Origin of the sequence: Microtetraspora fusca (genome assembly GCF_001570365.1) — a bacterium.
GTDB lineage: Bacteria > Actinomycetota > Actinomycetes > Streptosporangiales > Streptosporangiaceae > Microtetraspora > Microtetraspora fusca.
The window spans coordinates 1-40656 of the sequence record NZ_BBYK01000043.1 but is presented as its reverse complement, the minus strand read 5'-3'; the positions used below and the strand labels follow the sequence as shown (position 1 = coordinate 40656).

Below are 40656 nucleotides of genomic sequence, written 5' to 3'. Positions count from 1 at the left end.
GGCCCGGGGCGTCACCGCCCCGGGCCGCCGCCTTGTCCGGGCATCCCGGACGATCAGTGCTCAGACCTCCACGTCACGCGCCTCAGCGCTTGACGCGGACCCAGTCCCTGGCGCTGGAGGAGCCGTCGGCCTCGTCGTTGCCGGCGAAGACGACCTTCCAGTACCCGGACTTCGTCGCCTTGGTCTTGGTCCAGAACTTGCCGGAGCCGTTGGTCCAGGTGCTCTTGACGTACTTCCAGGAGCCGGTCTTCGTCTTGAACCACACGGTCACCTTCTGGTGGCCGTATCCGACCCAGCGGCCGTCCCACGCCTGCAGCGCGCCCTTGAAGGAGAGGTACTTGCCGTACCGCACCGGCTCGGGGTAGGCGTCGAACGCGACCACGCGGGTGTCCAGCGAGGCCGGGGGCTGCACCGGAGGCCGGACGACCGTCACGTGGTCGTCCGCGTGCGAACCGCGCACGCCGTCGCCGCCGGCGTACTCGGCCCGCCACCAGCCCGACGCGTTCGCGGTGACGTCGGCGGCGAACCTGCCGTCACGGCCGGTCCACGCCGAGGTCACGTACCGCCAGGAGTAGGCGCCGTCCGCCTTGAACAGCAGGTTGACCTTGGCGCCCCGGACGGAGTCCCAGGAGTTCCAGGCGCCCGCCTCGACCTTGCCGCGCAGGCGCAGCGTGGCGCCCGTGTTCACCGGATCGGGGGAGGCGTCGAGCCAGACGCGGGACGTCCGCGCCCGGTCCCGGACGTCGACGCGGTCGCTGTCGCTGACCGTGCCCTCCGTCTCGGCGGAGCCGGCGTACTCGGCCCGCCACCAACCGGACCTGTCCACGCTCTGCTGGACGCGGAACCGGCCGTTGGCGTCGGTCGTCACCGTCCTGACGGCGCCGTACGAGCCGCCGACCGGCTTGAAGGAGATCTGGACGGCCTGCTTGTCGTAGGCCTTCCAGGTGCCGCCCTCCTTGTACTTCAGGGCGCCACTCAGCCAGGCCCGGTCGCCGCGGTCGACGACGTCGGGAGAGGCGGAGAAGTCCAGGTCCGTGATCCAGTGGACCGCGAACCCCTGGGTCGACTCGGCGGTGGCCCCGTCCTTGGTGGCCGTGGCGACGAGCTTCCAGGCGCCCGGCTCGTCGGTGAACTTGAACGTGTAGCTCGCGGTGTAGTTCGGCCCGCCGCTCACGGTCAGGGGGACGTTCTTGCCGCTCGGGTCCACGAGCCTGGCCGAGCCCGTGCCCTCGCCGGCGGTGAAGCCGAACGTCGCCGTCCTGCCCCCGCCGTCGCTGACGACGACGGGATCGGGTGACGCCTGGAGCGCGGTGGGGGCCGCCGGAGCCGCGGTCGCGTGGGCGGGCGAGGCGAGGAGCGCCATGCTGCCCAGCGCCAGCGCCGCGGCGACGGCACTGATGCGTTTCAACATCTCGGGTGAACCATCCTTCCCGGTGGGTTGAACGCGGCTTTGAGGGTGCCACGTCATTCCTTTACCTGTAGACGGTCAAACCCTGTCGATGGTTGAGTAACAGTGCCGGTCCGTTATCGATTGGTGTCGTTCGGGCGGTTCCGACAACAAGACGTCAACATAGTCATCACTGTTGCGGACGTCACACCGGTCCTGGCTACATAATCGGCCTTGTGCCCCGCGACACTGTTGAGACGCATTTCATCGAGGCTGTGGGCGCTCTGAGCCCCGGACCGTCCATCGATCCCGCCATGCCCGTACGGCCAGGCACGACCCTGACGGGCCGGCGGTGCAGGGAACTGTTCGAGGTCCAACTCGGCAGCCGCCTCCTCGACGTCGCGGCGCGCGTCCTGCGCGAGCGGAACGAGGGCTTCTACACCATCGGCTCCGCCGGGCACGAGGGGAACGCGGCCGTGGCCGCCGCGTTGCGCCCGACCGACCCGGCGCTGCTGCACTACCGCTCGGGCGCGTTCTACCTCGAACGCTCCGTCCAGGCGGGCCGGCTGCCGGAGGAGGGGCTGCGCGACGTGCTGCTCGGGCTCAGCGCCTCCACCGAGGAGCCCATCGCCGGAGGCAGGCACAAGGTCTTCGGCCACCCCGACCTCGCGGTGATCCCCCAGACGTCCACGATCGCCAGCCACCTGCCGCGCGCGGTCGGCGTCGGCTTCGCGATCGACCGGGCGCGGGCCCTCGGGGCTCCGTCGAAGTGGCCCGCCGACGCCATCGCCGTGTGCAGCTTCGGCGACGCCTCGGTCAACCACGCCAGCGCGCTGAGCGGCCTGAACACCGCCGCCTACGGCGCGTACCGGGGGCTGCAGCTCCCTGTGCTGTTCGTCTGCGAGGACAACGGCATCGGCATCAGCGTGCGGACGCCCCAGGGCTGGGTCGAGGCGTCCCGGCACCCGCGGCTCGAATACTTCCACGCCGACGGATGCGACCTCGCCGAGATCCACGACGTGGCCCGCGCCGCCGCCGACCACGTCCGCGCCACCCGGGCCCCCGCGTTCCTGCACATGCGCACCGTCCGCCTGATGGGGCACGCCGGCTCCGACGTCGAGATCGCGTACCGGACCCGCAAGGAGATCGCCGCCGACCTGGAGCACGACCCCCTCCTCGGCACGGCCCGGCTGCTCGTGGAGGCCGGTCTCGCCGAGCCGGACGAGCTGATCGCGCGCTACGAGGCCGAGCGTGAGCACGTGCTCAAGCTCGCGATGGAGTGCACCCGGAGGCCCCGCCTCACCTCGGCGCGCGAGGTGATGGCCCCGCTCGCCCCCGCCGACCCGTACAAGGTGGCCGCCGAGGCCGCCCGCGCCGCGGGCACCGCCGTACGGGAGCGGGTCTTCGGCACCCCGCCCGAGGCGGAGGGCGGCCTCACGCTCGCCCAGGCGATCAACCGCACGCTCGCCGACGCGATGGCGCTCGACCCCGGCGTGCTGCTGTTCGGCGAGGACGTCGCGCGGAAGGGCGGCGTCTACGGCGTCAGCCGCGGCCTGCTGCGGAAGTTCGGCGCGGAGCGGGTCTTCGACACGCTGCTGGACGAGCAGTCCATCCTCGGGCTGGCCCTCGGCTCGGGCGTCTCGGGCCTGCTGCCGGTGCCCGAGATCCAGTACCTCGCCTACCTGCACAACGCGCTGGACCAGATCCGCGGCGAGGCGTCCTCGCTGCAGTTCTTCTCGCGCGGCGCCTACCGCAACCCGATGGTCGTCCGCGTGCCGGGCTACGCCTACCAGAAGGGCTTCGGCGGCCACTTCCACAACGACAACTCGGTCGCCGCGCTGCGCGACATCCCCGGCCTGGTCGTCGCCTCGGCCGCACGGCCGGACGACGCCGCGTCCATGCTGCGCACCTGCCTCGCCGCCGCCCGCGCCGACGGCCGGGTGTGCGTCTTCCTCGAACCGATCGCGCTCTACCACACGCGCGACCTGTTCGAGGAGGGTGACGGCGGCTGGCTCGCGCCGTACGCGCCGCCGGCCCGCTGGGCGGAGACGCACATCCCGATCGGCCGGGCCCGCTCCTACGGCGACGGCCGTGACCTCACCATCGTCACCTTCGGGAACGGGGTGCGGATGAGCCTGCGGACGGCGGTCCGGCTCACCGCGGAGGACATGGGCTGCCGGGTGCTCGACCTGCGCTGGCTGTCGCCGCTCCCGGTGGAGGACCTGCTCCGCGCCGCCGAGCTGACCGGCAGGGTGCTGATCGCGGACGAGACCCGGCGCAGCGGCGGCGTGTCCGAGAGCGTCGTCACCGCGTTGGTCGACAACGGGTTCACCGGGAAGATCGCGCGGGTGACCTCGCAGGACAGCTTCATCCCGCTGGGCGCCGCCGCCGACACGGTGCTGATGTCGGAGGCGGACATCGAGCTGGCCGCCCGCAAGCTCCTCGGCTGAGCGCCCGGCCCGCCTTCCTGGTCAGGTCAGTACGGCCAGCGAGGCGACCGCCATGCCGTGCAGCAGCGGGGCCATGGCCTCCGGTGGGAGCTCGCCCGCGCTGCGCGGCGTCGAGTTGAGCAGCCCGAAGACGGCGTGGGTGGCGGCGCGCAGCCGCGCCGGGGGGCAGTCGGGATAGAGCTCGCTCAGCACGGTGACCCACTCTTCGACGTACAGCCGCTGGAGGCGGCGGACGCGGCGGCGGTCCGGCTCGGGCATGTTGTCCAGCTCACGCTCGTGCACCCGGATCAGCGCCGGGTTGGCCAGCGCGAAGTCGATGTGGCCGCGCAGCAGCGCGTCCAGCGCCGCCCGCGCGTACGCGCTCCCGGCCGGGGCGTCCGGCTCCGTCACCAGGCGGGCGCCCTGCTCGCGCAGCCGCTCGCTGATGTCGAGCAGGATCTCGCTGAGCAGGGCCTCCTTGCCGCTGAAGTGCCGGTAGATCGCGGGTCCGGAGACGCCGACGGCCGAGCCGATGTCCTCGATGGACACCCCGTGGAACCCGCGCGCCGCGAACAGCTCCGCCGCCGCCTGGAGTATCTCGGCGCGCCTGTTGCGGGTAGGGGTACGGGGAGCCGTCATGCAACGCAATGGTAGACGAGCCGGTTAATGATGACTAACATCGCCGGTGGTGTTAGCGACCATTAACTCGCCGGAGGTGGACGGCATGGAGCCGAACCCGTGGCCGGTGCTGCGTAGCGCCTGTGATCCGGGTGGCGAGCCGTACAAGCGGAACGCGGAGGCGGGCGAGCAGTCGGCCGCCGAGCTGCGGCAGCGGCTGGCCGCCGCCGCGGAGGGCGGCCCGCCGCGCGCCCGCGAGCGGCACGTCGCCCGGGGCAAGCTGCTGCCCAGAGACCGGGTGGACGCGCTGCTCGACCCGGGCGGCAGGTTCCTGGAACTGTCGCCGCTCGCGGCCGACGGCCTGTACGACGGGCAGGCGCCCGCCGCCGGCATCATCACCGGCATCGGCCGGGTGTCCGGCCGCGAGGTCGTCGTGGTGGCCAACGACGCCACGGTGAAGGGCGGCACGTACTACCCGCTCACCGTCAAGAAGCACCTGCGGGCGCAGGAGGTGGCCCTCGACAACCACCTGCCGTGCGTCTACCTCGTCGACTCGGGCGGCGCGTTCCTGCCCAAGCAGGACGAGGTGTTCCCCGACCGTGAGCATTTCGGGCGGATCTTCTACAACCAGGCCACCATGTCCGCGCGCGGCATCCCGCAGATCGCGGCCGTGCTCGGCTCGTGCACCGCCGGAGGCGCGTACGTCCCGGCGATGAGCGACGAGGCCGTGATCGTGCGGAACCAGGGCACGATCTTCCTGGGCGGGCCGCCGCTGGTGAAGGCGGCCACCGGCGAGACCGTCACGGCCGAGGAGCTCGGCGGCGGCGAGGTCCACGCCAGGACCAGCGGCGTGACCGACCACCTCGCCGAGGACGACGCCCACGCGCTGCGGATCGTCCGCGACATCGTGGCCACGCTGCCGCCGCGCGCCGCGCGGCCGTGGGAGACCATCCCGTCCGAGCCGCCCGCCTACGACCCGCACGAGCTGTACGGCATCGTCCCGCAGGACACGCGGACGCCGTACGACGTGCGGGAGGTCATCGCGCGCATCGTGGACGGCAGCCGTTTCCTGGAGTTCAAGGCGGAGTACGGCCCGACCCTGGTCACCGGGTTCGCCCGGCTGCACGGGCACCCGGTCGGGATCGTCGCCAACAACGGCATCCTCTTCTCCGAGTCGGCCCTGAAGGGCGCGCACTTCATCGAGCTGTGCGACCGGCGGTCGATCCCGCTGGTGTTCCTGCAGAACATCAGCGGTTTCATGGTCGGCCGGGCGTACGAGGCGGGCGGCATCGCCAAGCACGGGGCCAAGATGGTCACCGCCGTCGCCTGCGCGCGGGTGCCCAAGTTCACCGTGATCATCGGCGGCTCGTTCGGCGCGGGCAACTACGCCATGGCCGGGCGGGCGTACTCGCCGCGCTTCCTGTGGATGTGGCCGAACGCCCGCATCTCGGTCATGGGCGGCGAGCAGGCCGCGAACGTGCTCTCCACCGTCGGCAGCGCGGACCAGGACGCGATCCGCGCCCAGTACGAGCACCAGGGAAACCCGTACTACTCGACCGCCCGGCTGTGGGACGACGGGGTGATCGACCCCGTGGACACCCGCACCGTCCTCGGCCTGGCCCTGTCGGCGGCGGCCGGCGCCCCGCTCGACCCGGTCGGGTACGGCGTCTTCCGGATGTGAGCAACGTGATCGTGGAGAGGAGGTGACGGCGTGTTCGGATCCGTGCTGATCGCCAACCGAGGCGAGATCGCGGTCAGGATCACCCGCACGCTGCGGGCGATGGGCGTCCGTCCGGTCGCCGTGTACAGCGACGCCGACCGGGACGCCCGGCACGTCCGCGAGGCCGATCTGGCCCGCCGGCTTCCCGGCGGCTACCTCGACGTCGAGGGGGTCGTCGCGGCCGCGCTCAGCGCGGGCGCGGAGGCCGTCCACCCGGGCTACGGGTTCCTCGCGGAGAGCGGGGCGTTCGCCCGGCGGTGCGCGGAGGCGGGCCTGGTGTTCGTCGGCCCCCCGCCGGAGGCGATCGAGGCGATGGGCGACAAGATCCGGGCCAAGGCCACCGTCGCGGCGGCCGGCGTCCCGGTGGTGCCCGGAGGCGCCGAGCCCGCGGACGACCTGGCCGAGGCGGCCCGCGCCATCGGCTTCCCCGTGCTGATCAAGCCCTCGGCGGGCGGCGGCGGCAAGGGCATGGTCCTGGTGCGGTCGGACGCCGAGCTGCCCGAGGCGATCGCCTCGGCCCGACGTACGGCGCTGGCCGCGTTCGGGGACGGCACGCTGCTGGTCGAGCGGTTCGTCACCGACCCGCGGCACATCGAGATCCAGGTCATGGCGGACGCGCACGGGAACGTCGTCCACCTGGGCGAGCGTGAGTGCAGCCTGCAGCGGCGGCACCAGAAGATCGTCGAGGAGGCCCCCTCGCCGCTGCTCGACGCCGCGACGCGGGCCCGGATGGGCGCCGCCGCGGTCGAGGCGGCGCGGGCCGTCGGCTATGTCGGCGCGGGCACGGTCGAGTTCATCGTCCAGGGCTCGGGCTGGGGAGCGGACGGACCCGGCGGGCCGCCGTACCACTTCATGGAGATGAACACGCGGCTCCAGGTCGAGCACCCGGTGACCGAGATGGTGACCGGTCTCGACCTCGTCGAGCTGCAGCTCCGGATCGCCGCGGGCGAGCCGCTGCCCTTCGGCCAGGACGACGTGCGGCTGACCGGCCACGCCGTCGAGGCCCGCGTGTACGCCGAGGACCCGGCGCGGGGCTTCCTGCCCTCCGGCGGGCGGGTGCTGGCGCTGCGCGAGCCCGGCGAGGGCCGCGCCGTACGGGTGGACTCGGGGCTGGCCGAGGGCACGGTCGTCGGGGGTGACTACGACCCGATGCTGTCCAAGGTCGTCGCCTGGGCGCCCGACCGCGCGGGAGCGCTGCGGGCCCTCGACCGGGCGCTCGCCTCGACGGCGATCCTCGGCGTGACGACCAACATCGGCTTCCTGCGCGGCCTGGTCACCCGGCCGGAGGTCGCCGCCGGACATCTCGACACCGGGCTGGTCGAGCGCCTGCTCCGGGAGGAGGGGCCGGAGGGCGGCCTGAGCGGGGAGCCGCTGCCGCTGGACGCGCTCGTGGCCGCCGCCCTGCTCTTCCACTCCCGGACCGAACGCCGCGCCGGGCACGGCGACCCCTGGGACGTGGCGGACGGCTGGCGGATCGGCGAGCACGCGTGGACCGGCTACCGGCTGGAGTCCCAGGGCGACGCCGTGGACGTCCGGGTGCGCGGCCTGGCCGGTGACGCGGAGGTGGATGTTAGCGGTCATTCACTTTCGGCGTCGTTGCGCCGGCACGGCGGGGACGAGATCGCGGTCACCCTCGACGGCACGACCCTGCGGCACGTCGTCGCCTGGGACGAGGCGCGCGGCGTCCTGTGGCTCGGCCGCGACGGCCGGGCCTGGCCGGTCGTCCGGCACGAGCTGGGCGACCCGGGCGACCGCGTCCGGGGCGGCGGGGCGGCCGACGGCGTGGTCCGCAGCCCGATGCCCGGCACCGTCCTGGTGATCAAGGCCGAGGTAGGCGACCGGGTGAGCGCGGGCCAGCCGCTCGTCGTGGTCGAGGCGATGAAGATGGAGCACTCGGTGCCGGCCCCGCTGGACGGCGTCGTCACCGAGCTGCCGGTCAGGATCGGCCAGTCCGTCGAGCTCGACGGCCTCCTGGCCCGGGTGGAGCCCGACGGGAGCGCGCCATGACGACAGCGGGATCGGCGGGATACGGGGCGTACCGACTGGACGGGCTGCCCGCCCGGGTCACCATCCACGAGGTGGGCCCGAGGGACGGCCTGCAGAACGAGGCCGCGATCGTCCCGGTCGAGGTCAAGGCGGAGTTCGTGGCCCGGCTGGCCCGGGCGGGGCTCACGCGGATCGAGACGACCAGCTTCGTCCACCCGAAGTGGGTGCCGCAGCTCGCCGACGCGGCCGAGCTGCTCGACCGCCTGGAGCCCGCGCCCGGCGTGCGCTACCCCGTGCTCGTCCCCAACGAGCGCGGCCTGGACCGGGCGCTGGAACGCGGCGTGACCGAGATCGCGATCTTCGGGAGCGCCACCGAGACGTTCGCCCGGCGGAACCTCAACCAGGGGCTGGAGTCGCAGTTCGCGATGTTCGCCCCCGTGGTCGAGCGCGCCCTGCGGCACGGCATGAAGGTCCGGGCGTACCTGTCCATGTGCTTCGGCGACCCCTGGGAGGGCGCGGTCCCGGTCGAGCAGGTCGTGCGGGCCGGTGTCCGGCTCCTCGACCTCGGCTGCTTCGAGCTGTCGCTCGGCGACACGATCGGGGTCGGCACCCCCGGCCACGTCGCGGCGCTGCTCGACGGCTTCGCGGCGGCCGGAGTGGGACCCGAGCGGCTCGCCGTCCACTTCCACGACACGTACGGCCAGGCGCTGGCGAACACGCTCACCGCGCTCACCAAGGGCGTCACCGTGGTGGACGCCTCGGCGGGCGGCCTCGGCGGCTGCCCGTACGCGGAGAGCGCCACGGGCAACCTCGCCACCGAGGACCTGGTCTGGATGCTGGACGGCCTCGGCGTGGAGACGGGCGTGGACCTCACGTCCCTGGTGGAGACCAGCGTGTGGCTGGCGGACCGGCTCGGCCGGCCGAGTGTGTCCCGGGTCGTCCGGGCGCTCGGACCGGCCGACGCCGGCGGGAGCGATTGAACAGAGGCGAGGAGGAGCGCGAGATGCTCGACGTTGAGCACGGTGAGTACGTGGAGTTGCGTGAGTCGGTGGCGCGGTTCGCCCGCGAGGTGGTCGCCCCCGTGATCGGGGACTACTACGAGCGGTGCGAGTTCCCGTACGACATCGTCGCCAAGATGGGCGCGATGGGGCTGTTCGGGCTGCCCGTCCCGGAGGAGTACGGCGGCATGGGCGGCGACTACTTCGCCCTGTGCGTGGCGCTGGAGGAACTGGCCCGGGTGGACTCCTCGGTCGCCATCACGCTGGAGGCGGCGGTGTCGCTGGGCGCGATGCCGATCCTGCGCTTCGGGACGAAGGAGCAGAAGGCCCACTGGCTGCCGCGGCTGGCCACGGGCGAGATGCTCGGCGCGTTCGGGCTGACCGAGCCCGGCGGCGGCTCCGATGTGCCGGGCGGGATGCGCACGACGGCCACCCTGGACGGCGGCGAGTGGGTGATCAACGGGATCAAGGCGTTCATCACGAACTCCGGGACCGACATCACCGGCGTGGTCGGCGTCGCCGCGATCACCGGACGGCGTGAGCGCGACGGGAAGACCGTGCCGGAGATCAGCACCATCCTGGTCCCGGCCGGGACGCCCGGGTTCACGGTGTCGAAGAAGTACTCCAAGGTCGGCTGGTCGGCCAGCGACACCCGCGAGCTGTCCTTCGACGACTGCCGGGTCCCCGAGGAGAACCTCCTGGGGGAGCGCGGCCGGGGATACGCCCAGTTCCTGCAGACGCTCGACGAGGGCCGGGTGGCGATCGCCGCACTGTCCGTCGGGCTCGCCCAGGGCTGCGTGGACGAGTCGCTGCGCTACGCCTCGGAGCGGGCCGCGTTCGGCCGGACGATCAACCGCTACCAGGCCATCCAGTTCAAGATCGCCGACATGGAGGTGCGTACGCACACCGCCCGGCTGGCCTACCACCACGCGGCCGAGCGGATGCTGGCGGGCCTGCCGTTCAAGAAGGAGGCGGCGATCGCCAAGCTGGTCTCCTCGAACGCGGCGATGGACAACGCCCGGGACGCGACTCAGATCTTCGGCGGGTACGGCTTCATGAACGAGTACCCGGTGGGCCGCTTCTACCGGGACGCCAAGATCCTGGAGATCGGCGAGGGCACCAGCGAGGTCCAGCGGATGCTCATCGCCCGCGAACTGGGCGTCCCCGGATCCTGACGACGGCGGTTTTGCCCGGGGTCGGCGGCGGGCGGTGCTCCCACGGCGCGCCGGCTGGGGTTCGTAGGGGCTACGGGCATTGGGTTCGTGGGCGCCGCGCCGGCCGGGGTGCGTAGGCGCTGCGGCGGGGGTCACTCCGGCCGGCCGGAGCGACCCCCGCCTCCGTGCCACGCTCTCCCGCCGTACCTCGACGGCCTGGCACGTTGACCGTCTTTACGGAGGGACCGGGCCTCCTTCGGGGATGTTGCGTTGGGATTCCAGGTACTTAATAAATCCTTAGAAAAGGGTCTCGGGTGACGGATTTGGCCTGGTGGTACTGGTTGGGTGGGAGACCCGACCCGAGAAAGGCAGCATCGTGGACCAGAACCTCACCCGCCGTCACGCTCTGAGCACGGCCGCCCTCGCGGGAGTGGGCGCGGCCGTCGCAGCCTGCTCGTCCGGCACCGAAACGACCGCCCGAAACGCGCCCGCCTCGGGCAAGGAGGCCGCGGGAACCTCGGAGGAGAAGCCCGGGGAGAAGCCGGCGGACAAACCCGCCCCGGCCGGGACGCTGGCCAAGAAGTCCGACATCCCGGTCGGCGGCGGTGTGATCGTCCCCGCCGAGAAGGTCGTGGTCGTCCAGCCGGAGGCGGGCACCTTCAAGGCGTACCGCGCCATCTGCACGCACGAGGGCTGCCCGGTGAAGCGGGTCAGGGACGGCCTCATCGTCTGTCCCTGCCACAACTCGACGTTCTCCATCGCGGACGGCTCTCCGAAGAGAGGGCCGGCCAAGAAGGCCCTCGCCGAGGTTCGCATCTCGTCCGACGGCGACACCATCACCCTGGCCTGACACGTCGCACCTGGGGCGGCACTCCCTTCGCATGACCCGCGCCTGCCCGGTTCCCGGGCGGGCCCGCGACACGCTGCGATCGTGGGATTTAATTGGGCGATGGACGTATTCGCCCCGGTAAATCTAGAGTCCTACCCATGACGTCTGGTGATCTCCGGATCCGGAAGGCGGAGAAGAGCGACGCGGACGAGATCTTCGCGCTCGCCGGCGAGTTCGCGCTGTCGTTCCGTCCGGAACGCGCCGCCTTCGACGCGGCGCTGCCGCAGCTCCTCCAGAACGAGGACGCGCTGCTCCTGGTCGCCACCGTGGACGGGACGGTCCGCGGGTACCTCCTCGGCTTCGCACATCTCACGCTCTTCGCCAACGGGCGAGTCGCCTGGGTCGAGGAGGCGATCATCGAGCGGAACTTCCGCCGCCACGGCATCGGACGACGCCTCCTCGAGGAGTTCGAGAGCTGGGCGCGCTCGCGGGACGCCGGATACATGGCGCTCGCCACCCGCCGCGCCGCCGGCTTCTTCGGCGCGCTCGGCTTCGACGTCTCGGCCACCTACTACCGGAAGATGCTCACGCCGCCCGCGCAGCCCTGACGCGCGTTGCGACTGGGCGGACGTTTCAGCCGAGGACGAGTGGCAGCTTCGCGGCCAGTTCACCGAGTTCGGCCTTCTCCGCGTCGCTCGGAGCCCGGCGCCCGGTGCCGATCAGCAGCGCGTCCTCATCGGAGAACGACGTGGGGAACGCGGTCCCGGCGATCTCTTCCAGCATCGCGCGGGAACGGGACAGGCTCTCGGTGGGCGGCCCCGCCACGTCCGGGAGGCGCGCGATCAGGTCGAGATGGTGCAGCGTCCATTCCATGACGTACGCGGAAAGGTAGTCGCCCACGGTGAGGACCTGATCGCGGGTGCCGACCCGGGCTTCGGGGTCGGCGAGCTCGGCGGCGCGCCCGGCGGCGGAGCCGACGTCGTCGAGATGGAACTTGAGCAGCCGCGGATCCTCGTACGCGGCGGCCAGCCGCACGGTCAGTGCGTCGAGCGGGTCGTCGCCGGTCGGGGCTTCGACGAGCTCCCAGTAGGTCACCGCGTTCCTGGTCGGTTCCGTCTCGGCGGGGGTGGCGAGCGTGATCAGGACGTCCTGCGCGTCGATGATCAGGTGGCACACGAGGTCCCGTACAAGCCAGCCGGTGCAGCCGGACGGCTGCTCGAAGTCCTTGTCCGGGAGTTCGGCGACCGCCGTGCGCAACGCCGTCCAAGAGCGTGAGAAGAGATCCACTATGGCAAGCTAGCAGCGCACGCCGCCGCGAGCGACCGATTTGTCCCTTTTGTGAACGTCGTGCCCCGGCGTAGGGCCCTCTGATGCCCCGGGTCTGTGCTCGGCTCGGTGGCGGAGTTCGAGCGGGGATGTTGCCGTGCGACCGCCCGTCACGGCTCAAGGTCTCTTCTCGACAGGCGTGGCACCGGTCGCCGGCCCGCGGAGCCGAAGGAGAACGACCGTTGCCAGTCCCGCCAGCGCGGGGAGCGCGGCGAGTGCTCCGTACGGGTATGGGACGACGTTGGCGTGTCGGCCTCCCGAGAACGAGAGGCACAGCGAGGCGTGTCCGATGCCGAGGACGAACATGACGGTGGCGGCAGGGCGTGACCAGCGCTTGCGTTTCGCGACGGCCCAGATCGTCCACAGCCAGCCCACGATGCCGAGCAGGGTGACGACGGTCAGGTAGACGATGATGGCGTTCCGGTCCCCGGTCACCAGGTTGGCGGGCCAGTCGGGATAGGCGCGACGCACGTGGTCGCTGAGGCTGTCGACGGTGGCTGTGTCGATGAACGGGACGACTGCGGCGATCGCGGTCAGGGCGAGTCCGGCGTACATGGCGGGCAGGACAGGAGGACGTCCGGAGGCGGCCCCTGTCTGGCGCGTCAGAACCTCCGCATCATGGAGAACCTTCTGGAGACGTTGCGCGTCGCGGGTTTCCCTCCGAGCGTGGCCCTTGACATGCTGTACTCCGTTTCCGGCTTCGTCGTCGGGCACGTCGCGACGTTCAGCCGTGCCGGCGACGGGCGTCACATCGCCGCGCCTGACCAGACGCGGTCGCTGAACGACATAGATCCCGACGAGTTCCCCCTGCTCGCCGAGGCCGCGCGGGCCTCGCGCGCTCCCGGGTCGCGTTCCCGCTTCGACTTCGCGCTCGACGCCATGCTGTCCGGATTCGAGGCGGCCCGCACCGCCCGCACTCCGAGATGAGGAACACTCCTTCCGAGGACGGCCATGGTGCTCGTGACGAACCCCGACCGTCTTTGCCCGCGCACCCTGCAGGCCGCGCTCGTGTACATCAACATTGGCGGCACCAGCTACCAGTCCGGCGGTCTGGTAGGGAAGTGGCTGAAGAAGGGCAAGACCTGGTGGAAGGATGCTCACCAGTTTCACTGTGCTTCCCCGGCATTCTTGCCGGTCTTGATGCATGAGCGATCTCGGGGATCGGCATGCCGTGCTCCCGCAGCGCGCGGGCGAAGATGAGCATGTCCTGGTTGATCATCCGGGACCGACCGCCGTGGTTGCCCTTGGCGGTGGCGGCCTGCCGGCCCTCCAGGTCTTCTCCTGGATGCACTCGCGGTCCAACTGCGCGGCGAACCGCGCCGTGTGGTACTCGGCCGCGACCTTCCCGCCACGCGGATGGATAACTGTTACACAGCTGCCGGAAGGCCGAGAAACGCCGCTCCTAACGTCATCGACGTGCGGGAACGGGGGAAGGCGTTCGAATGGAGCCCTCTCCGTCCGCACAGAGTGCGAGGACGAGGAGGAGAAATGCGAAGGATCATCATTGCTGCGGCGATCGCCACGACGGTGGCGGCATGTGGGCAGGGCGGGGGCGAGCCGGCGTCCAAGGGCGCCCCGACCACGGCCGGGACGGCGCCCGAGGCCGTGGTGGCGACGTCGCCGACCGCGCCGCCCGTCTATGTGAACAACCTGTACGGGGCCGAGCAGGGACGGGACGACAGGCGCCCGGCGAACCTGGTGCTGTCGGAGTTCAGCTCCATGAGCGGGATCACCTGGACGAGCTGGGAGCCGGACCGGGCGGTCGGCACCGGTGGGCTGAGCGGGAGCTGGTGCCTGCCCGGCTGCACGGAGAAGCCGTACGAGGCGACGGTCACGCTCAGTGGCGTCACGAGGGTGAAGGGCACGCGGTATTTCACTCGGTTCGCGGTCGACGGCGACTTCCCCAAGCCCGCCGATCCGGCCGACAAGCTCGCCGGGTCGCTGCCGACGCCGTGAATGTGATCCGGAGCGGGGGCACGGATACGTTCGCATAGTCTCCACGTGATGAAAGATGGCGTGAGGCGGGCAGCCCTTCTCTGCACCGTTCTGCTGGCGGCCGCGTGCGGAGCCGATGGCGGAGTGCGGGTCGAGGGGCCGGCGCCGTCCGCGTCGCCGCCCAGGGGGCCGGTCTACATCATCGCCTTTCCCGACGACCCGCTGCGACGGCCGAGCGCCTTCGCGCTGGACGAGTTTCACAGCATGACCGGGATCCGCTGGACATCCTGGGGAGAGGAGAAGGCCGTGGGAATTGGCGGCGTCAGCAGCATGTGGTGCCTGCCCGCCTGCCAGGACCGGCCGTACCCGGGGACGATCACGCTGAGCGGCCTCACCTGGCGTGAACGCGTCGGCTACTACACCCGTTTCACCGTCCGGGCGGACGGCCTGCCCCCGGACCGCGCCGGGGAGCTGACCGACCGCCGCCTGCCGCTCCCGGAGTCCTGAGCCATGACCGATGTGCTGCTCGTCGAGGACGACCCGGTGATCCGCGAGGCGACCGCCATGGCGCTCGAGATGCACGGCATGCGGGTGCGTACGGCGTCCGACGGGCCGGCCGGGCTGTCGGCCTTCCGCGCGCAGGTGCCGGACGTCGCGGTGCTCGACGTGATGCTCCCCCACCTGGACGGCGTCAGCCTGGCGCGGCGGATCAGGGAGGCCGCCGACATCCCCATTATCATGATCTCCGCCAGGACCGACGCGATCGACGTGATCAACGCCCTGGAGAGCGGGGCCGACGACTACGTCACCAAGCCGTTCGACGTGGGCGTCCTGCACGCCAGGATTCGCGCTGTGCTGCGCCGCGCGGTCGCGCCGGAGCGGGCGAGCACGGTGCTCGCGTTCGGCGAGCTGACCATCGACCTCGAGGCGATGGAGGTGCGGCTGCGCGGCGAGCGGGTCGCGCTGACGCCGACCGAGCTCAAGCTCCTGCTGGAGTTCGCCGCCGAGCCCGGCGTTGTGTTGTCGCGGGACGCCCTGCTCCACCGAGTGTGGGACTACGCCTGGGACGGCGACACCCGCGTCGTCGACGTCCATGTCCAGCGGCTCCGGGCCAAGATCGGCAACGGCGCGATCGAGACCGTGCGCGGCTTCGGCTACAAGCTGCGGAGATAGCGGTGGGCCTGCGCGCGAAGGTCAGCCTGGCCATCGCCGGAATGTCCGTCCTCGTCGCCGCGCTGCTCGGCGTCCTCGTCCATGTCCGTACGGCGGAGGCGACGCTCGACGCGGCGCGGCGGGCGATGGACGCCGAGCTGGTGGACGCCGTGGCCCGCCACCTGGAGGGGCAGGACACGCCGCTGGAGCGCGGGCCGGTCCCGGCGCCTCTCGCCGCGGAGGTGAGCCGGGGGACGCGTGCCACGTACCTTGAGGGCGGCCGCACGCTGTGGGCCGCTACGACGGCGGGCGGGGAGATCGTCTCGCTCAGCCGCTCGTACGCCGGGGAGAACGCCGAGCTTGCCCGGCTCGACCGGACCCTCCTCTGGTCCGGCCTGGCGACCGCCGTGCTCGCGTCCGCGCTGGGGTGGGCGGTCGCGGGCGGGCTCAGCCGCCGGATCCGCGCCGTGGCGAGCACGGCCGGGCGGATCGCCGAGGGTGACCTGACCGCCAGGGTCGGGGCGCGGGGAAGGGACGAGGTCGCGGCCGTGGGCGCCGCGCTGGATCGGATGGCCGACGCGCTGCGGGCCCGGCTGGAGGCGGAGCGGCGCGTCACCGCCGACATCGCCCACGAGCTGCGCACCCCCGTCGCGGGGCTGGTCGCCTCGGCCGGGCTGCTGCCGCCCGGACGTCCGTCGGAGCTGGTCAGGGAGAGTGCGGCGATGCTACGCCGACTGGTCGAGGACGTGCTGGAGGTCGCCCGGCTGGACGCGTCGGCCGAGGTTCCGGCGCGGGAGCCGCGCCCGGTCGAGGCGCTGGTCCGTCGGGCGGTCGCGGCGGCGGGCGTGCCGGGCGTCGAGGTGGTCGTGGCGCGGCCGGAGGAGGGGGCGGTCGAGGTGGAGACCGACCCACGCCGGGTCGAGCGGATCATCGCCAACCTGGTGACGAACGCGGCCCGGCACGGCGCGCCACCCGTCGTGGTCGGCGTGGACGGGGCGTTGGTGACGGTCAGGGATCACGGGCCGGGCTTTCCGGATGAGCTGCTGGCCACGCTCCGCGCGTACGGTCCGCAGCGTTTCGTGACCGGTTCGGCCGCGCGCGGGGGCGGCGTCGGCCTCGGCCTGACCATCGCGGCCGGTCAGGCGCGAGTCATCGGAGCTGTCCTCACCTTCGAGAACGCCCAGGGCGGCGGCGCGCTGGTCCGGCTCGACCTTCGCGAGAGCGTGCGGCGCGCGCCGGGCTGAGCCCCGGGCACCGGAATCTGCAACGCGTGCCCGGACCATCTCCGGGCGCACCCCCGGCGGCCGCAGCCGCGCTCGGCTCCGGCCGCGGCCGATTTCCTCTACGCCCAGCCGGAGAGGGGCTACGGCCTGAATGGCTCCTCCGCCCTGCCCAACCTGCGAGACGTTCACGACCGTCGGCTGATGCTCGCCGTCACCATCCTGCTGATCGCACTCGCCGTCGTGAACACCATCACGCTCACCTGGACCACGGCGATGGAGGCCCGGGCGACCATGGCCATCACGCGTACGCTCGGCGCCACCCCCGGACAGATCTCCGCGGGGCTGTCCACCGCCCAGCTCCTGCCCGCGCTGCCCGGCGCCGTCATCGGCGTCCCTCTGGGCGTCGGCCTGTGCTCGATGTTCGCTCTCGGGAAGTGGACCGTGCCCCCCTCCTTCTGGCTGCTCGGCGCCGCACTCGCGACTCTCCTGGCGACGGCGGCACTCACCGCCCTGCCCGCACTCCTGGCGGCGCGCCGGCCCGTGGCGCAGGCCCGTGGCGCAGGCCCTCAGCGCCGAAACAGCGTGATCGGCCCGCTGGGCAGGCGTCGGCAGCAGCGGTGCTCAGCAGACCGAGGCCCGCATAACGACCCACGACACTCGCCGTATCGAGTTGACTACGTCAGTGACGGCAGGACCGCAGAGACCTCGTCCGCCTCACCCGCGTTCGCCGACGGGCACCCGGCCCACCGGCGTATGAACGATTCGATCGGCCGAAAGGATCACGACGTGGCATCTGACGCCGCCGGCATTCGGCGATTAGTGGTGGACACGGGGGAACCCCGCGGATGGGTGTCCCCCAGGACGGACCTGGTCACGGCGCTGCTCGGAATCTGGTTCGGGGTCGGATTGATGATCGACGCCTGGGCGCACAGCAATCTGACGCAGCTGGAGACGTTCTTCACTCCATGGCATGCGGTGTTCTATTCCGGCTTCGCCGTGGTCTCCGGCTGGATCATCTGGCAGGTGTGGCGCAACGTGCGCGCCGGACGGCAGGGGCTCGCGGCCGTCCCCACCGGCTATCTCGCCGGGTTGGTAGCGATTCCCGCGTTCGCCGCCTTCGGATTCGCCGACATGCTGTGGCACACCATCCTCGGCATCGAGACGACCATCAACATCTTGTTCAGCCCGTCACACCTCGGCCTCATCGTGACGATGATGCTCATCATCACGACACCGCTGCGCTCGGCGTGGAACGCCCCCGATGTCGGCGCCCGGCCCTCGCTCGGCCGCCTGCTGCCCGCGTTGATCGGGCTCGCGTTCGCCGTCACGCTGGTGTCGCTGTTCCTGTCGTACGGCGACGCCATGCAGTACCGCTCCGAGGGCATCGTCCAGGCGTTGTCCATGCTGCGGGACTCGGGCGCCGGTCCTGGACCGGTCGGCCCGGCCACCGACCGGGTGGCCGTCGCGATGGTCGTCACCAACGTCGTCATGCTCAGCCCGGTGCTCTTCCTGGTGCGCCGCTGGCTGTTGCCGTTCGGCTCGGTGACCGTCATGTACACGATCATGGTGCTCATGCCGGGTGCCCAGACGGCGTTCCGCAACGTGCCGACCCTGCTGTCGTTCGTGGCCGCCGGGTTCGTGAGCGACCTGCTGATCCGCCGGCTGCGGCCGTCGGGTGAGCGGCGCGCCGCCTACTGGGCCTTCGCCGGGCTGTCGGCCTTCGCCACGTGGTCCCTGTACATCGGGGTCGCCTCGGCCACCGGGGGCGGCCTGCCCTCCGTGCCCGAACTGTGGACCGGCGCGCCGGTCGTCGCCGGCCTGATCGGGCTGGCGCTCGGGGCGCTGTTCCTGCCCAACGCGGTCACCGCCCAGCCGGTTGCGCCCAGCGCGGCCGCCGCCGGCCGGGCATGATCCGAGTCCTGTGCCTCGCCGCTGTCCTCGTGCTGGCGCTGGCCGCCCCCGCCGCCGCGCACACCGTCACGGCGGGGACGGACCTGCGGATCGCCCAGACGATCGCCGGCGCCGAGGTGACAGTGGTGGTCAAAGGAACAACCCGGGTGCCGGGGCCGCTGCGGATCGGCGTCATCGCGTACCAGCCGGTGTCCGGGCTGCCCATCGGCCTCGAGGTCCGCTCGGTCGAGGACGGCCGCACGGTGACCGGCACCGCCCAGGCGGCGGCGAACCCGCAGTACACGCAGCTCCAGGTGGAGCGGACCGGGCCGCACGAGCTGAAACTGAGCGCCGGGAACGAGACCGCGGTCATCCCGTTCCGCGTCCTCGTCGAACGCGACTCGGCAGGCGCATTCCTCATCTACGGCGGCCTGTTCGTGGCCGCGGTGCTCCTGGTGGGCGGCCTGCTCACCGGGGCGACGGCCCGACCGGGACGGGCGATGGCGCTGGCCGCGGGTGCCGCGGCCGGGGTGACGGTCGCCGCCATGGTCATCGTGTTCGAATCGCAGGTACCGGCACCCCCACCGGACGGCGCCGCCCCCGCCCCCGCCCCCACGACATCGACCGCGGAAGGGCGGCCGTACGTACAGGCCCGCATGGAGACGGTCCCGGCACAGCCGGAGGCGGGAGAGGAGTTCACGCTGCGGGTGGATCTCGTCGACGGCTCGACCGGGCGGCCGGTCGACGACCTCACCGCGCACCATGAGGCGCTCGCCCATGTGGTCGTCACCAGCGAGGACGGGCGGTATTTCCGGCACGTGCACCCCCTGCGCACGGCGCCCGGGCACCTGGAGGTCAGACTGAGCGCCGGCCGCCCGGGCCGGTACCTGGCGCACGCCGAGCTCGAACGGGAGAACTCAGGCGGGCAACTCGTCGCCGCGGATTTCACCGTCGGAGGGCCGGCCAAAGCATCGGCAGAGTCCGGCACGGTCACGGAGTCCGGTAAGACCGGCGCGCCCGCCACGCAGGCGGGCACGACCGTCACGCCGCGGCTCCAACCCGCCGTCCCCATCGCGGGCCGTCCCACGACGATCGACCTGGACACGCCCGCCGGCGTCCGGACCTGGCTTGGCATGACCGGCCACCTGCTCATACGCGGTCAGGATGGCCGCTTCTTCGGCCACGTGCACGAGATGGGCGCCCCGGGATCCCGGGTGCGCTTCACCTTCAGCTTCCCCGAACCGGGCCGGTACCTCGCCTGGGTCCAGTACGCCACCGCCGACCGCATCGTGACCGTACCTTTCACCGTGAACGTGACCGCGCCGGAGGCCAAGTGATCAAGAGGTGGCACGCGGTGGCCGCGGCCGCGCTCGTGATCGCGGCAGTGGCGCTGTACGTCGTGAGCAGGAGCACGGCCGCCGAACCGGTCAACCTGACCACCACGGGCAGCCGCTACACCGCCACCGTCCTCATCGCGGACCCGGCTCCCGGCCAGGTCACTGTGGAGATCAAGGTGAGCAAGGGCGACGCCGACACCGTGGCCCTGTCGGCGGTCATGGCCGAGATGGGACACTCCACACCCGAGATCTCCGCCACCATGCGTGAGCCCGGCCGCTTCGTGGCCGTGGGCGAACTGTTCCCGATGAGCGGCGTCTGGGAACTGTCGATCCGCCTCGACGGCCCCGCGGGCGAGGAGCAACTCGCCGTCAAAACGCTGATCACGGAATAGACGACGGCGGGACGATCGATGCGAAGCGATCGCACGATCACGGACCGCTGCAGGCCCAGCCCGGCCCGAAGGAGATCCAGGGTGCCCCGCCACGGGAGGGCGTCAGGACGTGAGCTGGGCGTCCAGGCGGTAGCCGTCCACGGTCACGTAGACCGAGTCGCCCGGCCGTGCGTTCAGCCGCATCAGCACGGGCTGGAGCGAGTCGAAGACCGGCTGCTGGTCGCGCCAGACCAGCACCACGGCGTTGTCGCCGGGGCCGGTGACCGACAGCAACGTGCCCGGGCGCATGCCGAGCTGGGCGGCGTACCCCTCGGGAACGGCGACCGGCTCGCCGCGCAGGTGTCCGCTGGTGACGTCGATGCGCTGCCAGCGACGCGGGTCGGAGGACGGGCTGGTCGGCGTGGTGCGCGGGCTCGGCACCAGGTGCGGGCGCGGCGCGGCGCCGGTGAGCGCGTTGAGCGCGGCGAGGGCGGTCGCCGGGTCGGGTCCGTTGCCGGCCTGTGAGGGGACCGGGACGCCGTTCCGCTGCTGGTGCCCGTTCGCGCCGGGGGTGCGGCGGGGCAGCGGCTTCGTCTCGCCCGGCGCGGCGGCCGCGGGCCGCTGCTCGGGACGCGGCTGCTCCTTGGGCAGCGCGTCCAGCCACGCCTTCGCCGAGTGCGGACGGATGCCGAGCTGGCCGAGCAGCTCGACCATGTCGGTGTCGGCGGGCTTGGTGGCGAGGAGCTGGTGGGTCTTGTCGCGCAGGCCGCCGAGGTCGCCGACGACGAGCCAGCCCTCCTGGAGGCGGCGGTCGGGCATGAGCGTGACGAGCACCCGCCACAGCGGCGTCCCCAGCGCGGGGACCTCCACGGGGTGGGAGGGGTCGGCGGCGATGAGCTGATCCTGCGTCGCGGCGGTGCCCAGCCACTCGGTGAGGCCGAACAGGTGGCCGGTCAGCGCGGCGGAGTCGGGGGAGCGCAGCCACATCAGGACCCGTTCCTCCACGGCCCGCTGGGCCTGGGAGAGGATCTCGCGGTCCACGTTGAGACGGTGGGCGAGCGCGCGCAGGCTGACCGGTTCGGCCGCGAACAGCCGCTCGGCGGCGACGGCCTTGGAGAGCGGGTCCCAGTCCCGGAAGAGTTGCTCCACGAGGCCGACCATGGGGTACTCGCTCGGCACGGGCGCGGCGGGTGCCGCGGCGGCGGGCCGGGCCGGTGCACCGGCGGCGGGGGCGGGAGCGGGAGCGGGAGGGCCCGACCGGGCGCCTTGGCCGGGCTGCCGGGTGGGCAGCTGCGGCCCGCCCGGCGCCTGCGCGGCGGGAGTGGGCGCGGGCAGGGGGCCGGAGACCGCGGGGGAGGGGCGGGTCTGGGTGGCCTGTTCGGCTGCGGCCTGCTGTCCCGCCTGGCCCTGCCCAGTGGTGGACGGCGCGGCCTGCTCCACTGCCGTGTCCTGCGCCGGTGCGGACGGCGCGGCGGACGCGGCCGGGTCGGCGGCGGTCACCGGAAGCTGGAGATGGGTGAAGATCTCGCGGAAGACGATGGCGAGGACGGCCTCGGGAGTGGCGGGCGAGGAGGGGTTCTGCAGGTCTCCGGGGGTGAGCCGGCGGAGCCGGTGCCAGCCGCCCAGGGCGGTGACCGCGGAGCGGGCCGGCTCCTGCCAGCCGGGGAGGGTCGGATCCACCGAGTGGACCTGGATCGCGGGGAGCAGATCGGTCAGCGCGAGGTGATCCCAGCGGGTCGCGGCGAGCCGGGCCAGCCGCTCGCAGAGCCAGTCCACTCCGGTCGCGCCGAGGGCTCGGCCGAGCGCGACGGAGCCCCACCAGCCCGCGGGCAGGCGAGGGTCGGCCAGAACTTCGGCAACCTGCTGTGCACGGGTCCAGCGAAGGGCGGGAACCAGATCGCTCAGGCAGATCGTTGACTCGGCGTCCATCGGTATGACCGCACCCTCCCGAGAGTGACGCATGTTGCTAATGGTGCAGCTTACGCCGCAAGCTATCAATCAGTGTCAATAGGGTAAAGCTCCTTGGCGATACCGGCAGACTGAGCCGCCGCTCCCGATACCGGAGGACGGCCGCCGACCTGCGCGACCGCCGCGGCGCCCGCCCGGCAACCATTTTCCAGCGCGGCCCGCGGGTCGAGTCCGGACAGCAGCGCGGCGAGGAACCCGGCGGCGAACGCGTCGCCGGCGCCGGTCGAGTCGACCACATCGGCGGGGGCCGCAGGCGCCTTCGCCACGACCGCTCCGTCCCCGCCGAGCAGCGCGCCACCCGCCCCCAGCTTCACCACGGCGGTGCCGTACGCGTCGCTGAGGGACGCGGCCGCGACCTCGGGAGTGGTCTCGCCGGTGAGCAACAGCGCCTCGTCGAGGTTGGCGATGACGATCTGGGCGAGGGAGGTCTCGTGGACGAAGCGCTCCGGACCGAACTCGCGGAGGAATCCGGTCGAGGCGGCGTCCACACTGACGGTCACGCCGCGCGCGGCGGCCTCGCGCATGGCGAGCCGGGCGAGGTCGAGGCCCGGCCGCTCGAACAGCGTGTAGCCCGACAGGTGCAGGTGCGCGACACCGTCGAGGTACGAGGGCGACCAGTCCTCCGGCCCGATGTGGCGGCCCGCGCCGCGGTTGGTGAGCATGGAGCGCTCGCCGCTCGGGTCGACCATGGCGATGACGACGGCGGTCGGTCGCTCGGGGTCGATCCCCAGGTGCGGCCGGACCCCGGCCTTGACCAGCTCGGCCCGGTGCCACTCACCGGTGTCGTGCCCGGCGCGGGCCAGCAGCCGCGTGTCCGCGCCCAGACGGGCGGCCCAGCAGGCCGTGTTGGCCCCGGAGCCGCCCGGACGCAGCACGATGTCGGCCGCGGTGTCGGTGCCGGTGGCGACCGGCTGCCCGTGCAACGCCACGACGTCGGTGACGACGTCGCCGATCACCAGCAGGCCTCCCACGTCAGTCCTCCCGCGACCAGGATGCCGCGATCTCCCCGGCGAGGCGGACGTTTCCGCGCACCGCGGCCAGGTTCGCCTCAAGGGAGGCGCCGTCCGTGCCGTTGACCAGGTACTCCAGCAGGAACGGCGTGATCGCCTGCCCGGCGACGCCCCGCTCGTCGGCCGCGCGGAGCGCCTCGGCGAGTACCCGGTCGTGCAGCGCGGGGTCGAGCTGGTCGGCGACCGGCACCGGGTTGGCGACGATCAGCGCCGTCTCCGGCCCGCCGAGCAGGTCCTGCGCCCGCATGATCTCGGCGGCCTCGGCGGCGGTCTCGATCCGCCAGTCCACCGGCTCGCCCGAGGTGTGCAGGTAGAAGCCGGGGAACTCGTCGGTCCGGTACCCCACCACGGTGACCTGCCGGGTCTCCAGTCGCTGCAATGTGGAGGGCACGTCGAGGATGGACTTCACGCCCGCGCAGACGACCGTGATCCTGGTACGGCCCAGCGTGTCGAGGTCGGCCGACTCGTCCTGCACGGTGGTCCAGCCGCGGTGGACGCCGCCGAGCCCGCCGGTGGCGAACACGCGGATGCCCGCCCGGGCGGCGAGGAACGAGGTGCCGGACACCGTGGTCGCGCCGCTGACCTTCAGCGCGGCGGCCGGGGAGAGGTCGCGGAAGCCGAGCTTGCGCAGGCCCGGCTCGGTCGCGATGCGCTCCAGGCCCTCCCGGTCCAGCCCGGCGCGGGGCACGCCGTCCAGGACCGCGATCGTCGCCGGCACCGCTCCCGCCGCGCGCACGATCTCCTCAAGTTCGAGGGCGACCTCCAGATTGCGCGGCTGCGGCAGCCCGTGGGAGATGATCGTCGACTCCAGCGCCACGACCGGCCTCCCGGCCGACAGGGCTTCGGCGACTTCCTCCGACGGCACGACCTTGAGCATGACTCTCCTGGGTAGATCTTAAACGGTTACAAAAGGACAAACCTATACGTATCGCTCGGGACCGTCCACCGCATGATCAGCCAACGAAACGGCGGGAAAGTGGGCACGGGCCACCTGGCCCGGGCGGACCCTCCGGGTTAGTGTGCCCCTCACGCGCGGCCACGCGGCGACCCGGGGTCCCGCCGGCCACGATCCCGAACCCCGCCGCCTCCGGTCGGCGGCCGACCCCTGGAGAACGATGGCTCACTCGCACTATGACGCGGTCGTCGCCGGCGGCGGGCACAACGGCCTGGTCGCCGCCGCCTATCTCGCCCGGGCGGGACGCCGGGTCCTCGTGCTCGAACGCCTCGACCACGTCGGCGGGCTCGCGGTCTCCGCCCGGGCCTTCCCCGGCGTGGACGCCCGGCTGTCGCGGTACTCCTACCTGGTCAGCCTGCTGCCCAGGAAGATCGTCGAGGACCTCGGCGTACGCGTCGAGCTGCGCCGCCGCCGCTTCGCCTCGTACACGCCGGCCGGGGACACCGGGCTGCTCGTGGACGGCGAGGACGAGGCGCGCACCGCCGCGTCGTTCGCCGCCGTCACCGGCGGCGCCGGCGACCACGACGCGTGGCGCCGCTTCTACGCGATGACCGCCGACGTCGCCCGGCGGGTCGCGCCCACCCTCCTCGAACCGTTGCCCGACCGGGCGGCGCTGCGCGACCTCGTCGGGGCGCAGGCGTGGCGCGACCTGTTCGAACGCCCGATCGGCGAGGTGGTCGCCGAGCGCTTCGCCGACGACACCGTGCGCGGCGTGGTCCTCACCGACGCCCTCATCGGCACCTTCGCCGACCCGGCCGGCGACCTGCTGGCCAACCGGTGCTTCCTGTACCACGTCATCGGGGACGGGACCGGCGACTGGAACGTCCCGGTCGGCGGCATGGGAGCCGTCACGCAGGCCCTCGCGGACGCGGCCACGAGCGCCGGGGCCGAGATCCGGTGCGGCGCCGAGGTGCTCGCGATCGACCCGTCCGGCGAGGTGGCCTTCCGCGACGCGGACGGGGAGCACACGGTCTCCGCCGGCCACGTCCTGGCCGCGCTGCCGCCCGCCGTGCTGGCCCGGCTGCTCGGCGAGACCCCGGAGCGGCCGGAGGGCTCCCAGCTCAAGGTCAACATGGTGGTCTCCCGGCTGCCCCGGCTCCGGGACGCCTCCGTACGCCCGGAGGAGGCGTTCAGCGGCACCTTCCACGTCAACGAGGGGGCCGAGCAGCTCGCCGCCGCCCGCGCCCAGGCCGCGGCGGGCCGCATTCCCGACCTGCCGCCCGCCGAGATGTACTGCCACTCGCTGACGGACCCGTCCATCCTCGGGCCTGAGCTGCGGGAGTCCGGCGCGCACACGATGACGCTGTTCGGCCTGCACATGCCCGCCCGGCTGTTCGCCGCGCCCGGCGCCCGCGAGGAGGCCCTGCGCCGCACCCTCGCGTCGGTCGACGCGGTGCTCGCCGAGCCGATCGAGGGCTGCCTGCTCCGCGCGCCGTCCGGCGAGCCCTGCATCGAGGCGCGGACACCGCTCGACCTGGAGGCCGAGGCCGGGCTCCCCGGCGGGCACATCTTCCACCGCGACCTGTCCTGGCCGTACGCCGAGTCCGCCGGGGACGGGCCGTGGGGTGTGGAGACGGCGCACGAGCGGATCCTGCTGTGCGGCGCGGGCGCCCGGCGCGGCGGAGGCGTCAGCGGCATCCCTGGTCACAACGCCGCGATGGCCGTCCTGCTCTCATCGAGCTCTCATGGGGCGCGGATACCGTGAGACGGTGACAGAGGGCGAGGCGGCGCGGCTGCTGGTGGTCGACGACGAGCCGGCGCTGCGCGAGGCGCTGCGGAGCAGCCTGGAGTTCGAGGGATACAAGGTCGAGACCGTCGCGGACGGGACCTCCGCCCTCGACCGGCTGGAGCGCGAGCCGTACGACGCGGTGCTGCTGGACGTGATGATGCCGCGCCTGGACGGCCTCACCACCTGCCGCCGGCTGCGCGCGGGGGGCAACCACGTCCCGGTGCTGATGCTGACCGCGCGTGACGCCGTGGGCGATCGGGTGTCCGGCCTCGACGCGGGGGCCGACGACTACCTGGTCAAGCCGTTCGAGCTGGACGAGCTGCTCGCCCGGGTGCGCGCCCTGCTGCGGCGCGGCGCGCTGAGTGCCGGAACCCCGGGCGCGGAGGCGGGCGCCGTGCTCGCCTTCGCCGACCTGCGCATGGACACCGCCGCCCGGGAGGTCACCCGGGGCGGCCGCCCCCTCGACCTGACCCGCACCGAATACCTGCTGCTCGAACTGTTCCTCGCGCACCCGCGCCAGGTGCTGACCCGCGAGCAGATCCTCAGCGAGGTGTGGGGCTTCGACTTCGAGCCGTCGTCCAACTCCCTGGACGTGTACGTGATGTACCTGCGGAGGAAGACCGAGGCCGCCGACGAGGCCCGGCTGATCCACACCGTGCGCGGCGTCGGATACGTGCTGCGGACCTCCCCGTGAGGCGGCGCCGCTCGCTCAGGTCCCGGCTCACCCTGGTCATCGCGTCCGCGGTGGCCGCCGCCGTGGCGCTGTCGGCGGCGGTGTGCTGGTTCCTGATCCGCGACCAGATGCAGGGACAGGTACGCGACTCGCTGCTGGAGTTCGTCCCGCGCGCCGAGCAGGTGGCGCTGGCGCTCGCCGACTGCGACGGCACCGCGCGTCAGAGCCTCCCCGGGCTGAAGGGCGCGGGGCCGCCGCACCCGTGGGACCCGTCCGGGCGCGGCTGGTCGGTCATCCGGACGGACGGCTCCGTCTGCGTCTTCGGGGACTCCGACCGGGTCGTCCCGACCGCCGAGGAGCGGGCGCTCGCGGTCTCGGCCGGCGCGCCGGTCCTGCGCGACGCGGTGACCGAGAACGGCAGCGAGGTGCTCGTCCTCACCAGGACGTACACGCCGCAGCCGGCGCCCCCCGGGGCCCCGGAGGAGGTGCGGCGGCTCGTCCTGCGCGAGCCGGTTGCGGTGAGCGTGTTCCGCTCCACCGAGGATCTGAGCGGGACGCTCCGGATCCTCGCGCTGATCCTGGGCTCGGTCACCGTCGCGGGCGTGGTCGGCGCGGCGCTGGCCGGGCTGTGGCTGGCCCGCGCCGCGCTGCGCCCCGTCCAGCGGCTGACGAGCGCGGTCGAGCACGTGGCGCGTACGGAGGACCTGGCGGTCCGGATCCCGGTCGAGGGCACCGACGAGATCGCCCGGCTGGGCCGGTCGTTCAACACGATGACGGCCGCGTTGTCCAGCTCGCAGGAGCGCCAGCGGCGCCTGGTCTCGGACGCGGGACACGAGCTGCGCACGCCGCTGACCAGCCTGCGCACCAACATCGACCTGATGCTGCGCAGCGAGAACACCGGCCGGCCGCTGGCGCCGGAGGCCAAGCGCCGCCTGCTGGTCAACGTCAAGGAGCAGTTCGAGGAGATGTCGAGCCTGATCGGCGACCTGCTCGAACTGTCGCGCAGCGCCGAGACGGGCGAGCGCTCCGCCGACGTCGAGTTCCACGACCTGGTCGCCGCCGCCGTGGAACGCGCCAGACGGCGCGGCCCGGGGCTGGAGCTCCGGGTGGACCTGCGGCCGTGGCGGGTCCACGGCGACGTACGGGGCCTGCAGCGGGCCGCGGTGAACGTGCTCGACAACGCGGTGAAGTTCAGCCCGCCGGGCGGCCTGGTCGAGGTGCGGCTGGCCGGCGGCGTGCTGACCGTGCGCGACCACGGGCCGGGCATCCCGGACGACGAACTCCCGCATGTCTTCGAGCGGTTCTGGCGGTCCCCGTCGGCGCGCAGCCTCCCCGGCTCGGGGCTCGGCCTCGCCATCGTGGCCCAGGCCGTACGGGACGCCGGGGGCGAGGTGCGCGTGGCGAACGCGCCGGGCGGCGGGACGGTGGCCACGATCACCCTCCCGGGGACCCCCGGCGAGCCCGGCTGACGCCGGTAAAGGGACGGGGAGGTCCGTGATCGCGGGATCCCCGGCTTTTCTCAGACAGCCTTAATCGGCAGCTCACAAAGGTTCAATCCCCTCTGCCGACGTTGGACGACATGAGCATCGCGACCGTTCCGCCGACTCCGGCGCCGTCCTCCGACGGCGCCCCGGGAAGGACCCGCCTCGTCGAGGTCGTGGTTCCCGTACACAACGAGCAGCGCGTGCTGGCCGAGAGCGTCCGCAGGCTGCACGCCTACCTGAGCCGGGACTTCCCGTACGGCTTCCGCATCACGATCGCGGACAACGCCAGCACGGACGGCACCTGGGCGATCGCGGCCGAGCTGGCCCGCGAGCTGCCGGGCGTGCGGGCGCTTCACCTGGACGAGAAGGGACGCGGCCGCGCGCTGCGGCGGGCGTGGGGCGAGAGCGAGGCCGACGTCGTCAGCTACATGGATGTGGACCTGTCCACCGACCTGGACGCGTTCCTGCCGCTGGTGGCCCCGCTGATGACCGGGCACAGCGACCTCGCCATCGGCACCCGCCTCGCCACCGGCTCCAACGTGGTGCGCGGGCCCAAGCGCGAGTTCATCTCCCGCTCCTACAACCTGCTGCTCCGCTCGCTGCTGGGGGCGGGGTTCTCCGACGCGCAGTGCGGGTTCAAGGCGGGCCGCACCGAGATCGTGCAGGCGCTGCTGCCGGTCGTGGAGGACCAGGAGTGGTTCTTCGACACCGAGCTGCTGCTCCTCGCCGAGCGGCACGGGCTGCGCATCCACGAGGTGCCGGTGGACTGGGTGGACGACCCCGACAGCCGGGTGGACATCGTCAGGACCGCGGCCGACGACCTCAGGGGCATGTGGCGGGTCGCGCGCAGGACGCTCTCCGGCGCCGTGCGCCTGCCCGTCCCCGCCCGCGTACGGCAGGCCGCGCTGCCCGCCGGGATGGCCCGGCAGCTCCCCAGGTTCGCGATCATCGGGGCGATCAGCACCGCCGCCTACCTGGCGATCTTCTCGCTGCTGCGCGGCGTCATGCCCGCGGTCGCCGCGAACGCGGTCGCGCTGCTGGTCACCGCGATCGCCAACACCGCCGCCAACCGGCGCTTCACCTTCGGGGTCACCGGGACGTCCGGTGCGCTGCGGCACCAGATCGAGGGACTGGCCGCCTTCCTGATCGGCCTCGCCCTCACCACCGGCATCCTCGCCCTGCTGCCCGCGGGCGCCTCGCGCGGGGCCGAGCTGGCCGGGGTGATCGTCGCGAACGGCGCCGCCACCCTGGCCCGCTTCCTCCTCATGCGGGTGTGGGTGTTCAACCCGCGGAGGGAGGGCCGGTGAGCGCGTCCCACATCACCCCGGCCGTCACCGCGCCGGGCGCGCCCGCCCGGAGGCGAGCCGTCCCGCCGCCCGCGTACGGCAGGATGCGCCGGCTGCTGCTCGGCCGTCCCGAGGACCCGCGCTGGGCCCGCCCCGCGCTGTGGGCCGTACTCGTCCTCGCGGCCGTCCTGCACACCTGGGCGCTCGGCGCGAACGGGTACGCCAACGAGTACTACGCGGCGGCCGTCTACTCCGGCACCCGGAGCTGGACCGCGTTCTTCTTCGGCGCGCTGGACGCGGGCTCGTTCATCACCGTCGACAAGCCGCCGCTCGCGCTGTGGGTGATGGGCCTGTCCGCGCGGATCTTCGGCTTCGGCACGTGGAGCATGCTGCTGCCGCAGGCCGCCGCGGGCGTCGCGTCGGTCGCGGTGCTCCACTCCGCGGTCCGGCGCTCCCTGGCGGGCGCCGCCGGACACGCGGCCGCGCTCGTCGCGGCCCTGGTGATGACGCTGACGCCGATCACCGTCGCGATCGACCGCGACAACAACCCGGACACCGTGCTGGTGCTGCTCCTGGTGGCGGCGGCCTGGTTCTGCCTGGAGGCGGTCCGCGACGGCCGCACGCGCACCCTCGTGGTCGCGGCGGTCCTGGTCGGCCTCGCGTTCAACGCCAAGATGCTCCAGGCGTACCTCGTCGTGCCCGCGTTCGCGCTCACGTACCTGTACGCGGCGCCGGGGTCGCTCCTCCGGCGGACGGGCCGGCTGCTCGCGGCCGGGGTCGCGCTGGCGGTCGCCGGCGCCTGGTGGATGGTCGTCGTCGACCTGTGGCCCGAGGGGAGCCGGCCGTACATCGGGGGCAGCACCGACAACACGGTGTGGGACCTCGTCATCGGCTACAACGGCCTGGGCCGGATCTTCGGAGGCGGCGGGCGCGGCGGCTTCGGACAGGGTGGTTTCGGGCAGGGCGGTTTCCGTCAGGGCGGCTCGTTCGGCGGCGAGGCGGGGGCGGGGCGGCTCTTCAACGACATCCTGGCCGGGCAGATCTCGTGGCTGATCCCGTTCGCGGCGATCGCGCTGGTGGCGGGGCTCGTCCTGACCACCCGCCGGCTCTCCCCGGGAGTCCCGGCGCCGGGCATGGGAACGGTCACCATGTTGCGGCCGGGCCGGCGCTACCTACCCCGGGCCGCGCTGCTGCTGTGGGGCGGGTGGCTGCTCGTCCACTACGCCGTGTTCAGCTTCTCGGAGGGGACCTTCCACCCGTACTACTCGACCGCCATGGCGCCCGCGATCGCCGCGCTGACCGGCCTCGGCGGGGTCCTGATGTGGCGGGCGCGGCGCGCCTCCCGGGTCTGGGGGTGCGTGCTCGCGGCGGCCGTCGCCGTGACCGGCGCGTGGTCCTTCGCGGTGCTGCGCCGTACGCCGGAGTTCGTCCCGTGGCTGCCCTGGGCGGTCGTGGGGACGACGGTCGCGGCGGTCCTCGGGATCGCGGCGGCGGTCTTCGGCGCGCGCCGCGTCGCGGCGGCCGGGCTGACCGCCGGGTTGCTCGCCGCGCTCGCCGGTCCGGCGGCGTACGCGGTGACGCCGCTGGGGTCGCGGGTGAACGGCACCAACCCGACGGCGGGTCCCGTCACCGGTCGCGGGGCGGGCTTCCCCGGAGGCCCCGGAGGAGGGCCCGGAGGCGGCTTCAGAGGCGGTTTCCCGGGTGGCCCGGAACAGGGGACCGATGATCGTCTCGAGGGCCGGCACGGCGGCCCCAGCGCGTCGGACATCCCCGGCGGCCCGGACTTCGGCGGCGCCCCCGGCGGCCCGGACCTCGGTGATGCCCCCGGCGGCCCGGACCTCGGTGATGCCCCTGGCGGGCCGGGGTTCGGCGGCGGTCCCGGCGGGCGGGTCGACGAGGCGATGACCGCCTATCTGGAGCGGAACCAGGGCGGCGCGACCTGGCTCGTCGCCGTGGCCTCCGCGCAGAGCGCCTCGTCGCTCATCCTCTCCACCGGCCGGCCGGTCATCGCGATGGGCGGTTTCACCGGAGGCGACCCGGCGATGACGGTCGCGAAACTCAAGGAGTACGCCGCCGACGGCCGGCTGAAGTACGTCCTGCTGGGCGGGGAGGGGCCGCGCGCCGGGTCCTCGGACGTCACCGCGTGGGTCAAGGCCAACGGCACTCCGGTGGCCGCCTCCGAGTACGGGGGCGCCGACGGGGAGGCGTCGCTGTACCGCCTGAACTGAGGCGCCGCGCGCCGAGGAGGGGCTGCGAGGGGAGCGGACGGGCCGTCGTCAGGCGGGGAGGGCGGCCAGCAGGTAGGCGAGCCGGGCGGCGGCGGACTCGACGCACTCGACGGTGCCGAGGCGGTAGCCCCACGAGGTGAGGAAGGCGCCGTCCTCGGAGCAGGTGACGGTCTCGCGGAGGGTCTCGCTGAAGCGGTTGCGCACCTGGACCCGGGGAGGCATGTCGCCGATCACCCGGACCGAGAGGTCGATGTGGGCGCGGGCCGCCGACGCGAACTCGTGGATGCGCGAAACCGTGTCGACCAACGCGCTTCACCTCCCGTTCAGGGGGAAAGGATTGCACGCGGCACGACGCGGATACAAGCAATTGCGATGATTAATCCGGGGCTCTCCTCGCGTAGTCGTCGATCACCCGGACGATCAGCCGGCGGGCGTCCTCCCCGAACGCGGCGACCGCGCAGAGATCCTCGAACTCGCGGGCGTAGAAGGCGATGTCCTCGGGGTCGCGGAGCAGGATCTCCTTGGTCTTGGTGGCGACCCCGACCAGGGAGTCGTTGTAGATCCAGAACGGGTTCACCAGGGTCGTGGGGAGCAGCGCCCCGGTCGCGATGACGCCGAACTCGACGTTCGGCAGGGTGGTGACGGCGAGCAGCCGGTCCATCTGGCCGCGCATCACGTCGAGCGGCGCGAACCGGTAGCGCAGCACCGCCTCCGGCAGGACGAACCGGAACGAGCGGGCGGGGTCGTAGAGGATCTCCTGGCGCTGCATCCGGACCCGGATCGCCGCGTCGATGTCGTCGGTCGCCTCGTAGAGGCGGCGCACCCGGGTGAAGATGTTCCTGGCGTACTCGGCGGTCTGCAGCAGGCCGATCACGATGCCGGGTTCGAACGCCCGGAAGGTCCGGGTCCGCGATTCCAGGTCGCGCAGGTCCTCCTGGAGGGCGGCCAGGCCGCTCCGGTGCCGCTGCCGCCAGGAGTCGTGCCGTTCGACGAGGCCGCGGGCCCGTTCGATCAGGTCGTCCACGGTGTCCGGGACGGCGCCCACCGCCTGCCCCCAGGTGACCACGTCGTCCTCGGTGGCGGTCTGCCGGGCGTTCTCGATCCGGGAGACCTTGGACGCCTGCCAGCCGAGGCGCTCGGCCAGCTCCTTGCCCGACAGGTGCGCCTCCTCCCGCAACCGCCGCAGCTCGGCCCCCAGGTCCACGCGGGCCTGCTGGAAGCCGCTCACCCGAGGCTCCTCCCGCGCGGTGCCGCCGGGCTCCCCCCTTCGGCGCGCGGATGGTCGGTCGCCGTACGGGTGGTTCGGTCGGTCACGTGCTACCTCCGCCTGTGGTGCGCTCAAAGGTAGACCCGCCGGGCCGATCCGGCCATAGGGGTGTGCCTAATCGTGATCAGCCGAGCACGCGCCTGGCGATCTCCACCAGCAGCTCCCTGGGCACCTCGACGGCCGTCTCACCGTCGAGCACGTGGCGCAGGTCCGCCCGCGCGTCGGCGTCGACGAGCTCCATCCCCTGCACGACGATCGTGCCCCGGTCGGTCTCGTAGAGCGAGGGGCACGCCCCCGCCTCGGATGTCGAGCCGAGAAAGCGCAGACGCATGGGCGGTCCTTCCCCGAAAAGGGCACCAATTGCGCGCAATTGTAAAGGTTCTTGGGCTTTTCGGGGGGTCACTCCGGCAATTTCCGGTCGTCCGTCAAAAGGCGCTCCGGGATCGGCACGGTGACCGCGCGCAGCCGCTCGCCGAGCGCCTTGGCCTGCGCGTCCAGCATCGGGTTGGCCGCCACGCCGCGGCCGAGCAGTCCGTGGACGACGAAGTTGAGCGCCAGCAGGTTGGGCAGCTCGAAGCGCTCGACGGTGAGGTCGCGCGTCTCCGGCAGCAGCTCCTTCAGCCGGTCGGCGGTCAGCTCCGCCGCCAGCCAGGCGTACCCCTCCGGGGTCGTGGCCCAGACGCCCAGGTTCGCGTTGCCTCCCTTGTCGCCCGAGCGCGCCCCGGCCACCCGCCCGAGCGGGGCGAGCCGTACGGAGACGTCGGGAGCGGCCGGGGCCGGGATGGGGAAGGACGGGGCCTCCAGCAGGCTCTCGTGGCGGTCGCCGTGGACGTCCGCGGGCGCGAGCGGCGGCACGGTGATCCGCCTGCTCTCGACCGTCACCACCGCGGGCACCTCGCCCGCGTCCACCAGCGCGGGCCAGAAGACGCCGTACGGCGCGGCGTCGCCCGGCGGAGTGAGCGCGTGGAACCCGGGATAGCTCGCCAGCCCGGTCTCCACCACGGCGGAGGAGAACCGCCGTCCGGCCTTCTCCTTGTCGGGGTCCATCACGGTGATCCGCAGCAGCGCCGTCGCCGCGTCGCCGCCCGACAGCGGGGTCAGCTCGACGTGGACCCGCTCGAACGACTCCCGGGGCGTCCGCGCGAAGACCGCCTCCTCCGCGACCCGCGCCTTGGCCTCGATGTCGAGCCCGGTGAGGACGAGCGTCATGGTGTTGCGGTGGCCGCCGACCAGGTTGATCCCGACCTTGAGCGTGTCCGGCGGCGGCTCGCCGCGCACGCCGCTGATCCGGACCCGGTCCGGGCCCTCCTGTTCCAGCCGGATCGTGTCGAAGCGGGCCGTCACGTCCGGGCCGAGATAGCGCGGGGAGGCGATCTCGTACAGGAGCTGGGCGGTGACCGTGCCGACGGAGACGAGGCCGCCGGTGCCCGGATGCTTCGTGATCACGCTGGACCCGTCCGCGTGCAGCTCGGCGATCGGGAAGCCGCACCGCGCCAGGTCCGGCACCTCCTCGAAGAAGGCGTAGTTGCCTCCGGTCGCCTGGCAGCCGCACTCGATGACGTGCCCGGCCACCACCGACCCGGCGAGCGCGTCCAGGTCGCCGGGGCGCCAGCCGTACCACCACATGCCGGGGCCGGTGACCAGGGCGGCGTCGGTGACCCGGCCGGTGACGACCACGTCGGCGCCCTGCTCCAGCGCGACGGCGATCGGCCGCCCTCCGAGGTAGGCGTTGGCGGTGACCGGACGGCCGGTGAGCGGCTCCCCGGTGTCGGTGTTGACGAGCGCGCCGGCCGGGATCGGCTCGAGGGAGTCCGGCGACAGCCGGGGCAGGAGGTCGTCCCCCGTCACGTGGGCGATCCGCGCCCGGCGGCGGGCGACGCGGACCCGGCCCTCGATCGGGTCGACGGCGGGCGTGTGGCCGACGGTGACCGACAGGCCCAGCCGGTCGGCGAGCTCGGCCACCGCCTCCGCGCACCCGGCCGGGTCCAGCCCGCCCGCGTTCGTGACGATCTTGATGCCGCGATCGAGGCAGGCGCCGAGCACCTGCTCCATCTGGGTGAGGAACGTGCGGGCGTAGCCGGGACGGCCCTTCAGCCGGTTCCCGGCGAGGATCAGCATGGTCAGCTCGGCCAGCCAGTCGCCGGTCAGCACGTCGATCGGGCCGCCCTCGACCATCTCGCGCGCCGCCGACAGCCGGTCACCGTAGAACCCGCTGCAGTTGGCGACGCGGAGCGGCCCGGAGCCCGCGCCGTCCCCCCGGCCGGTCATCGCGGCGCGTCCCCGGAGGCGGGCGCGGGCGGGATCCAGGCCGCGGGCCGCTTCTCCATGAAGGCGCGGATGCCCTCCTGCCCCTCCTCCGAGGTGAACCGCTCGGCGGACAGCTCGGCCATCCGGCGCAGCCCCTCGTCCACCGGCATCGCGGGCACCTCGCGGACCAGCCGCTTGGTGATCGCCAGTGCCTCCGGCCCGCCGCGCAGCAGCATGTCGGCGTAGCGCGCGACGGTCGCGTCCAGCTCGTCCTCGGGCACCGCCCGGGTGAGCAGGCCGATCTCGGCGGCCCTCGCGGCCGAGAAGGTCTCGCCGGTGAGGAAGTACTCGGCCGCCGCGCGCGGCTCCATCCGGCGCAGGCAGGTGACCGCGATCATCGCGGGCGCGACGCCGAGCCGCACCTCGCTGAACGCGAACGTCGCCGGCAGCGGGGCGAAGGCGAAGTCGCACGCCGCCACCAGGCCGAGTCCGCCCGCGCGCGCGGTGCCGTTCAGGCGGCAGATCACCGGCTTGGGGCTGTCCCAGATGAGGGAGAGGATCTCGGGGAACGCCCCGGTCACCGGCGCGGCCCCCGGCTCGCCCTCCCGCTGCGCGCGCTGCTCCTTCAGGTCCGCGCCGGAGCAGAACACCGGCCCGGCGCCGGTCAGCACGATCACCCGCACATCGGGGTCGGCCAGCGCGCCGTCCAGGGCCTCCCGCAGCTCGCCGAGCAGCCGGACCGACAGGGCGTTCCGGTTGGACGGGGAGTCGAGGGTCAGCGTGCGCACGCCCCCGGCGGTCTCACTGCGTACCAGCGTTGTCATCGGCGTTGTCATCGGCTTGCTCCTCGATCACGGCGAGTACGGCTCCCGCCTCGACCTGGCGGCCGGCGACGGCGTCGAGCGCCGTCACGACGCCCGCCCCGGGCGAGACGATCTGGTGTTCCATCTTCATCGCCTCAAGGACGACCACCGGCTGGCCCGCGGCGACCCGGTCCCCGGGTTCGACGGCGACGCGAAGGACCGTACCCGGCATGGGCGCGAGCAACGACCCCGGCTCCACCAGCCGCGCCGGCTCGGGCAGCCGCTCCAGCGGCGCCAGCCGCACCGCCCCGAGTACGGAGTCGACGTACGTCATGCCCGGACAGGTGTGGACGGCGAACGCGCGGCGGACCCCGGAGACCGACAGCACGACCTCGCCGGGCGTCGCCGAGACGAGCTCCACGCCGTCGAACCCCTCGGACGACAGGCCGTCCCGGGTGATCAGATAGGCGATCTCGACGCGCTCCCCGGACTCCCCGGGGACGGCGAACGCGGTCCGCTGGGGCTGGGAGACGACGTTGCGCCAGCCGCCGGGCAGCTCGCCGAGCACCCGGGCAGCCGCCCGGTTGGCCGCCGCGCCCGCGAGCGCGGCCGCCAGCGCGGAGATCCGTACGGCGTCCGCGCCGGCGCGCGGCGCCGAGACGGCCGCGGCGTGCCGGTCGAGGAAGCCGGTGTCGGTCTCGCCCGCCAGGAACTCGGGGTGGCGCAGGACGTTGACGAGCAGGTCGCGGTTGGTCACCGGCCCGTGGAGCCGGGCCCGGGCGAGCGCGGTGGCCAGCCGCCGCGCCGCGCCCGCGCGGGTGGGCGCGTACGCGATCACCTTCGCCAGCATCGGGTCGTAGTGCGGGCTGACCGTCGTGCCGTCGGCCACGCCCGAGTCGAGGCGCAGCGTCCCGGCGGCGCGGAACTCGGCGTCCACGCCGGGCACCTCGAAGCGGTGCAGGACCCCCGCCTGCGGCCGCCAGCCGTTCGCCGGGTCCTCCGCGCAGAGACGGGCCTCGATCGCGTGGCCGACCGGGCTCGGCGGGAGTCCGGGCAGCGGGGCGCCCTCCGCGATCTCCACCTGGAGCCGGACCAGGTCCACGCCGTAGACGTACTCGGTCACCGGGTGCTCGACCTGGAGCCGGGTGTTCATCTCCAGGAAGGCGACGACGTCGTCCTTGACCAGGAACTCGACCGTGCCCGCGCCGACGTAGCCGATCGTCTGCGCGGCCCGCACCGCCGCGTCGCACAGCTCGCGGCGCAGCTCCGGGGTGACGGCGGGGGAGGGTGACTCCTCGACGATCTTCTGGTGGCGGCGCTGCACCGAGCACTCGCGCTCACCCAGCGCCCAGACCGTGCCGTGGGCGTCGGCCAGGATCTGCACCTCGATGTGCCGGGCGTGCTCCAGCAGCGGCTCGGCGAAGACCGTGCCGTCGCCGAAGGCCGCGAGCGCCTCCCGGCGCGCCGACTCGACCGCCTCGGGCAGCTCCGCCGCGTCGCGCACGATCCGCATGCCGCGCCCGCCCCCGCCCGCCGACGCCTTCACCAGCAGCGGGAACCGCGGGCGGGCGTCCTCGTCGTCGAGGCTGTCGAGGCTGTCGAGGCTGTCGAGGCTGTCGAGGCCGTCGAGGTCGTACGTCGGGAGCACCGGCACCCCGGCGGCGGCCATCAACGCCTTCGCCTCGACCTTGGCGCCCATCGCGGCGACGGCCTCCGGCGGCGGGCCGACCCAGATCAGGCCCGCGTCGAGCACGGCCCGGGCGAAGTCGGCGTTCTCGGAGAGGAAGCCGTACCCCGGATGGACGGCGTCCGCGCCGGCGGCCCGGGCCGCCCCGACGATCGCGTCCGCGTCCAGGTACGACCGGGGGCCGCCGAGCCGTACCGCCTGGTCGGCCTCGGCGACGTGCGGCGCGCCCGCGTCGACGTCGGAGAAGACGGCGACCGTCTCCACGCCGAGGTCGCGGCAGGTGCGGAACACCCGGCGGGCGATCTCCCCGCGGTTGGCGACCAGCAGCCGGTTGATCGTCCTCATCGCACCCTCACATCCGGAAGACGCCGTAGCCCGCGGGCGCGGCGGCCGGGGCGTTGCCGATCGCGGACAGGCACAGGCCGAGGACGGTGCGCGTGTCCCGGGGGTCGATCACGCCGTCGTCGTACAGCCGGCCGGAAAGGAAGAACGGCAGCGACTCGGCCTCGACCTGGGCCTCGACCGCCTGGCGCATGGCGGCGTCCGCCTCCTCGTCGTAGACCTGGCCCTTCGCCTCGGCGGCGGCCCGCCCGACGATGGACAGCACGCCCGCGAGCTGCGCGGGCCCCATCACCGCCGACCGCGCGCTCGGCCACGAGAACAGGAAACGGGGGTCGTACGCCCGGCCGCACATGCCGTAGTTGCCCGCGCCGTAGGAGGCGCCCATGACGATCGTGATGTGCGGGACCGTCGAGTTGGACACCGCGTTGATCATCATCGCGCCGTGCTTGATGATGCCGTCCTGCTCGTACTCGCGGCCCACCATGTATCCGGTCGTGTTCTGGAGGAAGAGCAGCGGCGTGCGCGACTGGTCGGCGAGCTGGATGAACTGCGCGGCCTTGCGTGACTCCGCGCCGAACAGCACGCCCCGGGCGTTGGCGAGGATCCCGATCGGGTGGCCGTGCAGGGCGGCCCAGCCGGTGACCAGGCTCGGGCCGTACAGCGGCTTGAACTCGTCGAAGTCGCTGCCGTCCACGATCCGCGCGATGACCTCGAGCGGGTCGAACGGGATCTTCAGGTCCTCCGGGACGATCCCCAGCAGCTCGTCCTCGTCGTAGCGGGGCGGCGGCGCGGCGGCCGGCGCGGAACCCGGCCCGCGCCGGTTGAGTCGCGCGACGATCCGGCGGCCGATCCGTAGCGCGTCGTGCTCGTCGGCCGCGAGGTGGTCGGCCAGCCCGGAGGTCCGGGCGTGCATGTCCGCGCCGCCGAGCGACTCGTCGTCGGCCTCCTCACCGGTCGCCACCTTGACCAGGGGAGGGCCGCCGAGGAACACCTTCGCCCGGTCCTTCACCATGACGACGTAGTCGCTCATGCCCGGCACGTACGCGCCGCCGGCCGTCGAGTTGCCGAAGACCAACGCGATCGTCGGGACGCCCGCGGCCGACAGCCGGGTCAGGTCGCGGAACACCTGCCCGCCGGGGATGAAGATCTCCTTCTGCGCGGGGAGGTCGGCGCCGCCCGACTCGACCAGGTTCACCAGGGGGAGCCGGTTGCGCAGGGCGATCTCGGCCGCGCGCAGCGACTTGCGCAGCGTCCACGGGTTGGACGCGCCGCCGCGCACCGTGGGGTCGTTGGCGTTGATCACACACTCGACGCCCTCGATGACCCCGATGCCGGTGACCACGCTCGCGCCCACCGGATAGTCGGTGCCCCAGGCGGCCAGCGGCGAGAGTTCGAGGAACGGGGAGTCGGGGTCGAGCAGCAGCTCAATCCGCTCGCGGGCGAGCAGCTTGCCGCGCGCCCGGTGCCGCTCCACGTATTTCGGGCCTCCGCCCGCGACCGCCTTCGCGTGCTCGGCCGCCAGCTCGCCCAGCCGGGCGAGCATGGCCGCGCGGCGCGCGCCGTACTCGGGGGCGGAGGCGTCCAAGCGACTGGTCAGGATCGCCATCGCGCCACCGAACCGTGTTCAGCCATGAGCAAGATCCTGCTTGGAGAGCGGCGTGCGCGTCAACGCGCGGCCGGGCCTGCGTGTGCCGGCGCCGTGCTCCTGCCGCCGTGCCGGCGCTGTGCGCGGCCGGATCAGCCGCAGTGGGACCAGGCGCTGTTCCAGGTGGTGGAGCCGTACCCTCCTCCCCAGATGACGCAGGTGCCCTTGGCGGCGAGCCGGAGCGGGCCCGCATACGTGGTGTACGAGTTCCAGTCGCTGGAGGAGGCGCCGTTCTTGACCTTCAGCACCGCGCCCATTCTGATCTTGCCGGGCACCACGTACTTCGACATCGTGATCACGCAGTTCTTGCCCGTGGACGCGTTGTAGAGCAGGTACGTCGTCGCGTTGCCGCCCCACCCGTGGGAGTCGACGACCTTGAAACCCGACCCGCACACGCCCGCCGCCGTGTACGGGTTCGGCTTCGGAGGCAGCGGCGCGGCCGTCTTCGTCGGCGTGCTCTTGGGGGTGGCGCTCTTGGTGGGAGCGGCCTTGGTGGGCGCCGGATCCGGGTCCGAGGTCGGCGGGATCAGGACGGAGGAGTCCGACGGCCGCGGCGACGACGCGGGCTTCGGCGTCGCGGAGTGGGTCGGCGCCGGGGCGTGCGTCGGTTCGTTCCGGGCGGGCACGGGCGGCGCGGTACGGCTCTGCACGGGGTTGGAGCGCGGGCGCCGGGGCGGCGAGGGCGTGGGGTCCGCCGTCCGGGGCGTGTCCGGGGAGGGGAGGAGGGCGTCCGCGGGATCGCCCGTCGCGACCTCGGCGGGGGCGTTCACGGCCTCGCCCGTCTCCATTACGGCGGCCCTCGGCTGCTCGTTGGACACGTTCGCCGTGCTCCGCGTGGTCACCACGGTGGCCGCGACGATCGCCGCCACCAGGACCACGCCCCCGGCGCCCGCGAGGATCGGCAGCCGCCGCCCCGCCTTCCGCCCGGCGCCCGGCGCGGCGGGAGCGGGCCGCGGCCCCGGCCGCGGCCCCGGCTG

At 73.2% G+C, this 40656-nt stretch carries 35 protein-coding genes and 1 pseudogene; 21 read left to right on the top strand and 15 right to left on the bottom strand.

What is annotated here, in order from left to right:
• Positions 1–82 precede the first annotated feature (82 nt).
• Positions 83–1411 carry a hypothetical protein gene (locus AWQ68_RS11260; RefSeq protein ID WP_066938832.1) on the bottom strand — a complete coding sequence of 443 codons (1329 nt, stop codon included), beginning with the start codon at positions 1409–1411 and terminating at the stop codon, positions 83–85.
• 251 nt (positions 1412–1662) lie between these two features.
• Here AWQ68_RS11260 and AWQ68_RS11255 point away from each other — a divergent pair, with 251 nt between their 5' ends.
• The gene (locus AWQ68_RS11255) at positions 1663–3837 is read left to right on the top strand and encodes a thiamine pyrophosphate-dependent enzyme (protein ID WP_245655861.1); all 2175 of its coding nucleotides are present in this window, start codon (positions 1663–1665) and stop codon (positions 3835–3837) included.
• Positions 3838–3858: 21 nt separating this feature from the next.
• Here AWQ68_RS11255 and AWQ68_RS11250 read toward each other — a convergent pair whose 3' ends face one another.
• Positions 3859–4455 carry an SACE_7040 family transcriptional regulator gene (locus AWQ68_RS11250; protein ID WP_066938827.1) on the bottom strand — a complete coding sequence of 199 codons (597 nt, stop codon included), beginning with the start codon at positions 4453–4455 and terminating at the stop codon, positions 3859–3861.
• A gap of 85 nt (positions 4456–4540) precedes the next feature.
• Here AWQ68_RS11250 and AWQ68_RS11245 point away from each other — a divergent pair, with 85 nt between their 5' ends.
• The 6 genes from AWQ68_RS11245 to AWQ68_RS11220 all read left to right on the top strand — a co-directional run bounded on the left by AWQ68_RS11245 (position 4541) and on the right by AWQ68_RS11220 (position 11729).
• Entirely contained in the window at positions 4541–6115 is a 1575-nt protein-coding gene (locus tag AWQ68_RS11245) for a carboxyl transferase domain-containing protein (RefSeq protein WP_066939449.1), read from the top strand.
• 30 nt (positions 6116–6145) lie between these two features.
• Entirely contained in the window at positions 6146–8161 is a 2016-nt protein-coding gene (locus AWQ68_RS11240) for an acetyl/propionyl/methylcrotonyl-CoA carboxylase subunit alpha (protein ID WP_066938825.1), read from the top strand.
• Positions 8158–9120: a hydroxymethylglutaryl-CoA lyase gene (locus tag AWQ68_RS11235; RefSeq protein ID WP_066938822.1), complete on the top strand. Its 963-nt coding sequence runs from the start codon at positions 8158–8160 to the stop codon at positions 9118–9120. Before AWQ68_RS11240 ends, AWQ68_RS11235 begins: the two co-directional genes overlap by 4 nt.
• 23 nt (positions 9121–9143) lie before the next feature.
• Complete coding sequence (locus AWQ68_RS11230) at positions 9144–10313, top strand: acyl-CoA dehydrogenase family protein (RefSeq protein ID WP_066938820.1); 1170 nt, start codon at positions 9144–9146, stop codon at positions 10311–10313.
• A 355-nt stretch (positions 10314–10668) separates the two neighbouring features.
• Positions 10669–11142, top strand: a complete 474-nt coding sequence (locus AWQ68_RS11225) for a Rieske (2Fe-2S) protein (protein ID WP_245655860.1) — start codon at positions 10669–10671, stop codon at positions 11140–11142.
• Positions 11143–11279: 137 nt separating this feature from the next.
• Entirely contained in the window at positions 11280–11729 is a 450-nt protein-coding gene (locus AWQ68_RS11220; RefSeq protein ID WP_066938817.1) for a GNAT family N-acetyltransferase, read from the top strand.
• A gap of 25 nt (positions 11730–11754) precedes the next feature.
• On the opposite strand, the gene AWQ68_RS11215 is transcribed toward AWQ68_RS11220, so the two are convergent.
• Together AWQ68_RS11215 and AWQ68_RS11210 are read right to left on the bottom strand one after the other, a co-directional pair.
• Complete coding sequence (locus AWQ68_RS11215) at positions 11755–12408, bottom strand: maleylpyruvate isomerase N-terminal domain-containing protein (protein WP_066938812.1); 654 nt, start codon at positions 12406–12408, stop codon at positions 11755–11757.
• Between the two features lie 156 nt (positions 12409–12564).
• Entirely contained in the window at positions 12565–13002 is a 438-nt protein-coding gene (locus tag AWQ68_RS11210; protein ID WP_066938809.1) for a hypothetical protein, read from the bottom strand.
• Here AWQ68_RS11210 and AWQ68_RS11205 point away from each other — a divergent pair.
• From AWQ68_RS11205 to AWQ68_RS11170, 9 genes are all read left to right on the top strand, one after another.
• Positions 12919–13374 carry a TetR/AcrR family transcriptional regulator C-terminal domain-containing protein gene (locus AWQ68_RS11205; RefSeq protein WP_281217614.1) on the top strand — a complete coding sequence of 152 codons (456 nt, stop codon included), beginning with the start codon at positions 12919–12921 and terminating at the stop codon, positions 13372–13374. The two genes, AWQ68_RS11210 and AWQ68_RS11205, sit on opposite strands and share 84 nt — an antisense overlap.
• 24 nt (positions 13375–13398) lie before the next feature.
• Positions 13399–13647: a hypothetical protein gene (locus AWQ68_RS42265; protein ID WP_157545127.1), complete on the top strand. Its 249-nt coding sequence runs from the start codon at positions 13399–13401 to the stop codon at positions 13645–13647.
• Positions 13648–13935: 288 nt separating this feature from the next.
• Positions 13936–14403, top strand: coding sequence for a hypothetical protein (locus AWQ68_RS11200; RefSeq protein ID WP_066938804.1), 468 nt, complete (start codon positions 13936–13938; stop codon positions 14401–14403).
• Positions 14404–14451: 48 nt separating this feature from the next.
• Positions 14452–14889 (top strand): hypothetical protein, encoded by a 438-nt coding sequence (locus tag AWQ68_RS11195; RefSeq protein WP_157545124.1) that lies wholly within the window; start codon positions 14452–14454, stop codon positions 14887–14889.
• Positions 14890–14892: 3 nt separating this feature from the next.
• Positions 14893–15555 (top strand): two-component system response regulator CseB, encoded by a 663-nt coding sequence (cseB, locus tag AWQ68_RS11190; protein WP_066938798.1) that lies wholly within the window; start codon positions 14893–14895, stop codon positions 15553–15555.
• A gap of 2 nt (positions 15556–15557) precedes the next feature.
• Entirely contained in the window at positions 15558–16778 is a 1221-nt protein-coding gene (locus AWQ68_RS11185) for an ATP-binding protein (RefSeq protein ID WP_066938796.1), read from the top strand.
• A gap of 180 nt (positions 16779–16958) precedes the next feature.
• Entirely contained in the window at positions 16959–18668 is a 1710-nt protein-coding gene (locus AWQ68_RS44810; protein WP_245655859.1) for an FtsX-like permease family protein, read from the top strand.
• Positions 18665–19984, top strand: a complete 1320-nt coding sequence (locus AWQ68_RS11175) for a DUF8832 domain-containing protein (protein WP_157545121.1) — start codon at positions 18665–18667, stop codon at positions 19982–19984. The genes AWQ68_RS44810 and AWQ68_RS11175 overlap by 4 nt, the downstream gene beginning before the upstream one ends.
• A complete protein-coding gene (locus AWQ68_RS11170; RefSeq protein ID WP_066938793.1) occupies positions 19981–20376 on the top strand; it encodes a hypothetical protein in 396 nt (131 codons plus the stop codon). The genes AWQ68_RS11175 and AWQ68_RS11170 overlap by 4 nt, the downstream gene beginning before the upstream one ends.
• 102 nt (positions 20377–20478) lie before the next feature.
• Here the strand turns inward: AWQ68_RS11170 and AWQ68_RS11165 are convergent, their stop codons facing one another.
• The 3 genes from AWQ68_RS11165 to AWQ68_RS11155 all read right to left on the bottom strand — a co-directional run bounded on the left by AWQ68_RS11165 (position 20479) and on the right by AWQ68_RS11155 (position 24210).
• On the bottom strand, positions 20479–22284 hold the full coding sequence (locus AWQ68_RS11165; protein ID WP_066938791.1) for a hypothetical protein: 1806 nt from the start codon (positions 22282–22284) through the stop codon (positions 20479–20481).
• A gap of 65 nt (positions 22285–22349) precedes the next feature.
• Positions 22350–23294, bottom strand: coding sequence for a carbohydrate kinase family protein (locus tag AWQ68_RS11160; RefSeq protein ID WP_066938789.1), 945 nt, complete (start codon positions 23292–23294; stop codon positions 22350–22352).
• A gap of 1 nt (position 23295) precedes the next feature.
• Positions 23296–24210, bottom strand: coding sequence for a pseudouridine-5'-phosphate glycosidase (locus AWQ68_RS11155; RefSeq protein ID WP_066938786.1), 915 nt, complete (start codon positions 24208–24210; stop codon positions 23296–23298).
• Positions 24211–24448: 238 nt separating this feature from the next.
• Between AWQ68_RS11155 and AWQ68_RS11150 the strand changes: the two genes are divergently transcribed.
• From AWQ68_RS11150 to AWQ68_RS11130, 5 genes are all read left to right on the top strand, one after another.
• Positions 24449–25993, top strand: a complete 1545-nt coding sequence (locus tag AWQ68_RS11150; protein ID WP_066938783.1) for a phytoene desaturase family protein — start codon at positions 24449–24451, stop codon at positions 25991–25993.
• Entirely contained in the window at positions 25974–26711 is a 738-nt protein-coding gene (locus AWQ68_RS11145; RefSeq protein ID WP_066938780.1) for a response regulator transcription factor, read from the top strand. The genes AWQ68_RS11150 and AWQ68_RS11145 overlap by 20 nt, the downstream gene beginning before the upstream one ends.
• Positions 26708–28159, top strand: a complete 1452-nt coding sequence (locus AWQ68_RS11140; RefSeq protein ID WP_066938778.1) for a sensor histidine kinase — start codon at positions 26708–26710, stop codon at positions 28157–28159. Before AWQ68_RS11145 ends, AWQ68_RS11140 begins: the two co-directional genes overlap by 4 nt.
• A 110-nt stretch (positions 28160–28269) precedes the next feature.
• The gene (locus AWQ68_RS11135) at positions 28270–29481 is read left to right on the top strand and encodes a bifunctional glycosyltransferase family 2/GtrA family protein (RefSeq protein ID WP_066939441.1); all 1212 of its coding nucleotides are present in this window, start codon (positions 28270–28272) and stop codon (positions 29479–29481) included.
• On the top strand, positions 29478–31688 hold the full coding sequence (locus AWQ68_RS11130) for a mannosyltransferase YkcB-related protein (RefSeq protein ID WP_245655857.1): 2211 nt from the start codon (positions 29478–29480) through the stop codon (positions 31686–31688). The genes AWQ68_RS11135 and AWQ68_RS11130 overlap by 4 nt, the downstream gene beginning before the upstream one ends.
• A gap of 48 nt (positions 31689–31736) precedes the next feature.
• Here AWQ68_RS11130 and AWQ68_RS11125 read toward each other — a convergent pair whose 3' ends face one another.
• From AWQ68_RS11125 to AWQ68_RS43505, 8 genes and pseudogenes are all read right to left on the bottom strand, one after another.
• Positions 31737–31994: a hypothetical protein gene (locus AWQ68_RS11125; protein WP_066938776.1), complete on the bottom strand. Its 258-nt coding sequence runs from the start codon at positions 31992–31994 to the stop codon at positions 31737–31739.
• 70 nt (positions 31995–32064) lie between these two features.
• Entirely contained in the window at positions 32065–32916 is an 852-nt protein-coding gene (locus AWQ68_RS11120) for a helix-turn-helix domain-containing protein (RefSeq protein WP_066938774.1), read from the bottom strand.
• 163 nt (positions 32917–33079) lie between these two features.
• Positions 33080–33286 (bottom strand): hypothetical protein, encoded by a 207-nt coding sequence (locus tag AWQ68_RS11115; protein WP_066938771.1) that lies wholly within the window; start codon positions 33284–33286, stop codon positions 33080–33082.
• 68 nt (positions 33287–33354) lie between these two features.
• Positions 33355–35223 (bottom strand): acyclic terpene utilization AtuA family protein, encoded by a 1869-nt coding sequence (locus tag AWQ68_RS11110; RefSeq protein WP_066938769.1) that lies wholly within the window; start codon positions 35221–35223, stop codon positions 33355–33357.
• Positions 35220–36038, bottom strand: coding sequence for an enoyl-CoA hydratase-related protein (locus AWQ68_RS11105; protein WP_245655856.1), 819 nt, complete (start codon positions 36036–36038; stop codon positions 35220–35222). The genes AWQ68_RS11110 and AWQ68_RS11105 overlap by 4 nt, the downstream gene beginning before the upstream one ends.
• A complete protein-coding gene (locus AWQ68_RS11100) occupies positions 36004–38037 on the bottom strand; it encodes an acetyl/propionyl/methylcrotonyl-CoA carboxylase subunit alpha (protein WP_066938765.1) in 2034 nt (677 codons plus the stop codon). Before AWQ68_RS11100 ends, AWQ68_RS11105 begins: the two co-directional genes overlap by 35 nt.
• Positions 38038–38044: 7 nt before the next feature.
• Positions 38045–39640 carry an acyl-CoA carboxylase subunit beta gene (locus AWQ68_RS11095; RefSeq protein ID WP_066938762.1) on the bottom strand — a complete coding sequence of 532 codons (1596 nt, stop codon included), beginning with the start codon at positions 39638–39640 and terminating at the stop codon, positions 38045–38047.
• Positions 39641–39771: 131 nt separating this feature from the next.
• A pseudogene (locus tag AWQ68_RS43505) lies at positions 39772–40656 on the bottom strand (hypothetical protein); the annotation flags it as partial.

Excerpts from the sequence above, each read along its gene's own strand:
- AWQ68_RS42265 (WP_157545127.1), top strand. The coding sequence starts at position 13,399 with ATGGTGCTCGTGACGAACCCCGACCGTCTTTGCCCGCGCACCCTGCAG.
- AWQ68_RS11150 (WP_066938783.1), top strand. The coding sequence starts at position 24,449 with ATGGCTCACTCGCACTATGACGCGGTCGTCGCCGGCGGCGGGCACAAC.
- AWQ68_RS44810 (WP_245655859.1), top strand. The coding sequence starts at position 16,959 with ATGCTCGCCGTCACCATCCTGCTGATCGCACTCGCCGTCGTGAACACC.
- AWQ68_RS11235 (WP_066938822.1), top strand. The coding sequence starts at position 8,158 with ATGACGACAGCGGGATCGGCGGGATACGGGGCGTACCGACTGGACGGG.
- cseB (WP_066938798.1), top strand. The coding sequence starts at position 14,893 with ATGACCGATGTGCTGCTCGTCGAGGACGACCCGGTGATCCGCGAGGCG.
- AWQ68_RS11135 (WP_066939441.1), top strand. The coding sequence starts at position 28,270 with ATGAGCATCGCGACCGTTCCGCCGACTCCGGCGCCGTCCTCCGACGGC.
- AWQ68_RS11155 (WP_066938786.1), bottom strand. The coding sequence starts at position 24,210 with ATGCTCAAGGTCGTGCCGTCGGAGGAAGTCGCCGAAGCCCTGTCGGCC.
- AWQ68_RS11165 (WP_066938791.1), bottom strand. The coding sequence starts at position 22,284 with ATGGACGCCGAGTCAACGATCTGCCTGAGCGATCTGGTTCCCGCCCTT.
- AWQ68_RS11145 (WP_066938780.1), top strand. The coding sequence starts at position 25,974 with ATGGGGCGCGGATACCGTGAGACGGTGACAGAGGGCGAGGCGGCGCGG.
- AWQ68_RS11095 (WP_066938762.1), bottom strand. The coding sequence starts at position 39,640 with ATGGCGATCCTGACCAGTCGCTTGGACGCCTCCGCCCCCGAGTACGGC.
- AWQ68_RS11220 (WP_066938817.1), top strand. The coding sequence starts at position 11,280 with ATGACGTCTGGTGATCTCCGGATCCGGAAGGCGGAGAAGAGCGACGCG.
- AWQ68_RS11250 (WP_066938827.1), bottom strand. The coding sequence starts at position 4,455 with ATGACGGCTCCCCGTACCCCTACCCGCAACAGGCGCGCCGAGATACTC.
- AWQ68_RS11245 (WP_066939449.1), top strand. The coding sequence starts at position 4,541 with ATGGAGCCGAACCCGTGGCCGGTGCTGCGTAGCGCCTGTGATCCGGGT.
- AWQ68_RS11100 (WP_066938765.1), bottom strand. The coding sequence starts at position 38,037 with ATGAGGACGATCAACCGGCTGCTGGTCGCCAACCGCGGGGAGATCGCC.
- AWQ68_RS11105 (WP_245655856.1), bottom strand. The coding sequence starts at position 36,038 with ATGACAACGCCGATGACAACGCTGGTACGCAGTGAGACCGCCGGGGGC.
- AWQ68_RS11110 (WP_066938769.1), bottom strand. The coding sequence starts at position 35,223 with ATGACCGGCCGGGGGGACGGCGCGGGCTCCGGGCCGCTCCGCGTCGCC.
- AWQ68_RS11260 (WP_066938832.1), bottom strand. The coding sequence starts at position 1,411 with ATGTTGAAACGCATCAGTGCCGTCGCCGCGGCGCTGGCGCTGGGCAGC.
- AWQ68_RS11200 (WP_066938804.1), top strand. The coding sequence starts at position 13,936 with ATGCGAAGGATCATCATTGCTGCGGCGATCGCCACGACGGTGGCGGCA.
- AWQ68_RS11210 (WP_066938809.1), bottom strand. The coding sequence starts at position 13,002 with ATGTACGCCGGACTCGCCCTGACCGCGATCGCCGCAGTCGTCCCGTTC.
- AWQ68_RS11115 (WP_066938771.1), bottom strand. The coding sequence starts at position 33,286 with ATGCGTCTGCGCTTTCTCGGCTCGACATCCGAGGCGGGGGCGTGCCCC.
- AWQ68_RS11230 (WP_066938820.1), top strand. The coding sequence starts at position 9,144 with ATGCTCGACGTTGAGCACGGTGAGTACGTGGAGTTGCGTGAGTCGGTG.
- AWQ68_RS11195 (WP_157545124.1), top strand. The coding sequence starts at position 14,452 with ATGAAAGATGGCGTGAGGCGGGCAGCCCTTCTCTGCACCGTTCTGCTG.
- AWQ68_RS11175 (WP_157545121.1), top strand. The coding sequence starts at position 18,665 with ATGATCCGAGTCCTGTGCCTCGCCGCTGTCCTCGTGCTGGCGCTGGCC.